The sequence below is a fragment of the Achromobacter sp. 01N37 genome (assembly GCF_056399725.1).
In genome coordinates, this window is the sequence record NZ_JBFTRX010000004.1 from 510307 (window position 1) to 567176 (window position 56870).

At 65.2% G+C, this 56870-nt stretch carries 52 protein-coding genes (2 of these 52 only partly in view); 36 read left to right on the forward strand and 16 right to left on the reverse strand.

Annotated elements, in window-relative coordinates; genetic code table 11:
* The 16 genes from AC1DSJ_RS11245 to AC1DSJ_RS11320 all read left to right on the forward strand — a co-directional run.
* Positions 1-609: the 3' portion of a branched-chain amino acid ABC transporter permease gene (locus AC1DSJ_RS11245; RefSeq protein WP_046807392.1), read on the forward strand. It extends 312 nt beyond the left edge of the window; the window shows 609 of its 921 coding nt (coding positions 313-921); the start codon falls outside the window, past its left edge; the stop codon is at positions 607-609.
* Positions 609-1568: a branched-chain amino acid ABC transporter permease gene (locus AC1DSJ_RS11250; protein ID WP_441371447.1), complete on the forward strand. Its 960-nt coding sequence runs from the start codon at positions 609-611 to the stop codon at positions 1566-1568. Before AC1DSJ_RS11245 ends, AC1DSJ_RS11250 begins: the two co-directional genes overlap by 1 nt.
* A complete protein-coding gene (locus tag AC1DSJ_RS11255; protein WP_420840202.1) occupies positions 1565-2368 on the forward strand; it encodes an ABC transporter ATP-binding protein in 804 nt (267 codons plus the stop codon). Before AC1DSJ_RS11250 ends, AC1DSJ_RS11255 begins: the two co-directional genes overlap by 4 nt.
* A complete protein-coding gene (locus tag AC1DSJ_RS11260) occupies positions 2368-3072 on the forward strand; it encodes an ABC transporter ATP-binding protein (protein WP_054421326.1) in 705 nt (234 codons plus the stop codon). Before AC1DSJ_RS11255 ends, AC1DSJ_RS11260 begins: the two co-directional genes overlap by 1 nt.
* Before the next feature lie 232 nt (positions 3073-3304).
* Positions 3305-5293: a biofilm regulation protein phosphatase SiaA gene (siaA, locus tag AC1DSJ_RS11265; protein ID WP_441371448.1), complete on the forward strand. Its 1989-nt coding sequence runs from the start codon at positions 3305-3307 to the stop codon at positions 5291-5293.
* A 23-nt stretch (positions 5294-5316) separates the two neighbouring features.
* Positions 5317-5856: a biofilm regulation protein kinase SiaB gene (siaB, locus tag AC1DSJ_RS11270; protein ID WP_054421327.1), complete on the forward strand. Its 540-nt coding sequence runs from the start codon at positions 5317-5319 to the stop codon at positions 5854-5856.
* A gap of 41 nt (positions 5857-5897) precedes the next feature.
* The gene (gene siaC / locus AC1DSJ_RS11275; protein ID WP_175172029.1) at positions 5898-6275 is read left to right on the forward strand and encodes a biofilm regulation phosphoprotein SiaC; all 378 of its coding nucleotides are present in this window, start codon (positions 5898-5900) and stop codon (positions 6273-6275) included.
* The gene (gene siaD / locus AC1DSJ_RS11280) at positions 6272-7069 is read left to right on the forward strand and encodes a biofilm regulation diguanylate cyclase SiaD (RefSeq protein WP_054421329.1); all 798 of its coding nucleotides are present in this window, start codon (positions 6272-6274) and stop codon (positions 7067-7069) included. Before siaC ends, siaD begins: the two co-directional genes overlap by 4 nt.
* A 39-nt stretch (positions 7070-7108) precedes the next feature.
* Complete coding sequence (locus tag AC1DSJ_RS11285; protein WP_441371449.1) at positions 7109-9685, forward strand: sensor domain-containing protein; 2577 nt, start codon at positions 7109-7111, stop codon at positions 9683-9685.
* Between the two features lie 1170 nt (positions 9686-10855).
* Positions 10856-13207: a bifunctional salicylyl-CoA 5-hydroxylase/oxidoreductase gene (locus tag AC1DSJ_RS11290; RefSeq protein WP_441371450.1), complete on the forward strand. Its 2352-nt coding sequence runs from the start codon at positions 10856-10858 to the stop codon at positions 13205-13207.
* Positions 13204-13995, forward strand: coding sequence for an SDR family NAD(P)-dependent oxidoreductase (locus AC1DSJ_RS11295; RefSeq protein WP_054423254.1), 792 nt, complete (start codon positions 13204-13206; stop codon positions 13993-13995). Before AC1DSJ_RS11290 ends, AC1DSJ_RS11295 begins: the two co-directional genes overlap by 4 nt.
* 44 nt (positions 13996-14039) lie before the next feature.
* A complete protein-coding gene (locus AC1DSJ_RS11300) occupies positions 14040-14897 on the forward strand; it encodes an enoyl-CoA hydratase family protein (RefSeq protein ID WP_054423255.1) in 858 nt (285 codons plus the stop codon).
* 2 nt (positions 14898-14899) lie between these two features.
* The gene (locus AC1DSJ_RS11305) at positions 14900-16069 is read left to right on the forward strand and encodes an acyl-CoA dehydrogenase family protein (protein ID WP_054423370.1); all 1170 of its coding nucleotides are present in this window, start codon (positions 14900-14902) and stop codon (positions 16067-16069) included.
* Positions 16070-16137: 68 nt separating this feature from the next.
* Positions 16138-17778: an AMP-binding protein gene (locus AC1DSJ_RS11310; RefSeq protein WP_441371451.1), complete on the forward strand. Its 1641-nt coding sequence runs from the start codon at positions 16138-16140 to the stop codon at positions 17776-17778.
* A 21-nt stretch (positions 17779-17799) separates the two neighbouring features.
* Entirely contained in the window at positions 17800-18225 is a 426-nt protein-coding gene (locus AC1DSJ_RS11315; RefSeq protein ID WP_054423257.1) for an acyl-CoA thioesterase, read from the forward strand.
* A 51-nt stretch (positions 18226-18276) separates the two neighbouring features.
* Positions 18277-18690, forward strand: coding sequence for a RidA family protein (locus tag AC1DSJ_RS11320; protein WP_342068095.1), 414 nt, complete (start codon positions 18277-18279; stop codon positions 18688-18690).
* Positions 18691-19045: 355 nt separating this feature from the next.
* Here AC1DSJ_RS11320 and AC1DSJ_RS11325 read toward each other — a convergent pair whose 3' ends face one another.
* The gene (locus AC1DSJ_RS11325) at positions 19046-20029 is read right to left on the reverse strand and encodes an AraC family transcriptional regulator (protein WP_441371452.1); all 984 of its coding nucleotides are present in this window, start codon (positions 20027-20029) and stop codon (positions 19046-19048) included.
* A gap of 279 nt (positions 20030-20308) precedes the next feature.
* Here AC1DSJ_RS11325 and AC1DSJ_RS11330 point away from each other — a divergent pair, with 279 nt between their 5' ends.
* The 6 genes from AC1DSJ_RS11330 to AC1DSJ_RS11355 are packed head-to-tail and all read left to right on the forward strand — an operon-like array spanning position 20309 to position 26091.
* On the forward strand, positions 20309-21487 hold the full coding sequence (locus tag AC1DSJ_RS11330) for an ABC transporter substrate-binding protein (protein ID WP_342068006.1): 1179 nt from the start codon (positions 20309-20311) through the stop codon (positions 21485-21487).
* Between the two features lie 48 nt (positions 21488-21535).
* Complete coding sequence (locus AC1DSJ_RS11335) at positions 21536-22780, forward strand: dienelactone hydrolase family protein (RefSeq protein WP_175172055.1); 1245 nt, start codon at positions 21536-21538, stop codon at positions 22778-22780.
* A 9-nt stretch (positions 22781-22789) separates the two neighbouring features.
* Complete coding sequence (locus AC1DSJ_RS11340; RefSeq protein ID WP_342068004.1) at positions 22790-24139, forward strand: aromatic ring-hydroxylating dioxygenase subunit alpha; 1350 nt, start codon at positions 22790-22792, stop codon at positions 24137-24139.
* On the forward strand, positions 24130-24663 hold the full coding sequence (locus AC1DSJ_RS11345; RefSeq protein WP_342068003.1) for an aromatic-ring-hydroxylating dioxygenase subunit beta: 534 nt from the start codon (positions 24130-24132) through the stop codon (positions 24661-24663). The genes AC1DSJ_RS11340 and AC1DSJ_RS11345 overlap by 10 nt, the downstream gene beginning before the upstream one ends.
* On the forward strand, positions 24663-25271 hold the full coding sequence (locus AC1DSJ_RS11350; RefSeq protein ID WP_054423263.1) for a cysteine hydrolase family protein: 609 nt from the start codon (positions 24663-24665) through the stop codon (positions 25269-25271). The genes AC1DSJ_RS11345 and AC1DSJ_RS11350 overlap by 1 nt, the downstream gene beginning before the upstream one ends.
* Positions 25272-25284: 13 nt before the next feature.
* Positions 25285-26091, forward strand: a complete 807-nt coding sequence (locus tag AC1DSJ_RS11355; protein WP_441371453.1) for an SDR family oxidoreductase — start codon at positions 25285-25287, stop codon at positions 26089-26091.
* A 73-nt stretch (positions 26092-26164) separates the two neighbouring features.
* Here AC1DSJ_RS11355 and AC1DSJ_RS11360 read toward each other — a convergent pair whose 3' ends face one another.
* The gene (locus AC1DSJ_RS11360) at positions 26165-27928 is read right to left on the reverse strand and encodes a DUF342 domain-containing protein (RefSeq protein ID WP_441371454.1); all 1764 of its coding nucleotides are present in this window, start codon (positions 27926-27928) and stop codon (positions 26165-26167) included.
* A gap of 234 nt (positions 27929-28162) precedes the next feature.
* Between AC1DSJ_RS11360 and AC1DSJ_RS11365 the strand changes: the two genes are divergently transcribed.
* A complete protein-coding gene (locus AC1DSJ_RS11365; RefSeq protein WP_054423265.1) occupies positions 28163-28921 on the forward strand; it encodes a lytic transglycosylase domain-containing protein in 759 nt (252 codons plus the stop codon).
* An 81-nt stretch (positions 28922-29002) separates the two neighbouring features.
* On the opposite strand, the gene hemL is transcribed toward AC1DSJ_RS11365, so the two are convergent.
* From hemL to AC1DSJ_RS11380, 3 genes are read right to left on the reverse strand one after another with little or no spacing between them, the layout of a single operon-like run.
* Entirely contained in the window at positions 29003-30280 is a 1278-nt protein-coding gene (hemL, locus tag AC1DSJ_RS11370; protein ID WP_175172061.1) for a glutamate-1-semialdehyde 2,1-aminomutase, read from the reverse strand.
* A 5-nt stretch (positions 30281-30285) separates the two neighbouring features.
* Complete coding sequence (thiE, locus tag AC1DSJ_RS11375) at positions 30286-30945, reverse strand: thiamine phosphate synthase (RefSeq protein WP_175172063.1); 660 nt, start codon at positions 30943-30945, stop codon at positions 30286-30288.
* Positions 30942-31787, reverse strand: coding sequence for a hydroxymethylpyrimidine/phosphomethylpyrimidine kinase (locus AC1DSJ_RS11380; RefSeq protein WP_420840203.1), 846 nt, complete (start codon positions 31785-31787; stop codon positions 30942-30944). Before AC1DSJ_RS11380 ends, thiE begins: the two co-directional genes overlap by 4 nt.
* Positions 31788-31912: 125 nt before the next feature.
* Here AC1DSJ_RS11380 and AC1DSJ_RS11385 point away from each other — a divergent pair, with 125 nt between their 5' ends.
* The 6 genes from AC1DSJ_RS11385 to AC1DSJ_RS11410 all read left to right on the forward strand — a co-directional run bounded on the left by AC1DSJ_RS11385 (position 31913) and on the right by AC1DSJ_RS11410 (position 36198).
* On the forward strand, positions 31913-32077 hold the full coding sequence (locus AC1DSJ_RS11385; protein ID WP_003814980.1) for a rubredoxin: 165 nt from the start codon (positions 31913-31915) through the stop codon (positions 32075-32077).
* Positions 32078-32230: 153 nt separating this feature from the next.
* A complete protein-coding gene (locus tag AC1DSJ_RS11390; protein ID WP_175172065.1) occupies positions 32231-32818 on the forward strand; it encodes a YqgE/AlgH family protein in 588 nt (195 codons plus the stop codon).
* Complete coding sequence (ruvX, locus tag AC1DSJ_RS11395) at positions 32811-33212, forward strand: Holliday junction resolvase RuvX (protein WP_342067999.1); 402 nt, start codon at positions 32811-32813, stop codon at positions 33210-33212. The genes AC1DSJ_RS11390 and ruvX overlap by 8 nt, the downstream gene beginning before the upstream one ends.
* A gap of 21 nt (positions 33213-33233) precedes the next feature.
* The gene (locus AC1DSJ_RS11400) at positions 33234-34157 is read left to right on the forward strand and encodes an aspartate carbamoyltransferase (RefSeq protein ID WP_441371455.1); all 924 of its coding nucleotides are present in this window, start codon (positions 33234-33236) and stop codon (positions 34155-34157) included.
* On the forward strand, positions 34154-35461 hold the full coding sequence (locus AC1DSJ_RS11405) for a dihydroorotase (RefSeq protein WP_441371456.1): 1308 nt from the start codon (positions 34154-34156) through the stop codon (positions 35459-35461). Before AC1DSJ_RS11400 ends, AC1DSJ_RS11405 begins: the two co-directional genes overlap by 4 nt.
* On the forward strand, positions 35458-36198 hold the full coding sequence (locus AC1DSJ_RS11410) for a lysophospholipid acyltransferase family protein (protein WP_054423272.1): 741 nt from the start codon (positions 35458-35460) through the stop codon (positions 36196-36198). The genes AC1DSJ_RS11405 and AC1DSJ_RS11410 overlap by 4 nt, the downstream gene beginning before the upstream one ends.
* A gap of 515 nt (positions 36199-36713) precedes the next feature.
* Here the strand turns inward: AC1DSJ_RS11410 and AC1DSJ_RS11415 are convergent.
* Entirely contained in the window at positions 36714-37607 is an 894-nt protein-coding gene (locus tag AC1DSJ_RS11415) for a LysR family transcriptional regulator (RefSeq protein ID WP_054423273.1), read from the reverse strand.
* Between the two features lie 215 nt (positions 37608-37822).
* On the opposite strand from AC1DSJ_RS11415, the gene AC1DSJ_RS11420 reads away from it, so the two are divergent.
* From AC1DSJ_RS11420 to AC1DSJ_RS11450, 7 genes are all read left to right on the forward strand, one after another.
* Entirely contained in the window at positions 37823-38497 is a 675-nt protein-coding gene (locus tag AC1DSJ_RS11420; RefSeq protein WP_054423274.1) for an RraA family protein, read from the forward strand.
* Positions 38494-39711: an aminotransferase class I/II-fold pyridoxal phosphate-dependent enzyme gene (locus tag AC1DSJ_RS11425; RefSeq protein ID WP_441371457.1), complete on the forward strand. Its 1218-nt coding sequence runs from the start codon at positions 38494-38496 to the stop codon at positions 39709-39711. Before AC1DSJ_RS11420 ends, AC1DSJ_RS11425 begins: the two co-directional genes overlap by 4 nt.
* 49 nt (positions 39712-39760) lie before the next feature.
* Complete coding sequence (locus AC1DSJ_RS11430) at positions 39761-40588, forward strand: ABC transporter substrate-binding protein (RefSeq protein ID WP_054423374.1); 828 nt, start codon at positions 39761-39763, stop codon at positions 40586-40588.
* Between the two features lie 28 nt (positions 40589-40616).
* Positions 40617-41318 (forward strand): amino acid ABC transporter permease, encoded by a 702-nt coding sequence (locus tag AC1DSJ_RS11435; RefSeq protein WP_054423276.1) that lies wholly within the window; start codon positions 40617-40619, stop codon positions 41316-41318.
* Between the two features lie 2 nt (positions 41319-41320).
* Positions 41321-42037: an amino acid ABC transporter permease gene (locus AC1DSJ_RS11440; RefSeq protein ID WP_175172077.1), complete on the forward strand. Its 717-nt coding sequence runs from the start codon at positions 41321-41323 to the stop codon at positions 42035-42037.
* The gene (locus AC1DSJ_RS11445; RefSeq protein ID WP_441371458.1) at positions 42034-42759 is read left to right on the forward strand and encodes an amino acid ABC transporter ATP-binding protein; all 726 of its coding nucleotides are present in this window, start codon (positions 42034-42036) and stop codon (positions 42757-42759) included. The genes AC1DSJ_RS11440 and AC1DSJ_RS11445 overlap by 4 nt, the downstream gene beginning before the upstream one ends.
* A 475-nt stretch (positions 42760-43234) precedes the next feature.
* Positions 43235-44485 carry an IS256 family transposase gene (locus tag AC1DSJ_RS11450; protein ID WP_441371459.1) on the forward strand — a complete coding sequence of 417 codons (1251 nt, stop codon included), beginning with the start codon at positions 43235-43237 and terminating at the stop codon, positions 44483-44485.
* Between the two features lie 597 nt (positions 44486-45082).
* Here the strand turns inward: AC1DSJ_RS11450 and AC1DSJ_RS11455 are convergent.
* From AC1DSJ_RS11455 to AC1DSJ_RS11500, 10 genes are all read right to left on the reverse strand, one after another.
* The gene (locus AC1DSJ_RS11455; protein WP_054428163.1) at positions 45083-45916 is read right to left on the reverse strand and encodes a symmetrical bis(5'-nucleosyl)-tetraphosphatase; all 834 of its coding nucleotides are present in this window, start codon (positions 45914-45916) and stop codon (positions 45083-45085) included.
* On the reverse strand, positions 45913-47091 hold the full coding sequence (gene lptG, locus AC1DSJ_RS11460) for an LPS export ABC transporter permease LptG (RefSeq protein ID WP_054428164.1): 1179 nt from the start codon (positions 47089-47091) through the stop codon (positions 45913-45915). Before lptG ends, AC1DSJ_RS11455 begins: the two co-directional genes overlap by 4 nt.
* Positions 47092-47181: 90 nt before the next feature.
* On the reverse strand, positions 47182-47907 hold the full coding sequence (gene mtgA, locus AC1DSJ_RS11465; protein WP_054428165.1) for a monofunctional biosynthetic peptidoglycan transglycosylase: 726 nt from the start codon (positions 47905-47907) through the stop codon (positions 47182-47184).
* Between the two features lie 5 nt (positions 47908-47912).
* A complete protein-coding gene (gene aroE, locus AC1DSJ_RS11470; protein ID WP_441371460.1) occupies positions 47913-48776 on the reverse strand; it encodes a shikimate dehydrogenase in 864 nt (287 codons plus the stop codon).
* Positions 48773-49669: a TonB family protein gene (locus tag AC1DSJ_RS11475; RefSeq protein WP_175172083.1), complete on the reverse strand. Its 897-nt coding sequence runs from the start codon at positions 49667-49669 to the stop codon at positions 48773-48775. Before AC1DSJ_RS11475 ends, aroE begins: the two co-directional genes overlap by 4 nt.
* Before the next feature lie 154 nt (positions 49670-49823).
* Positions 49824-50912: an ABC transporter ATP-binding protein gene (locus tag AC1DSJ_RS11480; protein WP_175172084.1), complete on the reverse strand. Its 1089-nt coding sequence runs from the start codon at positions 50910-50912 to the stop codon at positions 49824-49826.
* Positions 50905-52683, reverse strand: a complete 1779-nt coding sequence (locus tag AC1DSJ_RS11485) for an ABC transporter permease (protein WP_054428168.1) — start codon at positions 52681-52683, stop codon at positions 50905-50907. The genes AC1DSJ_RS11480 and AC1DSJ_RS11485 overlap by 8 nt, the downstream gene beginning before the upstream one ends.
* A gap of 152 nt (positions 52684-52835) precedes the next feature.
* A complete protein-coding gene (locus tag AC1DSJ_RS11490) occupies positions 52836-53933 on the reverse strand; it encodes an ABC transporter substrate-binding protein (RefSeq protein WP_054428169.1) in 1098 nt (365 codons plus the stop codon).
* Positions 53934-54091: 158 nt separating this feature from the next.
* Positions 54092-56578: a sensor histidine kinase gene (locus AC1DSJ_RS11495; RefSeq protein ID WP_175172085.1), complete on the reverse strand. Its 2487-nt coding sequence runs from the start codon at positions 56576-56578 to the stop codon at positions 54092-54094.
* On the reverse strand, positions 56565-56870 hold the 3' end of the coding sequence (locus tag AC1DSJ_RS11500) for a response regulator transcription factor (protein ID WP_054428171.1). It continues 366 nt past the right edge of the window; 306 of the gene's 672 nt are visible here — the last part of the coding sequence; the start codon falls outside the window, past its right edge; the stop codon is at positions 56565-56567. Before AC1DSJ_RS11500 ends, AC1DSJ_RS11495 begins: the two co-directional genes overlap by 14 nt.

Genomic DNA, 56870 nt, shown 5'->3' on the forward strand with positions numbered 1-56870 from the left:
CTTATCGCCAATGATCTGGTCAAGATGATCTGGGGCCCCGCGCCCGTCATGCTCAACATGCCCGCCGTGCTGTCCGGCCCGGTGCGTCTGTTGCCCGATCTGCTGTACCCCGCTTACCGCCTGATGATCATCGTCTTCGGCGTGGCCGCCGCCGCCGGGCTGTATTGGTTCGTGACGCGCACCCGCGCGGGCGTTCTGGTACGGGCCGGCGCGTCCAACCGCCAGATGGCCACGCTGATGGGCGTGCGCGTGCCGCTGCTGTTCCTGGGTGTGTTCGTGCTGGGCGCCATGCTGGCCGCCGTGGCCGGCGCGCTGCTGGGGCCGATCACCTCGGTGCAGGTGGGCATGGGTGAAGAAATCCTGATTCTGGTGCTGGTGTGCATCGTCATCGGCGGCATCGGTTCGATCCGCGGTGCGTTCGTTGGCGCCTTGCTGGTGGGCATGGTGGACACGGCCGGGCGCGCGTTTCTGCCGATGCTGTTGCGCCAGGTCTTTTCGCCGGCCGTGGCATCCAGCGTCGGCCCGACGCTGGCCGCCATCGCCATTTATGTCTTGATGGCGGCTGTGCTGGTGTTCCGGCCCTCTGGCCTGTTTCCGGCGCGGGGTTGATGATGAGAACCACACTCTGGACGGTGGTCCTGCTGGCGGCCTTGGCGGCATTCCCGCTGGTGGCGCCTGCATTGGGCCTGGACTTCTACATTTCGTTCGTGCGCCGCGTGCTTATCTACGCGCTGGCCGCGACCAGCCTGAATTTGATTCTGGGCTACGGCGGCATGGTGGCGCTGGGGCACGCAGCCTTCTTCGGCGCGGGCGCCTACGCCGTGGGCATTCTCGCGATGTCGGGCATCACGTCGGCGCTGATCGTCTGGCCGGTGGCGATGCTGCTGGCGGGCGTGTTGGCGGCCATCACCGGGGCGATCTCGCTGCGCACCCGTGGCGTGTACTTCATCATGATCACGCTGGCGTTTGCGCAGATGCTGTTCTACATCTTCATTTCGTTGCGCCAGTACGGCGGGGAAGACGGGCTGAACCTGCCCGGCTATTCCACGCTACCGGGCATCGATCTGGCCAATGACGTCAGCTTCTATTACCTGGTGCTGGTGCTGTTTGCTCTGGTGATGTGGGTGTTCAGCCGCGTGGTGTCTTCGCGCTTTGGCACGGCTTTGCAGGGCATTCGCGAAAACGAATCGCGCATGGAGTCCATGGGTTACCCGGTCTACCGCATCAAGCTCGTGGCCTTCACGCTAAGCGGGGCGGCGGCGGGTTTGGCTGGCGCGCTGTTGGCCAACCATAACCTCTTCATCTCGCCCAGCCTGATGCATTGGACGCAGTCGGCCAACCTGCTGATCATGGTGCTGGTGGGCGGCATCGGCCTGCGCTGGGGCGGTGTGGCCGGCGCGGTTGTGATGCTGACCCTGGAAGAAGTGCTGCGTCTGTGGACGGAATACTGGCATCTGCCGCTGGGCGTGCTGCTGCTGTGCGTGGTGTTTGGCGCACCGCGCGGTTTGGTCGGGTTGTTTGGCCCGTGGTTTGGCGGCCGTGCCGCATCGGGCAAGGTGGGATCATGAGCGCAGTGATGAATGGCAGTTCCACCATGAACGGCAATTCCACGGCTAGCCCGGTCTTGCAGGCGACGGGCCTGGTGCGCCGCTTCGGCGCGCTGGTCGCCACCGACAATGTGTCGCTGTCTTTGAACCCGGGCGAGATCCACGCCCTGATCGGCCCCAACGGCGCAGGCAAGTCGACGCTGATCCACCTGTTGTCCGGCACGCTGGCGGCCGATTCCGGCACGCTCACCGTGGGCGGGCGCGACGTGACCAGCATGAACGCACACCAGCGCGTGGCGGCAGGGCTGTCGCGCTCGTATCAGATCACCAATATCTTCAAGCAGTCCACCGTGTTGGACAACCTGGTGCTGGCGGTGCAGGCGCACGCGGGCTCGAGCTTCCGATTCTGGAAGCCGCGCGCGGCCGAATCCGCGCTGTATGAACAGGCGCGCGAACTCGCGCGTGAATGCGCCATCGACGCCAGCTTGCTCGAACGCCCGGCCGGCACGCTGCCGCATGGCGAGCAGCGCAAGGTGGAATTCGCGCTGGCGCTGGCCGCAAGGCCCAGCGTGCTGCTGCTGGACGAACCCATGGCCGGCATGGGGCCGGACGAAACCGTCCGCCTGACCGAACTGATTGAAACGCTGCGGGGCCGCGCCGCCATGCTGCTGGTTGAACACGATATGCAGGCGGTGTTCCGCTTGGCTGATCGCCTGTCGGTGCTGGTGTATGGCCGCGTGATCGCGACCGGCACGCCCGACGAAATCCGCGCCAATCCGGAAGTGCGGCAAGCCTATCTGGGCGACGAGGAGACCGCGTGATGCTCACCATCGAATCGGCCAAAAGCGGCTACGGCGCCAGTCAGGTGCTGTTCGGCGTGGATTTGCAGATTGGCGCAGGCCAGGTCGTGACCTTGCTGGGCCGCAATGGCATGGGCAAGACGACGCTGCTGCGCACGCTGTTCGGCCAGTTGCCGCTGCGCGGCGGCAAGATCCATTTCGCAGGGCAGGACATCAGCGGCTGGAGCTCTGACCGCATCGCGCGGCTGGGTGTGGCCATCGTGCCTGAAGGGCGGCAGTGCTTTCCCAACCTGACGGTGCGTGAGCACCTGACGGCGTTCGTCGCCGCGCGCAACCCCGACATCGGCGACCCCTGGACGCCCGACCGCGTGTTCGATCTGTTCCCCCGGCTGCGCGAGCGCGCTCGCAACATGGGCAATCAACTGTCCGGCGGCGAGCAGCAGATGCTGGCCATCGGCCGGGCGCTGGTCACCAACCCGCGCCTGCTGATTCTGGACGAGGCCACCGAAGGCCTGGCGCCCAAGATCCGCGAAGAAATCTGGAACTGCCTGGCGCGGCTGCGCGAAGCGGGGCAGACCATTCTCGTCATCGACAAATATGTCGAAAGGTTGCTGAGCCTCGCGGATCAGCACGTCATTCTGGAACGCGGCAAAGTGGTCTGGACGGGCGACTCTCCGTCGCTGGATGCCGACCGCGCCCTATGGGAACGCTATCTGGGCGTGTAGTAATAAAGCCGCAAGAAGCGTGGGCGAGCACGTAAAAAGCACGATATAAATCGCAATAAAACGGCATTTACATTGCTGCGTTGAAACTTAAGGTGTCTAGAACGCATCCAGACGTTTGCACCTGTTTCAATTGCCCCCACTGTTCTCTACACTTGCAGCGCCGGGCCCATCGCGTGCCTACCAAGGTGGGCACGCACGTCACGTCTTATCAAGCTGTCAGGGAAGACTTCGCATGGCGAAATGGGGTTTGCGCAAAAAATCATTGATGGCGCTGTTGTTGGCGTGCGTGGTCGCTTTAGCGCCCGCTGCCGTGATCGGCTGGCTGGTGCTGGACGGGGTCCGCGACCACTTCGGGCGCGCCTTCGCCGACAACTTCACGCAGTTGAACCGTCAACGCATTCTGGCGCCGGTGTCGCGCGAGCTGGCCTTGTCCTTGCGGCTGGCCGACAGCGAAGTCACGCGGCGCTGGTTGCGCAACGAAGACGACCCGGCCGCGCGTGAACTGTTCTTTCGCGAAGCCGACGGCTACCGCCGTGACCTGCTGGGCCGCGCATATTTCATTGCCAGCGCCGAGTCTGGCCACTACTACTTCAACGACGACAAGCCGCTGTCCGAGACGCCGCGCTACACGCTGAGCCGCAGCGCCGCCGACGACGGCTGGTTCTACGCCACGCTGAAGTCGCCGGCCAAATACAACATCAACGTCAATCCCGACCTGAAGCTCCAGACCACCAAGGTGTGGATCAACGCCCAGGTGCGCGACGGCGACAAGGTCGTGGGCCTGACCGGCGCCGGTCTGGATGTGGGCGGCTTCCTGCGCGAATTCGTCAACAGCGGCCAGCCGGGCGTGACACCGATCATCGTTGACGAGGACGGCGCGATCCAGGCGCATATGGACGCGTCGCTGATCGCCTACAACTCGGGCGCGGGCGGCGGCGCAGGCACGCGCGGCCAGGTGTTCAACCTGTTGGACGCGGGCCCCAGCCGCGACGAACTGCGTGCCGCCATGCACGCGGCCCAGGCCGACCCGCAATCGGTGCAGACCGCCTGGGTCAATATGGACGGCACGCGCCAATTGGTGTCGGTCGCCTACATGCCCGAACTGCACTGGCACGTGCTGACGGTGGTGGACCTGGGGGCGGCCCGCGTGCTGGACACCGGGTGGCTGTGGCCTGCCGCGATCGGCCTGGTGTTGTTGTTCGCCGCCATGCTGCTGTGCTTCGGCTTCGCCATCGAACGCTTGATGCTGCGCCCCTTGCGCCGCTTGCAGCAGTCAGCCCGCGCCATCGCCGACGGCAGCTACGACGTGCGCCTGCCGCCGGGCGGGCAGGACGAAATCGGCGACCTGAGCCGCGCCTTTGGCGTGATGGCCGACAAGGTTCGCCAACACACCGCCGAACTCGAAAGCAAGGTGCGCGAACGCACGTCGGAACTGGAAGACGCCAACCGCGCCATGGCCGCCGCGCACAAGAAGATCGGCGACTCGATTGACTACGCCAGCCTGATCCAGCGCGCCATCCTGCCGGACCGCCAGTTGACGCAGTCGCTCGGTGCGCATCACTTCGTGCTGTGGAAGCCGCGCGACGTGGTGGGAGGTGACTTCTATGTGTTCCGTTCCGACGGCGCCAATTGCCTGTTGGGCATCATGGACTGCGCGGGTCACGGCGTGCCGGGCGCATTGATGACGATGCTGGCGCGCGCCGCCATCGATCTGGCCATTACCGAGGCCGGCCCCGCCGATCCGGCCGGCATTCTGACCCGCACCGACACCGCCATCCGCGCCATGCTTGCGGATGCGCAACTGCCCCGCGCACTGGCCACGAATACCGACGCGGGCCTGGTATATATTGACCGGCAGTCCGGGCGCCTGCGCTACTCGGGCGCCAAGATCAGCCTGTACGCCAGCGATGGCGAGACGCTGCGCGAGATTCCCGGCGGTAAGCGGGCATTGGGCGACAAACGCACGGGCGCTTACGAAAATATTGATTTGCAGATGGAACCGGGCTGGACGTATTACCTGGCCACGGACGGCTTCCTGGACCAGGCAGGCGGCGAGCACGGATTCGGGTTCGGCAACACGCGTTTTGCAGGAATGCTCAAGAGACACGCCCGGCAGCCGTTAACTGAACAGGCCGCCGCATTTACGCAAGCGCTGGCCGAGTACCAGGGTGGCCGTCCCCAGCGTGACGACATCACCCTGCTGTCTTTCCGTTTCGATTAAACGTTTTCCGGGTGATAACCCCTATGAATGCCTCCGATCTCTACGCGCTGGGTGAACGGTTCAACCAGAACCGCACCTTGCTGTGCTTCAACGGGCCGATCTCCCGCAGCCTGATCGAGGAAATCGGCAATGCGCTCAAAAATTACCTGAACGCGGAACACGCACGGCCGGCGGAGGCCATGGACGTTTTTTCGGTCTATATCGAAATGATCCAGAACATCCGCCAATACGCCGCCGCCAATGGCGACGCTGAAGCCTCGGCCACGGTGGTGATCGGCCGCCGCGATGAAAGCCGCTACGTGGTGTCGGCGGGCAACCTGGTGAAGACCGAGGACGGCCATGCGCTGGTCGCCCGGATTCGCGAGCTGGCCGCGCTGGACAAGGCGGCGCTGAAGGCCGAATACAAGATGCAGCTGCACAAGCCGCGCACCCAGGGCGTGGCTTCGGGCGCGGGCCTTGGGCTGATCGACATCGCGCGCCGCGCCGGCGCTCCGCTGGAAGCCAGCCTGACGCCCGCCGCGGGCGAGGGCCGGGCGTTCTTCAGCCTGAGCGTCGTGATCTGAGGGCGCCCGCGCGCATTCCAGAATCATTTTCGGAGTATCTGATGAAAGAGTTGAACATTCCCGGGACGCAGTCCACGCCTGCCATCACCGCCGACGCCGACGCCGGCGTGCTGGTGATGCGCGGCGACTCCTACCCCGAGAATTCCTTTGAATTGTTTGGCCCGGTGATCGAATGGGTCGAGGCCTACCTGCTGGGTTCGGCCGCCCCGTTGAGCCTGGAATTGGAGCTGCTGTACCTGAACACCAGCAGCATCAAGTCCGTCATGGACATTTTCGATCTGCTCGAAGCCGCCCACGGCAAGGGCCGCCAGGTCAGCGTGACCTGGTTCTATGACAGCCGCAATGAACGCGTCGGCGAACTGGCCGAAGAATTCAAGGAAGACTGCACGTTTCCGTTCTCGGTGGTTGGCCGAGAATGAAACCGGGCGCCGCCGAACTGGATCGCCGCATCGTCGCGCTGCTGGCGGACCCGGCCTATGCCGGCCATCCCTTGCGGGAAGCCCTGGAGTCGCTGTGGCAGCACACCGCCGAGCAGATGGCGCGTATCGAACGCGTGACCCAGCTGTCGGACGCCTATCAGACCATGGCGCATGAGCGCGAGCTGGGCCTGTACGACAAGTTTGACCGCCAGTTGCGGCGCTTGACGCGCATTGCACGCATTTCCGATCACTACCAGAGCATGATGCGCGACCTGAATGTGGCGCTGGAAGAAACGTCCAACCGCGATCCGCTGACCAGTTTGCTGAACCGGCGCGCCTTGATGGAAATGATCAAGCAGGAAGTCGGGCGGGTGGCACGCAGCGGCGAAAGCTTTGTCGTGGCGATGCTGGATGTGGACCACTTCAAAGCGGTCAATGACCGCTTCGGCCATGAAGCGGGCGACCGCGCGCTGGTTGAGCTGGCCGGCGTGCTGGTCAAGAGCCTGCGTGAATATGATTTGTGCGGCCGTTGGGGCGGGGAGGAATTTCTGGTGCTGCTTCCCAACACGCGGCCCGAAGCCGCGCAAGGCGTCATGGACCGGCTGGTCGGCGCGGTGCGCGGGCTGGCGGTTGAGGCGGGCGACGAAGTATTGAGGTTGACGGTCAGTATCGGCATGGCGCATCACCAGTTGGGCGAGACCTTCTCGGAAACGCTCAGCCGTGCTGACCAGGCGCTGTACCTGGCCAAGCAGGACGGACGCGACCGCGTGACGCTAGGCTTTCCAAAGCGCTGAATGAAACCGGATCAGCTGTATTCCGGTATGGAGCCCCTTATGCTTGATACTCATGTAAGCGTTTCGAGCGCGGGCCCCCAGGGCGCCGCGTGGCATGCGGGCAATTATCTGACGTCGATGGATCGGGCGCTGTTGCTGTTCGATTTCGATGCCGACGGTTCGCTGCTGAACGCCAACGCCAATTTCCTGGCCGCCGTGGGTTATACCCGCGAAGAGGCCCTGGCGCTGCGCCACGACATGCTGTGCGACAGCATGGACGAAGGCAAGGGCATCGCCAGCGGGGAGCAGATCTGGACCCGATTGCTCCAGGGCGAACACTTTTCAGGCACCTGCCGCTACCGCATGAAAAATGGCGGCACGCTGTGGATCGAAGCCACGTATATGCCGCTGCGCAACGATGAGGGCGACGTCGCGCGCATCTCGGTCATTTCGCGCAAATCCATCGCGGACGCCGAGCGCCAGGAAGAAGTCCGCCTGCTGCTCTTGGGCATCAACGAAACGGGCAACGCGGTGGCGGTCTCCGGTTGCGATGGCCGCATCGTCTATGTGAACGACGGCTTTCAGCGCATGCTGGGCTTCGCCCGCGGCGACGCCTTGCACCAGGAATTGGGCGAACTGCTGGCTGGTGGCCGCCCCGACGGCGGCACCCGCGAAGAGCTGGACCGCCGCATCGCCTGCCGCGAAGGGTTCCACAAGGACGTCCTGGTCTACGACCGCGGCGGCAAGCCGCTGTGGGTGTCGGTCATGGCGAACTCCGTGTTCGATGACCGCGGTACGCTCGTCAATGTCGTGGACGTGCTGACCGACATCACGCCGACCAAGGTGCACGAGGTGCTGCAACGCCGCGTGCTGCAAGCCATGGTGAACGAGGCCTCGGTGGTCGAGGTCATGAACATGGTGTGCCGCGAGGTTGAGCGCCTGGCGCCCGAAGTGGCGGCCACCGTGTTGCGCGTGGACGACACCGGCCACCTGCGGCCGTTGGCGGCCCCGAGCATGCCGGCCCCCTATACCGATGCGCTGGACGGCGTGAAGATCGGCCCGCAAGCGGGCGCCTGCGGCACGTCCGCATTCCTGGGCCGCCCGGTCATCGTGCCGGACATCGCCACGGACCCGCTGTGGGACGAATACCGCCACCTGCCGTTGCCGGAAGACGTGAAGGCCTGCTGGTCGTCGCCCATCAAGTCGAGCGACGGCCGGGTGATCGGCACCTTCTGTTTCTATTTCCGCGAACGCCGTCTGCCCGACGATTTCCATCATCGCCTGGTGGATGTCTGCGTCTATCTGTGCGCCCTGGCGCTGGAGCGCGAGGAAGCCCGCGCCCGCATCCGCCAACTGGCGTTCTACGACGAACTGACGGGCCTGCCGAACCGCAACCTGCTGCTGGCGCAAGCCGAGCAGGCCATCGCGCGCGCCGAACCCGAGCGCAAGCGCGTGGCGGTGCTGTTCCTGGACCTGGACCGCTTCAAGCAGGTCAACGACACGCTGGGCCATCCCATCGGCGACGCGCTCTTGCGCGATGTGGCCCAACGCCTGCGCCGCCTGGCGCGGCCGGCTGACATCGTGGGCCGGCTGTCGGGCGATGAATTCGTGATGCTGATGCCGGATTTCGAACACGGCCGCCTGACCGCCGCCGCTGAGCACATCCTGGTGGCGTTGGCGCAGCCGTTTTCGGTAGGCGGCATCACGCTGAACCCATCGGTCAGCATCGGCATCAGCGTGTTCCCGGAGAATGGGCGCGACATGGATACGCTGCTGCGCCACGCCGACATGGCGATGTACCAGGCGAAGACGGCGGGCCGCAACCGAATTTCTTTCTTCAGCGCCGAGATGAACCGCCAGGCGCAAGAGCGTCTGGCCCTGGAAGCCGCGCTGCGCGACGCGCTGGAAGCCAAGGCGCTGCGCTTGCACTATCAGCCGCAAGTGGGCTTGAAGAACGGCAGCCTGTACGGGGTGGAAGCGCTGGCCCGCTGGCGCCATCCCACGCTGGGCGACATTTCGCCCGTGCGCTTCGTGCCGCTGGCCGAAGAGTGCGGGCTGATCGGCGACCTGGGCGACTGGGCGCTGCGCGAGGCGTGTTCGCAACTGTCGATCTGGCGCAACAACGGCCTGCGCGTGCCGTCGGTGTCGGTGAACCTGTCGGCGACCAACTTCCACAATTTAAATTTGCCGAGAATGATCGCGGCAACGCTGGCCGAGTTCGGCCTGGCCCCGGCGGATTTGATGCTGGAGATCACCGAAGGCGTGGTGCTGGATGCGACGGCGGGCACGCTACGGACGATCGCGGAGCTGCATCGCTTAGGCGTGCGCTTGTCGATGGATGACTTCGGGACGGGGTATTCCAGCCTGGGCCACTTGCGGCGGCTGATCGTGGATGAACTGAAGCTGGATCGAAGCTTTGTCCAAGGGTTGGAAAGCGATGATGCCGCGCGCGCGCTGACGAGTGCGGTGATTCGTATCGGGGAAAGTTTGAGTCTGCCGGTGGTTGCCGAGGGTGTGGAGAACGAGGAACAGCGGCGATTCTTGATCGAGCAGGGGTGTGCGGCGGGTCAAGGCTTCTTGTTTTCGCCGCCGTTGCCAGCCAATGATCTTGAGGAGTGGCTGCGGGGCAGGCCGTAGCAGTCGGGTGTCAGACTGCATTAAACATGGGTTCTTAAGACGCCCGTGGGTTCGGGGGCCTGGGGTGCGCGGGTCAACGATTGCGGTCCGGAGCCTTCGCTCCGGACTTGCCTAGGCGGCCCCCCCCTGCGTCATCCTCGTACGCCTTCGGCTCCCTACGGATTCCCTCGGGCTTATCGACGCCCCGCGCACCCCAGGCCCCCGAACCCACGGGCTCTGGAAGTTGCAATCTCACGTCAGCGGGGACGGTCCGGGTCTTTGAGGTTCTCGCCACGGGGATTTGAGTGATGGAAGATCTTGCGGGGCCCGCTCCATGCCGGCCGCGCGGGCGGCCTTGTGGAGCTTACGCGTCGTGGTGCGCGGTGATGCTTTTCGCTTCGCGTGTGGCGGCTTTGTTCGGGTTCTTCTTGACGGTTTGCCGCACTTCACCCATCCCTCGAGGCACGTCCACCCGTTGAACTCCGGTGCGGTGGCGCGCGACGGGTCGGCACGCGCAAGGCCGTGCCGGACGCGCGCCACCCCTCTACCCCCCCCAAAAAAAGTGCGGGGGCACCACTAGCAAACAACTCCCCCACATTCGCGAAAGCGAACCCCATCCAAACGCGCACCACCGCGTATGCCGAGTAAGGCCGCCCGCGCGGCCGCCACTCGGCGGGCATCGCAGCACTCGTCACTAATGCACACCCTAGCAGCGCCCCGACCCAAGACATCGGCAGCCCGTCGTCGGGGTGGGCGTGACGGCGCGCAACCTTGATGCGCCCGAGGGAATCTGAAGGGAAGGCCGAAGGCCTGGACGAAGATGACGACGGGGCAGTCCGGAGCGAAGGCTCCGGACCGCAATCGTGGGCGCGCGCCGTCACGCCCACCCCGACGATGGGCGACCTACGAAGCTCCCACGCCCGCCCGCCCAACACAACCTCATCCCACGAAGCCCCTACGAGCGCCCACCCTACACACCCCCCCACCCACCAGCCCCCTACGCCCGCCCACCCCACACCCCCCCCCCCAGAAGCCGTCCCCCTTTCCCCCCGCACCTAATAGCTTTCCCCCATTTGCGAACCCTCAACTTCAGGTATATATTTCAAGCCTAAACTATCCAGACCTAAATATCCGCGGCCCCCCGCTCTAGATAAACGAGCGACTGTCGCGTACCTCGGAGCGTATACGGCAATGAAAATAGTCTGCATCGGCGGCGGTCCCGCCGGCCTGTATTTCGGTCTGCTCATGAAACTGCAGAACCCTGCCAACGACATTACCGTCATCGAACGCAACCGTCCGTATGACACCTTTGGATGGGGGGTGGTGTTCTCCGACGCCACCATGCAGAACCTGCGTGAAGCCGATCCCGTTTCCGCTCAAACCATTGGCGATGCGTTCAACCATTGGGATGACATCGACATCAACTTCAAAGGCCGCAGCATTCGCAGCAGCGGCCACGGCTTCATCGGCATTGGCCGCAAGAAGCTGCTGAACATCCTGCAAGCGCGTTGCGAAGAAGTTGGCGTCAAGCTGGTGTTCGAGAACTTCGTCCAGGACGATCAAGCCATCGCCCGCGAATACGACGCTGACCTCGTCATTGCCTCCGACGGCATCAACAGCCAGATCCGCACCCGCTACGCCGACACCTTTCATCCCGACATCGACCAGCGCCGTTGCCGCTTCGTCTGGCTCGGCACCAAGAAAGTGTTTGACGCCTTCACCTTCGCCTTCGTCCAGACCGAACATGGCTGGTTCCAGGCGCACGCGTATCGCTACGAAGATGGCATGTCCACCTTCATCGTGGAAACCCCCGAAGAAACGTGGCAAGCCGCCGGCATCGAGCAGATGAGCCAGGAAGAGGGCATCGCCTATTGCGAAAAGCTGTTTGCGCCCTGGCTGGACGGCAATGCGCTGATCAGCAACGCCTCGCACCTGCGCGGCTCTGCCATCTGGATTCGTTTCCCGCGCGTCATCTGCAATACCTGGGTGCACTGGAACACGCTGGATACCGCGCGTGGCCAGCGCCGCGTGCCGGTTGTGCTGATGGGCGACGCCGCCCACACCGCCCACTTCTCGATTGGCTCCGGCACCAAATTGGCGCTGGAAGATTCCATCGAACTCGCGCGCTGCCTGAGCGGCGCCGAAGGCAGTGTGGAAGCCGGCCTGAAGCACTACGAAGAAGTGCGCAGCGTTGAAGTGCTGAAGATCCAGAACGCCGCGCGCAACTCCACCGAGTGGTTCGAGAACGTCGAACGCTATGCCGAACTGGAACCCGAACAATTTGCCTATTCGCTGCTGACCCGTTCGCAGCGTATTTCGCACGAAAATCTGCGCTTGCGCGACCCGGCCTGGCTTGAAGGTTTCGAGCGCTGGATCGCGGAACGCGCTGGCGCGCCCACCGAAGCCGGACAGCGCCCGGCCATCCCCATGCTGACGCCTTACCAAGCGCGCGGCGTGCGGCTGAAGAACCGCATCCTGGTGTCGCCGATGGCCATGTATTCCTGCACCGATGGCGTGCCGGGTGACTTCCATCTGGTGCACCTGGGCGCGCGCGCCATGGGCGGCGCGGGGCTCGTCATGGTGGAAATGACCTGCGTGTCGCCGGATGGCCGCATCACCCCGGGCTGCCCCGGCTTGTGGAACGACGACCAAACGCAGGCCTTTGCCCGCATCGTGAATTTCGTGCATGGCAACAGCGACGCCCGCATCGGCGTGCAATTGGGCCATGCCGGGCGCAAGGGCTCCACGCAGCTGGGCTGGCAGAAGATCGACCACCCGCTGGCCGAAGGCAACTGGCCGCTGCTGTCGGCCTCGGCCTTGCCCTACATCGAAGGCGTGTCGCAGACGCCGCGCGCCATGTCGCGCGCCGACATGGACGACGTGCGCGACAACTTCATCTCGGCCGCCCGCCGGGCGCAGGAAGCCGGTTTCGACTGGCTGGAACTGCACTGCGCGCACGGCTACCTGTTGTCCAGCTTCATCTCGCCGCTGACCAATCACCGCGGCGACGAGTACGGCGGCAGCCTGGAAAACCGTTTGCGCTTCCCGCTGGAAGTGTTCCGCGCCGTGCGCGAAGTGTGGCCCGAAGACAAACCCATGTCGGTGCGCATTTCGGCCAGCGACTGGGTGGAAGGCGGCATCACCGCCGATGACGCCGTCGAGATCGCGCGCTACTTCAAGGCAGCGGGCGCCGACATGATCGACTGCTCGTCGGGCCAGGTCAGCAAGGAAGAAAAGCCGGTCTACGGCCGCATGTTCCAGACCCCGTTCGCCGACCGCGTGCGCAACGAAGCGGGCATTCCCACCATCGCCGTGGGCGCCATCTTCGAAGCCGACCATGCCAACGGCATCATCGCCTCGGGCCGTGCCGACCTGTGCGCGCTGGCGCGTCCCCATTTGGCTGACGCCTCTTGGACGCTACGCGAGGCGGCGCGAGTCGGCTACCGTGATGTGGCGTGGCCCAACCAGTATTTTGCGGGCAAGCGCCAACTGGAAACCAACTTCGAACGCGCCGCCGCCATGGCGCAACTGGATATCAAATGACAACACTTGCGCAACCGCTCGCCGGCCGCCACGCGTTGGTGACGGGTGGCGCGCGCGGCATCGGTCTGGCAAGCGCCCGCGCGCTGCTTGAACGCGGTGCACGCGTCACGCTGCTGGGCCGTGATGGCGCGGCGCTGGACGCCGCCGCCGACAGTCTGGCCCGCTTGGGGCAGGTGCAAACCGTCAGTGCCGACATCGCGGACGAAGCGTCGGTGCGCGCGGCTTTCGCGCAGGCCGAAGGCGAATTCGGCCCGGTGCTGGTGCTGGTGAACAACGCCGGCCAAGCCGTCAGCCAGCGCTTTGACCGCACGGATTCGGCGCTGTGGCAGCAGATGATTGCGGTCAACCTGACCGGCACGTTCCACTGCATCCAGGCCGCGCTGCCGGGCATGCTGCAAGAAAAATGGGGCCGCGTCATCAACGTGGCGAGCACGGCGGGGCTGATCGGTTACGGCTATGTCAGTGCTTACTGCGCCGCCAAGCACGGCGTGATCGGGCTGACCCGTTCGCTGGCGCTGGAAACCGCAACGAAGGGCGTCACCGTGAACGCGGTGTGCCCCGGCTACACCGAGACCGACATCGTGCGCGGCGCGGTCACGAACATCGTGGACAAGACCGGCATGACGCCGGAAGCCGCTCGGGCAAAACTCGCCGAGCGCAACCCGCAGGGCCGCCTGGTGCAGCCCGAGGAAGTGGCCGAGACGGTGGCCTGGCTGGCGTTGCCGGCATCCGCCTCCATCAACGGCCAGGCGATCGCCGTGGACGGCGGCGAAGTCATGACCGGCTGAGGCTGGCGCGCCCCATCAACCCCTGGATAACGAACGGAGACACCATGAGCACCCAGTCCGAAGAGCACACCATGAAGCACCACAAACGTCCGATGGCCGGCTATCAGGCCAAGACGTTCCTGTGGCAGGTGTCGGCCGACGGCAAGATCGGCACGGTTACGCTGAATCGTCCGGAACGCAAGAACCCGCTGACGTTCGATTCCTACGCTGAACTGCGCGACCTGTTCCGTTCGCTGGTGTATGCCACCGACGTCAAAGTTGTGGTCGTGACGGGCGCGGGCGGCAACTTCTGCTCGGGCGGCGACGTGCACGAGATCATTGGTCCGCTGACCAAGATGACGATGCCTGAACTGCTGGACTTCACGCGCATGACGGGCGACCTGGTCAAAGCCATGCGCGCCTGCCCGCAGCCCATCGTGGCCGCGGTGGATGGCGTGTGCGCCGGCGCCGGCGCGATGGTGGCGCTGGCCGCCGACATGCGCTTGGGCACACCCGCCGCGCGCACCGCGTTCCTGTTCACGCGTGTGGGTTTGGCTGGCGCCGACATGGGCGCATGCACCTTGCTGCCGCGCATGATCGGGCAGGGCCGCGCGTCTGAGCTGCTGTACACGGGCCGTGCCATGACGGCGGAAGAGGGCGCCAGCTGGGGCTTCTTCAACGCGCTGCACGAATCCGGCGCGCTGGCGGATGCCGCCCAGACGCTGGCCGCCCAACTGGCCGCCGGCCCGACGTTTGCGCATGGCGTCACCAAGAAGCTGCTGCATCAGGAATGGAACATGGGCGTGGACGAAGCCATCGAGGCCGAAGCCGAAGCCCAGGCCATCTGCATGCAGACGCGCGATTTCCATCGCGCCTACGAGGCCTTCGTGGCCAAGCAAAAGCCGGTCTTCGAGGGGAACTGATGATGCGTGACGCAAGCTGGCTGGACTGGCCTTTCTTTGACGACGCGCACCGCAAGCTGGCGCATGACGTTGACGCCTGGTGCGAAAAGTCGCTGGGCGATGTTGACCATCACGACGCGGATGCGGCCTGCAAGAAACTGGTGAAGGCCATGGGCCAGGCCGGCTGGCTGCGCTACGCCGTGGCGGGCGGCCCGGGCGGCGCCTGGGGCGGCGCGCTGCCTGAAGTGGATTCCCGCGCGGTCTGCATTTTGCGCGAAACGTTTGCCCGCCACGAAGGGCTGGCGGATTTCGCATTCGCCATGCAGGGCTTGGGCAGCGGCGCTATCTCGCTGATGGGCTCGGACGAATTGCGCCAGCGTTATCTGCCGCGCGTGGCGCAAGGCGAAGCCATTGCCGCCTTTGCGCTGTCCGAACCCGACGCGGGCTCGGACGTGGCGGCGCTGGCTTGCGAGGCCAAGCTCGACGGCGATCACTACGTGTTGAACGGCGCCAAGACCTGGATCTCCAACGGCGGCATCGCGGACTTCTATGTGGTGTTCGCCCGCACGGGCGAAGCGCCGGGCGCGCGTGGCATCAGCGCCTTCGTGGTGGATGCCGACACGCCTGGGTTCGAGGTCAGCGAACGCATTGAACTGATCGCGCCGCATCCGCTGGCCACGATCACGTTCGACAACTGCCGGGTGCCGCTGTCGCACCGCTTGGGCGACGCCGGGCAGGGTTTCAAGCTGGCCATGATGACGCTGGATATTTTCCGCGCGTCGGTGGCCGCGGCCGCGCTGGGTTTTGCCCGCCGCGCGCTCGATGAAGGGCTCGCGCGCGCCAAGTCGCGCCGCATGTTCGGCCAGACGTTGGCCGACCTGCAACTGACGCAAGCGGCGCTGGGCGACATGGCAACGGCCATCGATGCCTCGGCGTTGTTGACGTATCGCGCCGCGTGGATGCGCGACGTGCAAAAGCTGCGCACCACGCGTGAAGCAGCGATGGCCAAGATGATGGCCACGGAATCGGCGCAGACCGTGATCGACCGCGCGCTTCAGATGTTCGGGGGCGCAGGCGTGGTGTCGGGGATGCCGGTGGAGAAGCTTTACAGGGAAATCAGAGCGCTGCGTATTTACGAAGGCGCCACCGAAGTGCAGAAGTTGATCATCGCCCGTGAACTGTTGAAGGCGTAAGGGGCCAGCGAGCCCTCGACCTTCCGCAAAGCAAACCACACCGCACCGCACACTCCAAGGGGAATGACATGGAAAGCTCCGCCCACATCGACACTTTTGCCCGGGACAATCTGCCCCCGGGCGAACAATGGCCAGAATTCTTGCTCGACGGGCCCGACGTGGCGTATCCCAAGCGCTTCAATTGCGCTGTTGAACTGGTGGACGCCATGGCCGACCGCGGCTTTGGCGACCGCGTGGCGCTGCGCTGGCGCCAGGACGGCAAGCCGGCCACGATGACGTATCGCGAGCTGGCCGCACTGACCAACCGCATCGCGCGCGTGCTGACCGAGGACATGAAGCTGGTTCCCGGCAACCGGCTGCTGTTGCGCGGGCCGAACAATCCGATGATGGCCGCATCGTGGCTGGCCGCCATCAAGGCGGGCCTGGTGACGGTGCCCACGATGCCGCTGCTGCGCGCCAAAGAGCTCAAGCAGATCATCGAGAAGGCGCAGATTCAGGCGGTGCTGTGCGATGCGCGCCTGAAGGACGAAGCCCAATTCTGCGCGCAGCCCGAGCACGAACATCACTGCGCGGGCCTGTCGCAGATCATGTATTTCAACGACGCCGCGCCCGATGCGCTGGACGCGTTGGCCGCAGCCAAGCCTGACGATTTCACCGCCTGCGACACCGCGGCTGACGACGTGTGCCTGATCGCCTTCACCAGCGGCACGACGGGTTCGCCCAAGGGCTGCATGCACTTTCACCGCGATGTGCTGGCGATGTGCGATCTGTTCCCCAAGCACGTGATCAAGCCCGGCCCGGACGACATCTTCTGCGGCACGCCGCCGTTGGCGTTTACCTTTGGCTTGGGTGGTTTGCTGTGCTTCCCGCTGCGCGTGGGCGCAAGCACGGTGCTGGCGGAAAAGCTGACGCCGGAAAGCCTGTTGGAACTGATCCAGGAATTCCGCGCGACCATCGTGTTCACGGCGCCCACGTTCTACCGTCAGATGGCGGCGCTGGTGGGCAAGTTTGATTTGTCGTCTTTGAAGAAGAGCGTGTCGGCGGGCGAAGCTTTGCCGGACGCGACGCGCCAGCTGTGGAAGCAGGCCAGCGGTATCGAGATGATCGATGGCATTGGCGGCACCGAGATGATTCACGTGTTTGTGTCCAGCCCGCCCGAAGCCGTGAAGCGCGGGGCCATTGGCCGCGTGGTGCCGGGCTATGTGGCGCAGGTGGTGGACGACGATATGAACCCGGTGCCCAATGGCACGGTGGGCCGTCTGGCGATCAAGGGCCCCACGGGGTGCCGGTATCTGGCCGATGAACGCCAGCGCCGTTTCGTGCAAAGCGGCTGGAATCTGCCGGGCGATACGTTCGTGCAGGACGATGATGGCTATCTGTTCTATCAGGCGCGCAACGACGACATGATCGTGTCGGCGGGCTACAACATTGCTGGCCCGGAAGTGGAAGACGCGTTGCTGCGCCATGAAGCCGTGGCCGAATGTGGCGTGGTGGGTGCGCAGGACGAAGAGCGCGGCCAAGTGGTCAAGGCGTTCGTGGTGCTGAAGCCGGGCTATACCGCCAGCGATGAATTGGTCACTGCGATGCAGACGTTCGTGAAGGCGAACATTGCGCCTTACAAATACCCGCGCGCGATTGAATTCGTGGCGGCCTTGCCGCGTACCGAGACCGGCAAGCTGCAACGGTTTGCGTTGCGCAATATGGCTTGAACAGGCAATCAGGAAATCATCATGGCCGCACCTTTCACCAGCCAGGTCGAAGTCCGCTTCCGTCATTGCGATCCGGCGGGCATTGTTTTCTACCCGCGCTATTTCGAGATGATCAATGACTTTGTCGAAGAATGGTTCGACAAGGGCATGGGGTTGCCGTTTCATGCGCTGCATGTGGACCGGCACATCGGTACGCCGATGGCGTCGGTGACGTGCGATTTCAGCGCGCCCAGCCGCTGGCACGAACGCTTGCGTCAGACGCTTTCCGTGCAGCGGATTGGCGGCGCGTCGTTCAAGGCGCTGGTGCGTTTCGAAGGGCCGGACGGCCAGTTGCGCTTGTCGGCAACGCTGACGATTGTGACGGTGGATTTGCGGACGATGAAGTCCATGCCCATGCCTGCGGACCTGCGGGAACGCATGCAGGATTATCTGGCGCCCGCGGCGTAAGCGGCGGGGGCCACCCTGTAGTTTGTTTTCTTAAAAATAGGATGAGACGTTATGAAGATTCTGCAACCGCCGGATTGGATGGCGCCACGGGGCTATTCGAATGGTGTGCTCACCGAAATGACGGTGGGCAGCAAGCTCGTGTTCGTGGGCGGGCAGGTGGGGTGGAATGGGCAGCAGCAGTTCGAATCGGATGATCTGGCGGACCAGGTCCGCCAAACGCTGTCGAACATTGTCGCCATCTTGGCCGAGGGCGGGGCGAAGCCTGAGCATATTGTCCGGATGACTTGGTATGTCGTGGACAAGGATGAGTACGTGGCGGCGTATCCGGCGATCGGGAAGCACTACCGGGAGTTCATTGGACGGCATTTTCCGGCGATGACGGCGGTGGAGGTGGCGGATCTGGTTGAGGATCGGGCTAAGGTGGAGATTGAGGTCACTGCTGTGGTGCCGGCTGCTGCGGGTTAGGTTCTTTTGACGCCCGGGGGTTCGGCGGCCTGGGGTGCGCGGGGCAACGATTGCGGTCCGGAGCCTTCGCTCCGGACTTCCCCCTTGTCATCGTCGTTGTCGCCTTTGGCGACTGCCTTCCGATTCCCTCGGGCTTATCGACGCCCCGCGCACCCCAGGCCGCCGAACCCCCAGGCTCCGCCAGTGCAAACTTGACGTCAGCGGGGGCGGGCGGCTTTCTTAGGGCTTCGTTCGTCAATGGTGGCTGGTGGATGATCTTGCGGGGCCCGCCCCATGCCGGCCGCGCGGGCGGCCTTGTGGGGCTTACGCGATGTGGTGCGTCGTGGCGATGTGCGCGTTGCGCGTCGAGTGGACCCTACGCCGCGCGCCTCGTCTCTCTCGGCAATTCGCCGAACCGTTCCCGGTAATACTCCGAAAATCTCCCCAGATGTCCGAAGCCTACGCCTAGCGCGACTTCTGTCACGCTCGCTTGCGCGTCGGTCTTCAGCTTGCGCCTTGCGGTGTCCAGCCGTAAGGCGCGCAACGCGTGCATCGGCGTGGTGTCACGGTGCTCTTGAAACAAACGGGTCAAGGCGGTGGCGCTGGCGCCGGCGTGGCGGGCGATGTCGGTCAGGGTGAGTGGGGCGGACAGGTGGTCGCGCATGTAGGTTTCGGCCAGCGTCAGGCGGCGGGGGACGTCTGGGGATTGGCCGGCTTGCTGCTGCCAGGTGTTGGGCTGGTTGTAGAGCAGGTGCAGGACCAGCGTGTCTTCCATGTGCTCCAGCCACGCGGCGGGCGGGCGCGGGGCGCCGTCGTCCAGTGTGGGCAACAGGTGGATCAGGCTGGTGACCATGCTGCGCCAGGCGGCGCCGATGGGGTTGTCCAGGCGCAGGGCGGGGCTGAAGTCCAGCGGGCGGGTGGCGGCGTCGCCGAAGGCGCGGCGGCCGATGGCTTCGAGTTTGCCGCGCGGAATCTTCAGCAGCAGTTGTTCGCAGCCGGCTTCCCAGTGCAGCCGCAGCGGGCGGTTGGGGGCGATGACGGCGGCGCAGTCGGGGTTGGCGTTGACGCGCTCGTCGCCGCATTCGATACAGGCGCGGCCCCGTAGCGGGACTTGCACCAGCATGAAGTCTTGCAGGCGGTCGGGTTCGATGTGGACTTCGGCGCCGTAGCGCAACGTACAGACCGTCAATGCGCCGAAGCGGCCGCGGTTCAGCTCGGCGTCCACGCGGCCGCCTTTCCATGTCAGCCGGTGGTCTTTCAAGGCTTCGGACACGCGCTCGCGGGTCTCGTCTTGTTGGGTGGAGCTGAATACACGCCGTTTGAAGAGCGGCGCAAGCGCGAGTCGGGACCAGCCTTGCATGGATGCCTCCGGGACGGGAACGCTCCCGTGTCAGCGGCCAGAGTAATTTAAACGTCAAGCGTTTGGAATTAAGTGAATCCCGGATAAGACTGGCCGGAATCGGATAGAGCCGGGCTGGCGGGCGGCATACGCTAACCGCAAGGTCCTCCCGGCACGTCTTGGAGGGCGTCGTCGCGGCGCGTAAGCTTGGCGACTTTGATCGGCAGCATGCGTGAACCGACGGCAGACGGGATCTGTCAGCTTTCCGCCAGCGCGGCTGGCGACGAATCGGGGTGGCACATGAATCGAAATCTCTGGAGCCGGCACGCGCTGGCGGCGTTGGTTTGCATGTCTGCGGTGGCTGGCGCTTCGGCCGCCGACAAGGTCAAGGTTGGCTTGCTGACCACGTTGTCTGGTCCGGGTTCGGCGCTGGGCAATGAAATTCGAGACGGGTTCAATCTGGCGCTGCAACATACCGGCGGCAAGCTGGGCGGGTTGCCCGCTGAAGTGGTGGTGGCGGACGATCAGCAGAAGGCGGACACGGGCCGTCAGGCGGTGGAGCGGCTGCTCAAGCGTGACCGCGTGGATGTCATGACGGGCATCGTGTTTTCGAATGTGTTGCTGCCGGTGATGCCGGCCATTTTGCAGTCGGGCACGATTTATCTCAGCACCAATACCGGGCCGGAAAACTACGCTGGCGCGGGCTGTAACCCCAATTTCTTTGCGGTGGCCTGGCAGAACGAGGACATTCCCGCAGCCATGGGCAAGTACGCCGCGGACCAGGGCTTCAAGCGCGTGGCGCTGATTGCGCCCGATTATCCGGGCGGCCGCGAATCGCTCAACGGTTTCAAGCGTCTGTACAAGGGCGGCTTGTCGGAAGAGATCTACACCCAACTTGGCCAATTGGACTATGGCGTTGAGATCACGCGCCTGCGCGCGAGCAAGCCGGACGCCGTGTTCTTCTTTCTGCCTGGCGGCATGGGCGTGAATTTCATCAAGCAGTTCAACGGCGCTGGCTTGTCGAAAGACATCGCGTTGCTGGCGCCGGGCTTCTCGGGCGACGAGGACACGATCGCCGCGGTGGGCGCGCCCATTGCTGGGCTGCACAACACGTCGCAATGGGCGGCTGACCTGGATAACCCGGCCAACCGCAAGTTTGTGGACGACTTCAAGAAGACGTACAACCGCAGCCCGACGCTGTATGCCTCGCAAGGCTATGACGCGGCCATGCTGCTGGACAGCGCCGTGCGCCAGACGGGCGGCAAGCTTGAGGCCGACGCGCTGCGTCCGGCGCTGCGGCGCGCGGATTTCAAATCGGTGCGGGGTGACTTCAAGTTCAACCGCAACCAATATCCGATCCAGAACTATTACCTGCGCGTCGTCGAGGCGGGCGCGGATGGCAAGCTGGGCAACAAACTGTCGGGCACGGTGCTGACGCAGTACCAGGACCCGTTCGCTGCCGCCTGCCAGATGAAGTAAGGCAATACGCATCGCGCACGGCGCATTGCGCATCACAAGGAGAATCGCATGACCCAGAACATCACGACGCGTGAGGTGACGATACCCTCGCACGATGGCAAGTCCTTTGGCGCTTACCTGGCCGTGCCGGCCTCGGGCCATGGCCCGGGCCTGGTGCTGTGCCAGGAAATTTTTGGCGTGAACGACTTCATGCGCCGCGCGGCGCAGTTGCTGGCCGAAGAGGGCTATGTGGTGCTGGTGCCGGATTTGTTCTGGCGCCAGCAGCCCGGCATCCAGCTGACCGACGGCCCGGCCGACATGCCGCGCGCGTTCGAGCTGTACAAGGGCTTTGACGTGGAGCAGGGCTTGAAAGACATCGCGTCCACCATCGCGCAGTTGCGCGAGCTGCCTGAACAGCAGGGCGGTGTGGGCGTGCTGGGCTATTGCCTGGGCGGCAAGCTGGCGTATCTGGCCGCGTGCCGCACCGATGTGGACGTGGCCGTGGGCTATTACGGCGTGGGCATTGAAGACAGCCTGGACGAAGCGGCGACCCTGCGCGGCCGGCTGGTGCTGCACATTGCCGAGCAGGATGGCTTCTGTCCGCCCGCCGCGCGCCAGCGCATCCTGGACGCGCTGGGTGGCAAGCCCGGCGTGGAACTGTACGTGTACCCGGGCATGGACCACGCGTTTGCGCGCACGGGCGGCGATCACTACGACAAGCCGTCCGCCCTGATGGCGCACCAGCGCAGCATGGCGGCCTTGCAACGCGCGATCGGCCCGGAGTTCGATTATTCGGCCTTGTGGGACAAGCACTGCGAGTACGAATTCGGCACGCGCGACGTCGCCGCCACCATGGCCACGATGGTGGCCGAGCCTTACGTGAACCATATCCCGACCATGACGGGCGGTGTGGGCCACAAGGAGTTGTCGCGCTTCTATCAGCATCATTTCGTTAACAGCAACCCGCCGGATACGCGGCTGATTCCGCTGTCGCGCACGGTGGGCGCAACCCAGATCGTTGATGAACTGCTGTTCTGCTTCACGCACACGACCGAGATCGATTGGCTGTTGCCCGGCGTCGCGCCGACCGGCCGCCCGGTTGAGATTCCGCTGATCGCCATCGTGAAGTTCCGCGGCGACAAGCTCTATCACGAGCACATCTATTGGGACCAGGCCAGCGTGCTGGTGCAGGTGGGTTTGCTGGACCCCAAGGGGCTGCCGGTGGCGGGCCGCGAAACGGCGGCGAAGCTGCTGGACGAGACCTTGCCGTCCAACACGCTGATGGCGCGTTGGAAAGACAGCGCCAACAAGTAGGAGAGCGACATGTCTTACACCGAAGAACAATTGGCCGCGATGGTGCGTGGCGATAGCGTGCACCGCGGCGTGTACACCGACCCGGCCATTTTTGATCTTGAGATGCAGCGCATCTATGGCCGCGCCTGGATCTACGTTGGCCATGAAAGCCAGGTGCCCAAGACGGGCGACTATCACACCACCCGCGTGGGCGACCAGGACGTGCTGATGGTGCGCGCCTCTGACGGCCGCGTGCACGTGCTGTACAACCGCTGCCCGCACAAGGGCGCAAAAGTGGTGGCCGATGGCGAGGGCTGCGTGGGCAAGTTCTTCCGCTGCCCCTATCACGCATGGACGTTCAAGCTGGATGGCAGCCACTTGGGCGTGCCGCTCAAGCAAGGGCTGGAAGGCACGTCGTATGACCCCACTGACCCGGCGTTTTCCATGCGGCGCCTGGCGCGCGTGGAAAGCTATCGCGGCTTTGTGTTCGCCAGCCAGTCCAAGGAAGGCCCCGAGCTGACCGACTTTCTGGGCGGCGTGCGCTCGTCGATCGACAACCTGTGCGACCGTTCCCCGGTGGGCGAAGTCGAAGTGGCAGGCGGCATCTTCCGCGTGATGCAGCGGTCGAACTGGAAGGTGTTCTACGAGAACCTGCACGACACCATGCACGCCCGTGTCACGCATGAATCGTCTTACGCCGCGGCCCGCGACGAGGCCAAGGAAATGGGCGAGATGCCGCTTGAGCTGCACATCATGGACGGCAACGGCGAGCCCTACGAGTTCTGGGAAAAGCTGGAGCTGCGCGCCTATGACAACGGCCACGGCTACATGGAAGGCATCTTCAACCCGGGGGCGGCCGAACGCGACCCGGTGTCGCGCGCGCACTTCGAGACCCTGACGGCCGCCTATGGCGAAGACCGCGCTCGCGAGATTCTGGGCATGAACCGCCACAACACGGTGATCTACGGCAGCGGCTCGCCGCACACGGTGTTCCAGCAGTTCCGCGTGATCCGCCCGATTGCCGTGGACCGCACGCTGATCGAGATTCAGACGTTCCGCTGCAAGGGCGCACCCGACGGCGTGTTCAAGCGCGCCATGCTGTACGCCAACGTCATCAACTCGCCGTCGTCCAACGTCATGCCGGACGATATCGAACTCTATAACCGCTGCCAGGAAGGCAACGCCACGCGCGGCGGCGAGTGGGTCAGCATGCACCGCTACCACGGCAGCGACCGCAGCGACGCCGACGGCATGGTGTCTGTGAACGGCACCAGCGAATTGCCCATGCGCAACCAATTTCGCGCGTGGAAGACTTATATGGAAGCCGGCGCGGCGCCGAACGGGAACGCGTCTGGCACGGGAGAAGGCGCATGCTGCTAGATCTGGAATTCGACGTCGGCACGACGAACCTGTCGCCGGCGGATGTGCCGGCGGATGCCTACCACCGCATCGCCCAGTTTCTGTATCGCGAGGCGCGGCTGCTGGACGAGCGGCGCTATGACGATTGGCAGGCGCTGTGGACGCAGGACGGCATGTACTGGATGCCGCGCACGCACGAACAGCAAAGTCCGTACGACCACATTTCGCTGTTCTGGGAAGACCGCATGCTGCGTGACGTGCGCATCCGGCGCCTGGAGCACCCGCGCAACTGGTCGCAGCAACCGCCCACGCGCAGCGTGCGGCTGGTGGGCGGCGTGCAGGTGGAAGGCGTGGATGCGGGCGGGAATCTGGTGGTGCATTCTGTGTTCCAGATGACGGAATGGCGCAAGCGCCAGCCGCGTCAGCTGGCCGGCCGCTACACGCACAAGCTGGCCGCCGACGGCGACAGCTGGCGCATCCGCATGAAGCGCGTGGACCTCGTCAATTGCGACGACGTGCACGATGTGTTCGAGGTGTTCGTTTGATGATGACGGACACCGCGGTGCTGGCGCTGCACTATCAGAATGACGTGCTGCATCCCGACGGCAAGATCCGCGTCGGGCTGGATGCCGACAACGGCGCGCGCCAGCGCCTGCTGGATAGCGCCGCCGCCTTGCTGGACGGTGCGCGCAAGCAAGGCTTGCCCATCGTGCACGTGCGCATCGCGTTTCGGCCCGACTACGCCGACCTGCTGGCCAACTGCGAGATCTTCCGCAACGTGGCGACCATTGGCGCAGTGCCGGAAGGGCAGTGGGGCAGCGCGTTCTATGACGGGTTGCAGCCGCTGCCCGGCAGCTCGCGCGAGTTCATCGTGAAGCACACGCGCATCAGCGCCTTTTACGGCACGCCGCTGGAAGAAACGCTGCGGGTGATTGGCGCGCGCCGGCTGGTGGTGGCGGGCGTGGCGACGCATTCGGTGGTGGAAGGCACGGTGCGCCACGCGGCGGATATCGGCTTTGATGTGATGGTGGCGGAAGATGCGTGCGCGTCCGCCGATGAAGCGGTGCATCAGGCGTCGCTTGCCAGCATGCGGCTGATTGCGCAAACGGGCTCGGTGGCGGATGCTGTGCGCTGGGCCGCCGCGCCGCACTGATCAAGGATTGTTCATGGATTTCTCAGGCTTTCCCGGCTTGGCCGGCAAGACCGCCATCGTCACCGGCAGCACGCAGGGCTTGGGCGCCGACATCGCGCGCGGGTTGGCGGCGGCGGGCGCCAATGTGGTGCTGGTGGGGCGCAACGCGTCCGCTGGCGAGGCGCTGGCCCAGGAGCTGGGCGAACGCGCCCTGTATTGCGAGACCGACATCGGCCAGGACGCGCAGATCCAACGCTGCATTGATGCCGCGCTGGCGCGCTTCGGCCGGCTCGACATCCTGGTGAACAACGCCTGCCAGTACGCGGACCGGGGTCTCGCGTCCTCGCGCGAGGAATGGCACAGCACGCTGGACACCAACCTGGTGTCGGCCGCCATCTTCACGCAAATGGCGGCGGCGCACCTGCCGCGCGGCGGGGTGGTGGTGAACATGGGCAGCACGGGCGGCAAGTTCGGGGCGGCGGGGCGCGCGCTGTATCCGGCGTCCAAGGCGGCCATGCTGCAAATTACCAAGAACTTCGCGGTAGAGCTGGCGCCGTCCGGGGTGCGCGTGCTGGCGGTGTCGCCGGCGTGGACGTGGTCGCCGTCGGTTGAGCAATTGTCGGGGGGCTCGCGCCAGGCCGCCGATGCGGTGGGCGCGCATTTTCATCCGCTGGGCCGCGTGGGGTCAGGTGACGAGATTGCCGCCGCCGTGTGCTTTGCGTGTTCGGATGCCGCGTCGTGGATGACGGGTGTGGATATCCCGGTGGATGGCGGGTTTTCCATCCTGGGGCCAGACCGCGGCATCTCGCCGCGGGTCTGGTTCAAAGAACTGGCGCCTTGATGTTGGCGCCTTGATGTGGCGTGATGGCCGCGGGTGGGCGATCTGACCGCGGCCGGATCACCCCGGGGCGAGGTCAGCGGATGACGATCTCGCCTTCTTCCAGCCCAGCCTTGCCGCCGACCTGGTCTTCCAGGAATTCCTGCATCTTGTTGCCCAGCTGGATCTTCGTGCCGCTGCAAAAGCGGCGCGTGGCGGTGATCACGGCGGTATGCAGGGGCTGAAGGTCGCGGATCAACTGGCCTTCCTCTTCTTCCAGCGCCAGCAGGTCGCCCGCGAGTTTGACGTGCGTATTGCGGGCGCGCTCGGCCACATCAGCCGGGGCGCGCTGCGGGTTGGCTTGCAGGAAGATCAGCAGCTGTTCCAGCTTGGCCTTTTCTTCGTTCATTTTCAGGCGCTTGCGCGTCAACGCCGAACGCTTGATGTCGGCGTGAGGGTCCAGACCCGCCTGGATCAGCGTGGGAATGCCCGAGGGCGAACCCAGCGTACCCGCGCGCACCGCGTTCAACGCGCGCGTCTGGCCGCCGGTGATGGCGCTTTGCTGCGTGTTCGGCGGGCCGACCAGCACGCTGCCGCCCGCGGCGATGCTGCTTTGGCGGATTTCGCGTTCCACCTCTACGTCTTTGCCCGCGCTGATGATGGCGTTTTCAATGAACTTCGCCTTCAGCGTGCCGCCACAGACGATGTGGGCGGTGCGCGCAGTGGCGGCGGCGTCTTGCAGCGCTTCGGCCATGCCGATGATGCCGCCCTTGACCGTGACGCTGCCACCGGCCTCGACCAGCGCCGCTTCGATGGTGCCGTTGACCACCACGTCACCTGTCACGCGCACTTCCATGGTGGCAGCGATGTCGCCGCGCACCTGCAACGAACCTTCAAACGTGATGTTGCCGGTGGACAGGTTGACGGCGTCCACTTCTACCATCGGGTTCACCTGCACGCCCTGGCTGATCAGCGTGGGCGTGCCGGCGATGGTGGCGCGCAGCAGCAGCGGATCTTCCGGGTCGACCGCTACGCCGGACAGCTCCTTGGAGAAGGGCGTGTCGGGCATCTCGTCGGGCAGCACGGGTTCGCCCAGCACGTTGGTGCCGTCCACGCCGGGCAACGGCGGAATGCGGCGCATCAGCGGAGTGCCGGGCGACACCAGCAGCAGGCTGCCCAAGTCGCGGTAGTCCACATGGGCCAGTTCGTCGATTTCCTGGGTGCGCGGTTTCAGGCGATCAAGCAGGCTTTCAAAACGGGTGGGGGTGCCGCGCGTGGGCGGCGTGCCTTGGGCAATCATCACCGTTTCGCGGCGGCCCTGTTCGACCGCTTCGGCCAACGCTTGCTCCAGCACGCCGTGCACAATGCCGCGGTCGGCGATGGCGTGGCGGACCATGTCCAGCGTGACGGGCTGGCCGCCCTTGGGCGGATGCAGCGTCAGCAGCGCGCTCATGCGCGACGGGTCGAGCTCCAGTTCGAACGAGCCGTCGACGACCTGGCCTACGGGAAACTGCACCGGCTCGGTGGCGCTGCGGCAGCGTTCGATGAAGGCTAGCGCGGCGTGGTTGTCCAGCGCGTCGGCGGTCCAGCCGTGCGCGACGGCGGCGGCGGTCAGCGTGTCCCAGTTGGGAGCGTCTGGATTGATATGGGGGGCGGGGTCCACCGCGACGGCGGTGTCGGTGTCTTGCTCGGAAGCGGCTTCGCCGCTTGCATCTGCGGGGGCGGCGTCCGTGCTGGCGGCGCTGGCCGAGGGGTCATCGTCTGGCAACGGCGCTTCGGGGCGCGGAGGCGGCGTGTATAGCGCCGTCAGGACGTTGGTCGTGGCATCCAGCACCAGCTGGAGCGTGTTTTCTGCGTCCATCTCAGCCTCTCCCGCCTGGCACGAAGCGGCCAGGTTCATTCATTTGGTAAATAAACGAAATATTGCGACATATTCTAGCGCAGCGTCGGTCATCTGTCCTAGTTACGGCCCTGTTTCACCTTGGGATTTGACTCGCGGCGGGGGACTAGGACGTAGGACCGAGCGACAAACCGGACTGATCGCCGCAGCATAGGGACTCGCCAACGCGTCTTTGGACGCCGCCGGAGCCCCGACATGCAATGTCCTCACCGATCCATTCTGCCGGCCTTTCGCGCCCTTCTGGCGCGAGCCGGGGGCGTGGCGGCGCTGACGGCCATTGCGGCGGGCGCGCTGGCGCTGGCGCCCGCAAGCCCCGCCCAAGCCGCCGATATCTACCGCTACAAAGACCCCTACGGCGTCTGGCGCGCCATGAAAGTGCCCACCGGCTACGCCAAGTATTACAAGCGGGCGCAGGCGCGCACCGTGTGGCGGGGCAACGGCATCAAGGTCTGTCTGGAATGCCCGCCGCAGCCGGGGGACGGCGCGAAACTGGCATCGCTTTCGTCGACGCCTACTTCCCGCGCCCTGCGCTGGGGGGACGCCAAGCCGCCCACCGCGCACGACGGCCTGATCGCTCGCGCGGCGCAGGATTCGGGCGTGGACCGGGCGCTGCTGACGGCTGTCATCGCGATTGAATCGGGGTTTCGCAGCGATGCGCGTTCGCCCAAGGGCGCGCTCGGCCTGATGCAATTGATGCCGTCGACGGCCGCGTCCGTGCTGGCGGTGGATGACATCGAGCGCGCGCTGGTGGACCCGGCGACGAACGTGCAAGCGGGCTCACGCCATTTGCGCCGATTGATCGACCAGTACCCGGGCCGCTTGGACCTGGCGCTGGCGGCGTATAACGCGGGGGAAGGGGCGGTGCGCAAGTACGACGCGGTGCCGCCGTATGCGGAAACGCAGGCGTACGTCAGGGACGTGACGGCCTTGTACGAGCGCTACAAGACGCCTTGAGCAAGGCGCTGCGGGACTGTCAGGTGCGGAGTTCTGCGAGCTGATTCAGGGACGCCCGGCATAGCGGGCGCCCCGCAAGGCTTACATCGCCGCGAAAACCTTTTCGGCGATATCCAGCGTGGACTTGATCACGGCGTCGTCATGCGTGGCCGACACGAAGCCCGCTTCGAACGCGGACGGCGCGAAGTGCACGCCGTGGTCCAGCATGGCGTGGAAGAAGCGGTTGAACGCCGCCGTGTCGCACTGGGACACTTCGGCGAACGTGGCCGGCACCGAGTTGCTGAAATAGATGCCGAACATGCCGCCCACGGAATCAGCGGAAAATGCCAGGCCGGCGGCGCGGGCGCGTTCTTGCAAACCCTGGGCCAGCTTGGCGGTCTGGGCGGACAGCTTCTCGTAGAAACCGGGCGCGGCGATCAAGCGCAGCGTGGCCAGGCCCGCGGCCACGGCCACCGGGTTGCCCGACAGCGTGCCGGCTTGATACACGCCACCCAGCGGGGCGATGTGCTTCATGACTTCGGCGCTGCCGCCAAAGGCGCCCACCGGCATGCCGCCGCCAATCACCTTGGCCAGCGTGGTGATGTCGGGCTTCACGCCCGTCAGGCCCTGCACGCCTTGCGGGCCGACGCGGAAACCGGTCATCACTTCGTCAAAAATCAGCAGCGCGCCGTGCTGCGTGCAGACTTCGCGCAAGCCTTCCAGGAAGCCGGGCGCGGGCTTGATCAGGTTCATGTTGCCGGCAACCGGCTCAACGATGATGCAAGCGATGTCGGCGCCGTGCTGCGCAAAGGCCTCACGCACGGCGTCCAGGTTGTTGTATTCGAGGGTCAGCGTGTGCGACACGAATTCCGGCGGCACGCCCGCCGAGCTGGGGTTGCCGAAGGTCAGCAGGCCGGAGCCCGCCTTGACCAGCAGGCTGTCCGAGTGGCCGTGGTAGCAGCCTTCGAACTTCACGATCTTGGCGCGGCCCGTGGCGCCGCGCGCCAGACGGATGGCCGTCATGGTGGCTTCCGTGCCCGAGCTGACCAGGCGCACTTGCTCCAGCGACGGCAGACGCGAAATCAGCACTTCAGCCAGTTCGATTTCGGCTTCGGTGGGGGCGCCGAACGACAGGCCGTTGACGGCGGCTTCCTGCACCGCGCGCACCACTTCGGGGTGCGAGTGGCCCAGGATGGCGGGGCCCCACGAGCCCACGTAATCGATGTACTGCTTGTCGTCCGCGTCCCACACGTACGGGCCCTGCGCACGCTTAATGAAGCGCGGCGTGCCGCCGACAGAGCGGAAGGCACGCACGGGCGAGTTCACGCCGCCGGGGATGCTGCGGCAGGCGCGTTCGAAAAGCTGTTCGTTACGGGACATGGCGTTCAAGGCTTGCGATGGGTTGAGTAGGGCGCGGAGCAGGCCGCCGCGGCGGCTCGGATGCTGGGCGCTTCGAAAAGTCCGGTGATGACGGCGATGGAATCGGCGCCCGCCTGGGCGACGAGCAGCGCGTTATCGGGAGTGATGCCGCCGATGGCGACCACGGCGGGCCGGGGCGCGTCGCGTTCTTCGACCAGACGGCGGGCTTCGGTCAGCACCGACAGCGGCGCGCGCACGGTATCTGGTTTGACGGTCGACGGGAACATCGCGCCGAAGGCGATGTAGTCGGCGCCGGCGTCCAGCAGTTCGCGGGCGCGCGTCAGGTCGTCGTAGCTGGAGCCGCCCAGGATCAGGTCGGGGCCGGCTTCGGCGCGGATGTGCGCCAGGCTGGCGTCTTCGCGGCCGACGTGTGCGCCGTCGGCGCCGACGTCCAGCGCCAGGCGCCAGTCGTCATTGATCAGAAACACCACGCCCAGCTCGCGGCACAGCGGCGCCAGCGCGCGCGCCTGTTCGGCGCGCACCGAGTCGGGCACGTTCTTGCGGCGCAGTTGCAGGGCGCGCATGCCGCCTTCGGCAGCTTTGCGCACCGCCTGCATCAGGCGTTCGGTGTCGTCCCATTCCGGGGTGACGCCATACAGGCCAGCGGGAAAACGCAGCGGTTTCATTGCGGTTGAATCCGGTTGGGAATGCGCCGGCCCATGCCCGGCAGGAAGCTGGCGGCCACCGACGCGTCGGCATGCGCCAGGCCCTGGCGCACGGCTTCGGGCATTTCCAGCCCGCGCGCCAGCATGGCGGTGATGGCGGTTGCGGCCAAGCCGCCGGCGTCGCCGTTGCGATCCGGCGGCGCCTGCCACGGCCAGGTGTGCGTCTGGCCGGCAGGGCCGAGCAGCACGTTGGCATAATGGCCGGGGCGCTGGGGGCTGCCCAGCACCAGGACCCATTCCGCGCCCGCCGCCACCAGGGCGTGCATGGGCGAAGGTGCGTCCCCGATATCGATGTCGCCATCGGCATGCCACTGCGCCAGACGCAGGTGCTCGATGACCAGCAGATCCGTTTGCGGCAGCACGAGTTCAAGGGTGGCGGCCAGCAGATCGTCGGCGTCGTCCTCGTCGGCGGCATCCGCCGGCAGCGGGGCGCGCTGGCCCAGGTGCAGCACCAGCGGCACCTGGCTGTAGTCGGCGGCGACTTGCGCGGCAACGCTTGCCGTTTCCGCGGTGTATAGTCCGCCCACCTTGATTGCCTGCACGGACATATCTTCCAGCAGGCAGCGTGCCTGGTCGTCCAGCAGGTCGGGCGAAACGGGATGGATTTCTTCGATGCCGGCAGTGTCCTGCACGGTCAGCGCGGTTACGGCCGCCAAGCCATGGCAACCCAGACGGGCGCAGGTAACGGCGTCAGCGGGCAAACCGTCAGATCCCGAGGGATCGAGCGGGCCGAAGACCAAAACGAGAGGGGGAGTAACGGGGGCCACGTAGACAGCGCTTGAGCTTGAGCGGGGGACCTGGATTCATTTTGAGGTGAATCAGGGGAACCCCTATTGGGTTTCGGTAAGATTGTCCCCATTCTAATGGAAGCCCCCCACCTTTGCCCCGCCGCGGGGAACCGGGTCGGGATTTGATGTAAGAGAGAACTATGCGTACTTGGATGTGTCTGATTTGTGGCTGGGTCTATGACGAAGAGGCCGGCCTCCCTGACGAAGGCATTGCACCCGGCACCCGCTGGGAAGACGTGCCGCCGAACTGGGTCTGTCCCGAATGCGGCGCCCGCAAAGAGGACTTTGAATTGATGGAAATCTGAAGCCAGACCCGCTGACCTATTCCGCCAAGGCTCGTAAGATGGGGCCACACCCCATCCCTCGTAACCGCAGGACGGTCTGCCGCCAGGCATGATGGGCCACGTTAGCGTGCGCCTCGTCCTCGGTTCTTTCAGACTACCCATGAAGGGGTTGCCATGACGGAAAAACACCACGAATCCGCCTCGACGCAGGCGGCCAACTTTGCCAACCAGTTCCTGATCGCCATGCCCGGCATGGTCGAAGGCAGCCTGGCTGGCTCGGTCATTTACGTGTGTGAACACACCGAACGCGGTGCGCTGGGCCTGGTCATCAACCGGCCCACCGACCTGACGCTGGGCACCTTGTTCGAGCGCATCGAATTGACGCTTGAAATCGGCCCCGTCAAAGACACGCTGGTTTATTTCGGCGGCCCGGTGCAAACCGATCGCGGCTTCGTGCTGCACGCGCCTGCCGGCGATTACAGCTCCAGCATCAAGATGGGCGCCATGGCGCTGACCACCTCGCGCGACGTGCTGCAAGCCGTGGCCGACGGCAACGGGCCTGCCCGCATGCTGGTCACGCTGGGTTATGCCGGCTGGGGCGCAGGGCAGCTGGAAAGCGAAATGGGCCAGAACGCATGGCTCAGCGTGGGCGCCGACGACCACATCATTTTCGACGTGCCTGCCGAAGACCGTTACCCCGCCGCGCTCAAGCTGCTGGGTATTGATCCGGTGATGCTGGCGGGCGATGCAGGCCATGCCTGAAGAAACCCTGCTTGGCTTTGACTTCGGCGAAAAGAAAATCGGCATCGCCATTGGCAACACGCTGACGCGCCAGGCGCGTCCGCTGGAAATCATCTTCAGTGAACTCCGCGATGCGCGCTTCGGCCGCATCGCCGCCTTGCTTCAAGAGTGGCAGCCCCATCGCGTTGTTGTGGGGCTGGCGCTGGATGCCGACGGCGGCGAACAGCCCGCCACCGCGCGTTGCCGGCGCTTCGCAAATCAGCTGCATGGCCGTTTCGGCATCGCTGTTGAACTGGTCGACGAACGCGGTTCCAGCATGGAAGCTCAACGCCTGCTGGGCACCCACGCGGCCGACGATGCGATGGCCGCGGCTGTTATTCTGCAACGGTATCTAGACTCTCTGCCTGCGGCCTGACGCGCGCGGCTCGTCCTGCTTATGCTCAATCCGCAACTTGATCGCCGCGGCGAACTCATTCATCTGCTGACAACGGAAGGGCTGCCGCGGCGCCACGTCGAGCGTCTGCTCGATACCGCGCGAGCCTGGGCCGCAGGCGAACCGCCGCTTGCCACGCCGCGCCCCGTCTTTCTTTCCCTGCCTGACGGCGACCCCGACCGCGATGCCTACGCGCAAGCCGCCACGCGCTTGTCGCTGCTGCCGGTTGTGCTGGATGCGCAAGAGGCCGATCCGCAAGCGGGCGATGCCTTGGCCCAGACCGTGTCGCGCTTGGAGCCAGGCGTGCTGGTGCTGCGCCACGCGGCCAGCGGCGCGGCCCATTGCGCCGCCGCGCATGCGGCGCCCGGGCTGCGCGTTCTAAATGCCGGCGATGGCGTGCATGCCGACCCCGTGCCGGCTCTGGCGCGCGTGCAGGCGATGCTGGACATCAAACAAGACCTGACCCATCTGGCCGTGACGCTGGTGGGCGACATCCGCCATTCGCGCGTGGCGCGCTCGCTGATTCACGCCATGACAACGCTGGGCGTGCCTGATGTGCGCGTGGCCGCCCCACGCACGCTGCTGCCGGAAAGCCTGCCGCAGTTGGGCGTGCGCGCATGCGCCACGTTGCAGGAAGGTTTGCAGGATGCCGACGTGATCATCGTTCTGCCCTTGAACATGGAAGCCATCAGCGGCGCGTTGCTGCCTTCCGCGCGGGAATACGCCCAAGCCTATGGCGTGACGCTCGCGACGCTTGCCGCCGCCAAGCCCGATGCGCTGCTGCTGCCCGGTGGCCCGCTGACGCCGGGCGTGGAAGTGGACGGCGATGTGGCCGCCAGCCTGCCGCCCATCGAGGCGCAGTTGGCCGGCTTTGAACAACACCTGCGCCTGGCTGCCTTGAGCGTGCTGGCCGGAGACCCGCCATGAGGCTGCACATCGTCCACGGCCGTTTGATCGACCCTGCAAATGGGGTGGACGGGCGGCATGATCTGTTTGTGGCCGATGGCCGCGTGGTGGCCGTGGATGCCGCGCCTGATGGGTTTCACGCTGATCGCGTGCTGGACGCCAGCGGGCTGGCGGTGCTGCCCGGGCTGATTGATCTGTCTGCCCGCGTGACGCAGCCGGCCGCCGGGGCCAGCGCGGCCAGCACGGCATTCGCGCCCGCCGAACTGCGCGCGGCGTTGGCCGGCGGCGTGACCCGCCTGGTGATGCCGCCGGACCCAGACGGGGCGCTGGACGAACCGGGCAAGGTCGAGTCTTTGATGCGTCAGACCGAAGCCGGCCAACCCCGCATTCATCCGCTGGGCGCGATGACGGTGGGCTTGGCGGGCGAGACGCTGACCGAGATGGGCCAGCTCGCACGCGCGGGCTGCATCGCCTATGCGCAAGGTGAGCATGGCATTGCCGATACGCGCGTGTTGTGGGGCGCGATGCGTTATGTCAGCGGCCTGGGCCACACCTTGTGGCTGCGCCCGCAAGACCCGTGGCTGGCGTGTGGTGCGGTGGCGGCCAGCGGGGCGTATGCCGAACGTCTGGGCCTGGAAGGCTTGCCGCCCCAAGCCGAGACGGTGGCGCTGCACACCATTTTTGAACTTCAGCGCGCAACCGGCGCCCGCGTGCATTTGACGCGTCTGTCGACGGCGGCGGGGTTGGAGCTGCTACGTGCGGCCAAGCGGGAAGGCTTGCCGGTGACGGCGGACGTGTCGGCGCATAACCTGCATTTGACCGACGTTGATATCGGGTTCTTCGATACGAATTTTCATGTGCAGCCGCCGCTACGCGGGCAACGGGATCGCGATGCGATTCATGCCGCGCTGGCCGAAGGGCTGGTCGACGCGCTGTGTTCGGATCACACGCCGGTCAATCCCCAAGGCAAGGCCGCGCCGTTCCCGATGTCTACGCCCGGTGCGACAGCGTTGGAGTTGTTGCTGTCGCTGACGCTGAAGTGGGTGCGGGATCGTCGCCAGCCGCTGATCGAGGCATTGGCGCGAGTCACGTCCGGCCCGGGTGCGGTGCTGAACACGATCACGGCGGGTGTGGCGCAGGCTGGCCAGTTGGGGGTGGGGGCGCCTGCGGATTTGTGTTTGGCTGATCTGGATGCCGAATGGCTGGTGATGCCGGCGGCGCTGCAAAGCCGCAGCGCCGCGTCACCGTTCGCAGGTATGATGCTGCCCGGTCGGGTACGCGCCACCGTGGTCGGTGGCCAGCTGGCCTGGGAGACTTCAGTTTGAAGCTGCTGCGCTTTGTCCTACGGCTGGCTCTGGTGCTGCCGCTGATCCTCTTTGGCCTGTTTTGTGTGGGCCTGGTTTATCCCTTTATCCGCCCGGCCTCGCGCGCGTGGCTGAACCGCACATGGTCGCGGGCGTTGATGGCGGCCTGTGGGCTGCGGGTGTCCTTCAAGGGCCAACCGCGTCTGAGCGGGCCGGTGCTGATGGTGGCGAACCACGTGTCGTGGATCGACATCTTTGTGCTGAATTCCGCCCGGGCGACGTCTTTCGTGGCGAAAAGCGAAATCCGCAAGTGGCCGGTGATTGGCTGGCTGGTGGCGGGCGCGGGCACGTTGTTCATTGAACGCGGCCAACGCCATGCGGTGCACGCGATGGGGGAGTCAATGCAGGCTCGCTTCAAGCTGGGCGATGCGGTGGGGTTGTTTCCGGAAGGCACGACCACTGAAGGCTTTGATCTGCTGCCTTTCCATGCGAGTTTGTTCGAACCGGCGCGGTCGGCGGCGGTTGAAATCCAACCGGTGGCGTTGCGGTTTATGCGTGACGGCAAGCGGGATGGGTTTGCTGCGTTTGTCGGCGAAGAGAGTCTGGTGGCGAATCTTTGGCGGGTGATGGGGACGACGGGGCTGTCGGTGGAGGTGGTGTATCTGCCGGTGCTGGAGGCGCGTCATCCGGATGGGAGTTTGCCTACGCGGTTGGAGTTGTCGCATCAGGCTCGGGATGCGATTTTGGGGGTGCTTTAGGGGGCTTGGCGGTCGGGGGATTTCTTCGGTCGCTTGTTGTTGCTGAGGTTTGTGGGCTTCGTTGGGTGCTTGTTGTTGCGGGGGCGTCAGGCTTCGTAGGTCGCCCATCGGCGCGGTGGCCCTGACTGCGCGCGCCCACGATTGCGGTCCGGAGCCTTCGCTCCGGACTGCCCCGTTGTCATCTTCGTCACCCGCCTTCGGCGGGTTCCTTCAGATTCCCTCGGGCGCATCGAGGTTGCACGCAGTCAGGGCCACCGCGCCGACGGGCTGCCGTTGTCTTGGGTCGTGGCGATGCTAGGGGGTGCCTTAGTGACGAGTGCTGCGGGGCCCGCCGAGTGGCGGCCGCGCGGGCGGCCTTACTCGGCTTACGCATCTGTGGGCGTTTCCTTGGTGGTCGCTTTCGCGAATTTGGTGATTCGTTTTCTAATGTTCCCCCCCGTCGGTGTTTGTGGGGTAAAGGGTGGTGCGCAGCGCGCACTGCCTTGCGCTTGGCGATCTGTTGCGCGCCATCCGGGTTATAGGGCGGCGCCCGAAAATTCGCAGCAGCTCTCGGCTAGCTCGGCCACGCTTTCGCAGAAGGCCACGTCCGCGTCTCGGCGGAACATTGCGCTGTACATGGATTGCGGGGGCGCGGTGCTGGTTCTGGCGATCACCAATTGCTTCTTGCTGACCATGTCTGCGAAGTAATCGCGGGGCAGGCAGCTCACGCCGAAACCCGCTGCGGTCAGGCCTGCCATTGCGATCAGGCTGTTGATCGTGAAGATGTTGCTGTCGGGATGATGCGGACGCAGCCAGCCGTCGTAGATCATGTTCAGGCCCGACTCCCGGCTTTGCCGCAGCAGCGGTAAGCGCGCGATATCGGCCGGGGTGTAGATGCGGCTGGCGTCGATCATGTCGGGGCTGCCCATCCAGGCGAATTCCAGGCGCTGCAACGCTACCACCTGCAAGTTTGGTTCGGCGAATTCGCCGTGCAGAAATGCCATGTCCAACTGTCCGGCTTGCAAACGCTTGAGCAAGTCTGCGCCCAGGTCGATGTGCGGTTCCAGTGTGATGCGCGGGTAGTGCGCGCGCAGCAGGCGGATCAGGGCGGGCAGCCAGGTCATGGCGGTGATTTCGGTGATGCCGAAACGGAAGGTGCCGGTCAGCGTGTGCTGGCCTTTCAGGCGGACCAGCAGGCGGTCGCGGTGGCCCAGCATTTCTTCGGCCAGCGCGTAGACCTCGTGGCCGCGTGCGGTGAGTTCGGCGCGGTGGCCCGAGCGGTCGAATAGCGCGATGTCGAAGTCCGCCTCAAGTTCCTGGATGCGTTTGGTGATGGCGGATTGCGTCGTGTGCAGCTTCTGCGCCGACGCCGAAAACGTGCCCAGGCGCACTGTCCAGTACAGGGCTTCGATTTGCTTGAAAGTCAGCATGCGGCGCGTGCGTTCTTGGTGAGGTTCATTCCGAAATTTCCGTTAAGGGCTAACCCTTATATTCCAAAAGGAGATATAGCTCGTGGAAATTTAATCCCTTTTTCCGAAATGGAAAAGCTCGCAACATGGCATCTGACTCATCCCCCGGCCGGCCGGGGCCTGCGAAAACGTAGCGGGCTTGCGGCGGCATTCGACTCAGGAATTTGCAGATCGTCATGGCCAATATTCTTACCGGCGCCCGCCAACTGCCCGCAGCCCCCGTCGCTCCCGCCGCCATCCTTGAAGCGTTGGCCGGCATTGTTACGCCGCACCTTAGCGACAACCTTGCACGCCGTGAAGGCATCTCGGGTCTGCGCCGCTATAACGGCAGCGGCAAGCTCGTGGGCACGGCGCTCACGGTCAAGACCCGCCCGGGCGACAACCTGATGATCTACAAGGCCATGATGCAGATTCAGCCCGGCCATGTGCTGGTGGTGGATGCGGGCGGTGACTTGTCCAACGCGGTGTTGGGCGAAATCATGAAGCGCTATTTGCAAATCCACGGCTGCGCCGGCGTGGTGGTTGACGGTGCGATTCGCGACGTTGCCGCCTTCGAAGCCGACAGCTTTCCCTGCTATGCGCGGGGCCACATCCATCGCGGCCCGTACAAAGACGGCCCCGGCGAAGTCAACGTGCCAGTGTCCATCGGCGGCCAGGTGATTCTGCCGGGCGACATCGTGGTGGGTGATGAAGACGGGCTGGTCAGCTTTCCGGCGTCTGAAGCGGAAAGCCTGATCGCCGCGGCGCATGCGCATGCCGCGAAGGAAGAACGCATCATGGCCGAGATCGCCAACGGCGATAAGACGCAAAGCTGGATGCAAGCCGCGTTTGCCGCCAAGGGGCTGGCATGAGCGCCGTTGATACCGCTTTTCTGGCCGAACGCGCCCGCGCCATCAAGCCGTCGCCCAGCATGGCGGCGAAGACGCGCGTGGACCAATTGCGCGCCGAAGGCCGAGACATCGTCGACTTCACCGTGGGCGAACCCGACCTGCCCACGCCCGCGCACATCGTGCAGGCCGGCATCGACGCGCTCAATAGCGGCGACATCCGCTACACCGCATCGGCGGGCGCCAAGCCCTTGCTGGAAGCGGTGCGCGCCAAGTTCCAGCGCGAGAACGGGCTGGACTATGCCCTGGACCAGCTCATCGTGGGCGTGGGCGCCAAGCAGCTGATCTTTACCGCGCTGGCCGCCACCGTGCAGGCCGGCGACGAAGTCATCATCCCCGCGCCGTACTGGGTGTCTTACCCGGACATGGTGCTGGTCAACGACGGCACGCCCGTGGTGCTGGCCTGCCCCGAGTCCGACGGCTTCAAGCTCACGCCGCAGGCGCTGGACGCCGCCATCACGCCGCGCACGAAATGGGTGCTGCTGAACACGCCCAGCAATCCCACTGGCGCGATGTATGACGCCGCCGAATTGCGTGCGCTGGGCGAGGTGCTGGCGCGCCATCCGCACGTGTGGCTGATGACCGATGAAATCTACGAACACTTGGCTTACGGCGAGGTGCGCCACGTGTCGCCCGCCGCCGTCGTGCCTGCGCTGGCGGAACGCACGCTGACCATCAACGGCGTGTCCAAGGCCTACGCGATGACGGGTTGGCGCCTGGGTTACGCGGGCGGGCCGAAGGCATTGGTGAAGGCCATGGCCACATTGATTTCGCAAAGCACCAGCTGCGTCAGCGCCATCAGCCAGCAGGCCGCGCGCGTGGCGCTGACGGCCGACCAGCAATGCGTGACGGACGCCGCCGCCGTGTTCCACCAGCGCCGCGACCGCATCGTTGCGCTGCTGAACGCGGTGCCGGGCATCCGCTGCCCGCTGCCGCAGGGCGCGTTCTATGTCTATCCGTCGGTTGACGGTTTGCTGGGCAAGCGCACACCCGCCGGCCGCGCGTTGCAGAGCGATCTGGACGTGGTGATGTATTTGCTGGACGAGGCCGGCGTTGCGGTGCTGGACGGCGCGGCGTATGGCTTGTCGCCCTATTTGCGCCTGAGCTTCGCGACGTCGATGGAGAACATCGAAGAAGGTTGCCGCCGCATCCACGAGGCTTGCGCGGCGCTGCGTTGATCGCCGATTTTGTTGGCAGTACCCATACCTATATTCCAAGGGAATGACCATGAAGACCACCATCGCTTCTTTCGTTGCCGCCGTCGGCCTGGCCGCCACGCTGGCGCCCGCCGCGCATGCAGACACCGTGCAAGACATCAAGGCGCGCGGCAAATTCATCTGCGGCACCATGGGCACCGCCGAGCCCTTCAGCTTCCAAGACCCCAAGACCCGCGCCATCGTCGGTTATGAAGTCGACATGTGCCAGGCCGTGGCCGACAGCCTGGGCGTGCCGCTGGAATTGAAATTGATCGCCGTTGAAGCCCGCATTCCGGAGCTGATCGCGGGCCGGGTTGACCTGGTGGCGGCGAATCTGGGCTGGAGCCCGGAACGCGCGCAGCAGATCGATTACTCGCACCAACACTTCGTCAGCCTGCAAAAAATCTTGGCGCGCGATTCCGAGAAAGACCTGAAGGCGCCCGCCGACCTGGCCGGCAAGCGCGTGAGCGCCGTGCGCGGTTCGTCGTCGGAGCAGGGCGCGCGCAAGAACATTCCGAACGTCGACCCCGTCACGTTCAAAGACCCCAGCGGTGCCTTCCTGGCCCTGCAACAAGGCAAGGTCAGCGGTTTCGTTGGGTCGGAGCTGATGCTGGTGAAGCTGCAACATCAAGCCGCCACGAGCGCCGTGCCCGTCAAGATTCTGGAGCCGGCGCTCTTCGTTGAACCCTGGGGCATGGGCGTGCGCAAGGGCGACACCGCGATGCTGAATCAGGTGAACAAGGTGTTGGACGGCATGGAAGCGTCGGGCCAGGCCACCAAGGTGTTCGACAAGTGGTTTGGCGCCGGCACGCAGTTCAACATGAAGCGCGACTTCCGCATCGAAGCCATCAAGGGTTGACGCGCGACACGCGCTGGAGCCTGCTTCGATGCATTACGTCTTCGACTTCAGCGCCATTTTCCAGGGCGAGTATCCGACATGGCTGCTCAGGGGGTTCATCACCACCCTGGCGCTGGCGGGGCTTTCCTGGATTCTGGCGTTCTCTGTAGGCAGCCTGCTGGCGGTGATCCGCCTGACGGGCTCGCCCGTGGCCAACGGGGTGATCGCGGTGTATGTCGCGTTTCACCGCAACGTGCCCATGCTGGTGCACATCCTCTTCTGGTACTTCGGCGTGCCGGCGTTGCTGCCGCAACCTATCACCGACTGGCTCAACAGCCATGGCAGTGAATTCATCATGTCGTGCATCGCGATCTCGCTGGTGATGTCGGCCTATATCTGCGAAGACCTGCGCAGCGCCGTGCGCGGCATTCCGCCGGGGCAGGTCGAGGCGTCGCGGGCGCTGGGCCTGAGCTTCATGCAGACGATGCGCAAGGTCATTCTGCCGCAGGCGTTTCGCATCGCGATTCCGCCGCTGTTGAACCAGACCTTGCTGCTGTTGAAGAACACCAGCCTGGCCATGGCGATTGGCGTCACCGAATTGACGGCGGCCGGGCGCGAAGTCGAGAACTACACGTTCCGCACGTTCGAGGCCTATGCCGTGGTGACGGTCATCTACCTGGTGTTGTCGTTCATCATCATGGGCGGAGGTGCGCTCTTGCAACGACGTTACCGTCCGCTGGGGGCGCGCTGATCATGTGGGACATTCTGAAAGACAACTGGCTGTTGCTGCTGATCGGGCAGTATCCGCACGGGCCGGTGGGCGGTCTTGTCGCCACCTTGGGGCTGGCCGCGATCAGCCTGGCGCTGGCGCTGCCTTGCGGCGTGCTGCTGGCGTTGGGCCGCATCAGCCCGTACCGGATCTTCTACTGGCCGTCGTCCGCCGTGGTGTATCTGGTGCGCGGGCTGCCGCTGCTGATGTTCATCTTCTGGGCGTACTTCTTTGTGCCGCTGATCATCGGCCGGCCCGTTGCCGGCACGACGACGATGGTGGTGGCGCTGGTCTGCTACGAAAGCGCGTATCTGGCCGAGATCATCCGCGCCGGCATCCAGGCGCTGCCCCCCGGCCAGCAGGAAGCCAGCCGCGCGCTGGGGCTGTCGTACATGCAGACGATGCGGCGCGTGATCTTGCCGCAGGCGCTCTACAACATGCTGCCCAGCATGCTGAGCCAGTTTGTGTCGACGGTGAAGGAAACGTCGCTGGCGTATGTGATCAGCGTGCAAGAGCTGACGTACGCGGCGAACCAGATCAACAGCGTGTTGCTGACCAAGCCGTTCGAGGTGTTCGGCTTGCTGGCGATGACGTATTTCATTCTGAATTTTGGCCTGAGTTCATTGGTGCACCTGACCGAACGGCGTATCGGCAGACGGCGCGCCGGGCTTCTGGCCACTCCTAAAGTGGTGCCGACATGATCCGATTTTCACAAGTGCAGAAGTGGTACGGCGATTACCAGGCGCTGGCCGACGTGACCGAAGCCGTCAAGCAGGGCGAGGTGGTGGTGGTGTGCGGGCCATCAGGGTCGGGAAAGTCGACGCTGATCCGTACGGTGAACCGTCTGGAGCCTATTCAGAAAGGCGTGATCGAGGTCAACGGGCAGGATATTTATGGCCCGAAGGTGCACCTGGATCAACTGCGCAGCCACATCGGTTTCGTGTTCCAGCAGTTCAATCTGTTCCCGCATTTGTCGGTGGTGGAAAACCTGATGCTGGCGCCGCTGCAACTCAAACGCGCCCGCCGCCCGGAAGCCCGTGAACGCGCGATGCAGTTGTTGGAGCGTGTGGGCTTGTCACACAAGGCCGAGGCCTATCCGGCGCAGCTGTCAGGCGGCCAGCAACAGCGCGTGGCGATCGCCCGCGCCCTGGCGATGAACCCGCCCGTGATGCTGTTCGACGAGCCGACCAGCGCGCTGGACCCCGAGATGGTGGGGGAAGTGCTTCAGGTGATGAAGGGCTTGGCAAAGGACGGCATGACGATGGTGTGCGTGACACACGAAATGGGGTTCGCGCGTGAAGTCGCGGACAGAGTGTGGTTCATGGATGCGGGGAGGATTGTGGAGACGGGGGGGCCGGAGGAGTTTTTTAGTCGGCCGGGGACGGAGAGGGCTCGGAAGTTTTTGGCTGAGATTCGGCATTGAGGTTTTGGTGTTGTGGCCGGGTTGGTTCTTGAGACGCCCGTGAGGCCGGGGGCCTGGGGTGCGCGGGGCAACGATTGCGGTCCGGAGCCTTCGCTCCGGACTTCCCCCTTGTCATCTTCGTCACCCGCCGTTGGCGGGTTCCTTCAGATTCCCTCGGGCTTATCGACGCCCCGCGCACCCCAGGCCCCCGGCCTCACGGGCTCGGTCAGTTGAAATCTGACGTCAACTGGGGAGATTGGTGTTCTTAGGGCTCCGCTCCACAGTTTTGGGTGGTGGAAGATTTTGCGGGGCCCGCTCCAGGCCGGCCGCGCGGGCGGCCTTTTGGAGCTTACGCGTCGTGGTGCGTCGTCGCGATGCTCGCTTCGCGTGTGGCTAGGTTGTTTGGGCTCTTTTCGATGGTTCGCCGCGCCTCATCCATCGGGAGTGTCATAAATTTTGTGTTTGAGGCCTAACATACCGCTCAAGGAGCACATGTATGGCCACAAAGAAAAAGCTTCCCCTGAGGGAATTACCGTCGATCCCGGCGGATCTGGTTGATCAGTTCGTTAAGGGTCCGATGACCGCCGAGGCGGTGCAGGACCTGTCGATGGCGTTCAAGAAGGCGCTGATCGAGCGGGCGCTGGGCGCCGAGCTAGGGCACCATCTGGGGTATCCCTCGGGCGGAGATCGCCCCGAGGAAGCCACCAATCAGCGCAACGGCAAGAGCCGCAAGACGGTGCTGACCGATGACGGGCCGCTGCGGGTGGAGATCCCGCGTGACCGTGACGGCAGCTTCGCCCCGATCCTGATCCCCAAGCACGAGCGCCGCTTTACCGGGTTTGATGACAAGATCATCGCGATGTACGCCCGGGGCATGACGGTGCGCGAGATCCAGGGGTTCCTGGTCGAGCAGTACGGCACCGAGGTCTCGCCGGAGTTCATCAGCTCGGTGACCGACGCGGTCATGGACGAGGTCACGGCCTGGCAGACGCGTCCCTTGGAGGTGATGTATCCGGTGGTGTTCTTCGACGCCCTGCGGGTCAAGATCCGCGAGGATGGTGTCGTGCGCAACAAGGCGGTGTACCTCGCGCTGGGGGTTTTACCCGACGGCACGCGCGACATCCTGGGCCTGTGGATCGAACAGACCGAGGGGGCCAAGTTCTGGATGAAGGTGTTCAACGAACTGAAGACCCGAGGCACGCAGGACATCCTGATCGCCGTCACCGATGGCTTGAAGGGCATGGAGCAGTCGCTAAACGCGGTGTTCCCGGCCACGACGCTGCAGACCTGCATCGTGCATCTGATCCGCTCCAGCCTGGACTACGCCAACTGGAAAGAACGCCGGGTAGTGGCAGCGGCCTTGAAGCCGATCTACACCGCGCCGACCGTTGAGGCTGCGCTGGCCGCGCTCGCCGAGTTCGAGCAAGGACCGTGGGGCCAGCGCTATGCGCCGATCGCACAGGCATGGCGCAGGGCCTGGGATCGGGTGATCCCGTTCTTTATGTTCCCGCCGGCGATCCGCAAGGTGATTTACACCACCAACGCCATCAAGAGCATCAACGCGCAGTTGCGCCGGGCGGTGAAAACGCGGGGTCACTTCCCCAGCGATGAGGCCGCCACCAAGCTGCTGTGGCTGGTCCTGCGCAACGTCACTGAGGGCTGGGGCAGCGCGACACATGACTGGAAGGCCGCCATGAACCAGTTCGCCATTATTTACGCTGAACGCTTCACTGACCCGTATCGCTGAGATAGCATCAACACGCCTGATCCTCCACGGGATCAGGCACTGAGTGCCTTAAACACAAAAAAACTGACACTCCCCATCCATCCTACGAACGATGACCGCCACTTGAACTCCAGTGCGTGGCGCGCAACGGGTTGGCATGCGCAAGACAGTGCGCGCTGCGCGCCACCCTTTACCCCCCAAAAAACCTGCGGCGGGAGCATTAGAAAACCACTCTCCACATTCGCGAAAGCGACCGCCACCCAAACGCCCACAAATGCGTAAGCCGAGTAAGGCCGCCCGCGCGGCCGCCACTCGGCGGGCCCCGCAGCACTCGTGGCTAGGGCACACCCTAGCAGCGCAACGACCCAAGACAACGGCAGCCCGTCGGCGCGGTGGCCCTGACTGCGCGCAACCTCGATGCGCCCGAGGGAATCTGAAGGGAAGGCCGTAGGCCTGGACGAAGATGACGAAGGGGGAGTCCGGAGCGAAGGCTCCGGACCGCAATCGTGGGCGCGCGCAGTCAGGGCCACTGCGCCGATGGGCGACCTACGAAGATCGCCACCCGCCCCAAGAACTCAGCAACTCACGACCCAAAAGGCCGCAGCAAAAAAACACCCGTCATTCAGACATCGGATTCTGAAACTGCGAACACTTCACCTGCACGAGTTTTCGATCCTGCAATCTCAGCGCCGTCAACGCACCCCCCCACACGCACCCGGTATCCAGGCAGATCACGTCCGGCCGTTGCAGCAGGCCCAGCGTTGACCAATGGCCGAATACGGTTGTGATGTCGCGGGTGGCGCGGTTCGGGACGTCGAACCACGGGACCAGGCCTTGCGGCCAGGCGCCCGGGGCGACCTTGGTTGCGAACTCCATGTGGCCGTTCGGCGTGCACAGGCGGATGCGCGTCAGCGCATTGATGATCACCCGCATCCGCTTGCCGCCCTTGTGGTCTTCCTTCCACGTGGACGGCTCGTTGCCGTACATCTTTTGCAGCGCCTTCTGCCAGTTCGGGCCGCGCAGCGCGTCCTGGACTTCGCCGGCCAGTGACAGCGTCTTGGCGACGTCCCACTTGGCCAGCGTGCCTGCGTGTACCAACAGGTGGCCCTGCTCGAAATGCGCCAGCGGGCGAAAGCGCAGCCAGTTGATCAGGTCGGCCGCGTCCGGCGCGCGAAGAATGTCTTCGAGCGTGTCCGATTTGGACGGCTTGCGCACCCCGGCTGCGGCGGCCAGCAGGTGCAGGTCATGGTTGCCCAGCACGGTTGTCGCGCGGTCACCCAGGTCGATGATGCGACGCAGGGTTTCCAGCGACTGCGGGCCACGGTTGACCAGGTCCCCGGCGAACCAGAAGCGCGACTTCGGGTCGCCGACCAGATCGGGGTGGGACAGCAAGCGATCCAGCGGCGAGCAGCATCCCTGCACGTCGCCGATCATCCAGATACTGCCGTTCATGCGGGACTTTTGCTCCAAGGCCAACGTTGTTGGACGATACGGGAAATGGTGTGGCGGTATTCCATATAGCTCATGGCGGCCAGCGCCAAGGCCATGGCCCCGATGTTCGGGCCCAGGGCGGTCAGCCAGGGCGGCCACTTACCCAACATGCCGACGTTCAGCGCCAGCTGGTTCAGCATGAAGAAGCCCACGCCCAACAAAATGCCGATGAAGACCTTGGCGCCCACGCCACCGCGGCGGGTTTGCATCAGTCCGATGGGGGCGGCAATCGTGATCATCACCAGCAGCGTGAACGGATACGCCAGTTTGCGCCACAGGGCGACAACCTGTCGACCATATTGCAGTTGGTTGTCGCGCAAATACTCCACATAGTCCAGCAGCGTGACGATGGACATGCGTTCCGGGGTCAGCACGCGGGCCAAGAGGCGTTCGGCGCTGAGGGTGGTGTCGATGGTGCGTTCTGGCACCTTCACAACGGAGGCGGGCGGGTTCTTGGGCGGGCGGGCGTTGGCCAGCGCTTCGGACGCATCGGCGTCCAGGCGGGTTTCCGAGACGTCTTTCAGCACCAGGTCGCCATGGGCGAACAGGCCCGTGGGCGCCGTGGACAACACCGACAGCGTCAGGTCTTTCTTGAATTCGTAAAGGGTGACACCCGCGACCTGGCCGTCGCCTTTCAGTTCGGCAATATTGATGATGCGCGTGCCGCCGTTGGAGGTGGGTTCCTTGAACCAGTAGCCGCTTTTCAGGCGGTCGCCGCCGGCTTTGCCGCGGAACATCAGGTTGGCTTCGCCGGTTTTGATCTCGGCCCACGGGGTGACGTATTCGGACAGCAGCGCCGCCCCGATCATCAGCGGGATGGTGACGACCCACAGCATCCGCAAGAGCCGCATGCCGCTCACGCCCGAGACGCGCAGGATGACGAGTTCGTTACGTTGGGCAAGACCCGCCAGCGCCAGAATGGCGCCGATCAACAGCCCGATGGGCAGCAGGTCGTACAAGCGGGTGGGAATGGCCAGCGCCTGCATGTAGAGCAGGGCCATCATGGAGAACTTGTCGCCCACGTTGTCCAGGTCGTCCACCAGCGCGAAGAACGTGAAAAGGCCTAGCAGGGCCATAAGGACCACTGCACAAGAGCGATAGATCTCGCGGGCCAGGTAGCGACGTGCGGTACGCATGAAAAGGAAGGGGAGCGCTAAACGTGAAAGCTTAACAAATCCCGCCGGGTAGGGTGGAGGCGGCCGGACGGAAATGCCCGGTTTTGCGTGTCAGGGGATGTCAACCATCTGCATCCGGCGGGTCAGCACCCCGACGCGGGAGTTCAGGTAGTTGGAATTGCGGTGGCTGTCATAGAAGCGCGGGTTGGGCAGCATGGCCGCCAGCCGGGCGGACTGGCTGGCGCTGAGGTTGGCGGCCGAGGTGTTGTAGTAGTGCTTGGCCGCCGCCTGGGCGCCGAACACGCCAACGCCCCATTCCGCCACGTTCAGATACAGCTCCAGTATCCGTTCCTTGGTCATGACGTGCTCGATCATATACGTCAGCACCAGTTCCTGGCCCTTGCGGATGTAGCTGCGTGAGCTGGACAGGAACAGGTTCTTCGCCAACTGCTGCGTAATGGTGGAGCCGCCGCGCATCTTGCTGCGGCCCGCTTCCTCTTGGCGCTGGTTGTATTCCCAGGCCTTGCGGATGGCGTCCCATTCGATGCCGTCGTGCTCGGTGAAGTTGGAATCTTCCGACGCCACCACCGCGCGCTTCAGGTTGCGGCTGATTTTGTCATAGGGCGCCCATTCATACTGAAGCTGAAAGCCGGGGTTGCCTTCGCGCAAGCGGGACCGCTCTTCGCGCATGATGGCGCTGCTGCCGGGGTCGCGGTAGTTGTACCAGACGACCTGTGCGAACAGCCAGAACTGGTAGAGCAGCACCGCGCACACCAGCGCCATCAGTACGCCGGTGATGGTCCGGAACCAGGATCGGCCCTTGCCGCGCGTCGCCATGCCGCTCAGCGTCCTGCCATGAGCGCCTCGCGCAGCGCCGCCAGCACGGGGGCCGGATCGGGGCGCACGCCGTGCCAGATCAGGAAGCTCTCGGCCGCCTGGCCCACCAGCATGCCCAGGCCGTCGGCGGTCAGCGCTGCGCCATCGGCGTCGGCCTGTTTCATGAAAGCGGTGGGTTGGGCGCCGTACATCATGTCGTAGGCGGCCGCGCCGTCGGCATACAGGCCGGCGGGCAGGTCGGGGGCGGCGTCTTGCAGGCCGCTGGCCGTGGCGTTGATGACCAGGTTCCAACCGCCGGGCGTGGCGGCGTCGGTCAGCCCGCCCGCAGTGACTTGCGTCTGCGGCGATACGCCGGTGTCACGCCAGGCCTCGGCCAGTTCCAGCGCCTTGGCCGCGGTGCGGTTGACGACGTGGATGCGGGCGCAGCCGGCGTCGGCCAGCGGTTGCAACACGCCTCGGGCCGCGCCGCCCGCGCCCACCAGCAGCACGGACGCGCCGCTCAGGTGCACGCCCAGGCGCAGCAGGTCAGACACCAGTCCGACGCCGTCGGTATTGCAGCCGTGCCAGGCGCCATCGCGCCACGACAATGTGTTGACGGCGCCCGCCAGGCGCGCACGCGTAGACAGGCGGCCGGCGGCCAATGCGTAGGCTTCCAGCTTGAAAGGCACCGTGACATTCAAGCCCAGCCCGCCCTCAGCCACGAATGCGGCCACGGCGTCAGCAAAGCCGTCGACCGGCGCCAGCAGGCGCTCATAGCGCAGCAGTTTGCCGGTTTGCTTGGAAAACAGGTCGTGGATCTGAGGCGAGCGGCTGTGCGCAATGGGATTGCCGATGACGGCGTAGCGGGCAAGAGGGGTCGCCTCGGTCATGGGGCTTGTGTTTCCAGGGTGTCGTTAACGAAATGCCACGTGCGGGTGATGACCAGCACGTCCGTATCGCGGGCGATATCGGGGGGGAATGGGGGAAAAGGCGCGGCCAGCTGGACGATGCGGCGGGCGGCCTGGTTCAGCACCGCGTGCGGCGAGGGCTGGTCGATTTCGACGTTGGCGATACTGCCGTCGGCGCGTACTGACACCGTGATGCGCAGTGACCCGTAAATGCGCCCGCGCGCCTCGTCGGGATAGTGCTGCGTGCCAACGGCTTCTATCCGGGTGCGCCAGGCATCCAGGTAGGCGGCGTAACGCGACGCTTCGGCCGACGGGGCCACGAACTGCTTGCGGGGTTCGGCGCTGTATTGCTGCACGCGTGCGGCCAGCGCGGCGACCTGGGCGTTCTGGATGACGCTGGCCTGATCCTGGGCGTCCTGGCCAAGATCAGCGCCGTCGGGCCAGGGGTTGACGGCCTGACGCTCGGCGCCGGCTTTCTCGGCCGACCGCAACTGGGTCATCAGACGGGCCTGTTCGGCTTCCAGCTGAACCTGCCGGCGGCGCATGGCTTCCAGCACGATGGTCTCGGCGGACGCGCCGGTCTGGGGCAGCGGGGTGGTGCTCATGCCGCGTTCGGCGTTGCCGCCGCCCGTCATCTGATTCTGCGCCTGCGCCCGGGGCGTCTCAGGCGGCGTCTCGCTGCGGGCGTTCAGCAGCACGACTTCCAGGCTGGTGACGGGCGGGCGGGTGAGCGCGGGCGCGCCAAAGCGCCACGCCAGCGCGCCGGCGTGCACCAACAGCGATATTGCGATGCCGATGCGCAGGTAGTGTTGGGCGGGAGCGCCCAGCCACCGCAGGTAACGGCTTAGCGGGGAGGGGGAATCAGGGCGTTGCACCGACGCATTGTAAGACGAGTCGGTGCTGCCGGCACATGCCAGCCAACGGCTTGTAACAGCTGTTGGACGGGAGCAGGGCGCGTCGTCGATGGAGGCGGGACGGCTCGGCGGGCGGCGCATGAAGGGTCATCCTCCAACGCGCCGCCGCGTGGGGTCAGGCCGTCTTGCGCGGAAAGACCCAGACCTTGCTGGCCGGCAAGGCCAGGCGGCAGGGGCCCGGCTCGCGGCCTTCGGGGCCATAGGCGCGCAGGGCCAGCGTGTGGGCGGGATCTGCGTCCGGGGTGCGGAACAGGTATTCCCAGCGGTCGCCCAGGTACATGCTGGTCAAGAGCGGCATGTCCAGGTGGTTGCCGTCGGGGTCATCCGCCAGGCGCACCTGTTCAACGCGAATCACGGCGGTACCGTCCTGGCCCTGAGTCACGCCTTCGCCGGCCTTGCCCCACAACGCCCAGCCGCGGCCTTCGATGCGGGCCTGGCCGTCACGCACTTCCGTGACCTTGCCTTCCAGCCGGTTGTTGCTGCCCATGAACTCGGCCGTGAACAGCGTGGACGGCGAACCATACATTTCCTGCGGCGTGCCTTGCTGTTCGATCTTGCCGTTGTTCAGCAGCAGGATGCGGTCGGAAATGGCCATGGCTTCGCTTTGATCATGCGTCACCATCAGGGCCGACAGCCCCAGGCGGATGATCAGCTCGCGCAGGAACGCCCGTGCTTCTTCGCGCAGCTTGGCGTCCAGGTTGGACAGCGGTTCGTCCAGCAGGATGACGGGCGGGCTGTACACCAGCGCCCGGCCAATGGCCACGCGCTGTTGCTGGCCGCCTGACAGCGCGTGCGGATGGCGCTGGCCCAGCTTGCCCAGGCCCAGCTGGTCAAGCACGGCTTGCACGCGCTCGCGCACTTCGGCCGACGGCACCTTGCGCAGCTTCAGCGGGTAGGCCACGTTTTCAAACACGGTCTTGTGCGGCCACAACGCGTAAGACTGGAACACCAGGCCCAGGTTGCGTTCTTCGGCCGGAATCTCCTTGCGGGCGCCGCCGTCGTAGACGATGCGGTCGCCGATGGTGATGCGGCCGCGCTTGGGGCCTTCCAGGCCAGCCACGGCGCGCAGCAAGGTCGTCTTGCCGCTGCCCGAGGGCCCAAGCAGCGACACCACTTCGCCCTGGCGCAGTTGCATCGACACGCCCTTGAGCACCGGGTTGTCGCCGTAGTCCAGGTGCAGGTCTTCTACAGAAAGCTCAATCATGAAGTTTGACTCCGAATCGCAGGGCGATGCCCAGGCCGATCACGACCAGAACGATATTGATGAAGGAAAGCGCAGCCACGATGTCGATGGCGCCCGAGGCCCACAGCGACACCAGCATGGAACCGATGGTTTCCGTGCCGGGCGACAACAGATAAACGCCGGTGGAATATTCACGCTCGAAGATCAGGAACATCAGCAGCCAGGAACCGATCAGGCCGTACTTGGCCAGCGGCACCGTGACGTGGCGCGTGACCTGGCCCCGGCGCGCGCCCGCGCTGCGGGCGGCTTCTTCCAGTTCCGGTCCCACTTGCAGCAGGGTCGACGAGATCAGGCGCAGGCCATACGCCATCCAGACCACGGTGTAGGCGAGCCACACGCTGAAGATGGTGCTGCGCATGGCGCGCAGCCATTCAACGAAGTTCTCGCGCAGCCATTCGGCGAACGGCAGCGCCGACAGCCAGCCGTTTTCGTCCACGTCCAGCGCGTTGTCCAGCCACATCGGCACAAACAGGAACACCCACAAGAACGCCAGACCGGCCAACAGGCCCGGCACGGCGCGCGGCACCAGCACGCTGTAGTCCATGAAGCGCGTGACGTTGTCGGGCTTGCGGTGCATCGCCAGGCCCACGAACATGTAGCACATCACGGCCAGCGCGCCGCCAAACACCCCGATGGCGACCGAATTCACAATGGCGCGGATCAGGTTGGGTTGGCCGAATACGGTGTGGAAGGCGTCCAGCGACAGCACGTCAAACAGCGACACGCCCATGCCCCAGTTGGACACGAACGCCCGCAGCAGCACGCCCAGCAGCGGCACCACGATCGTGACCAGCAGCCAGAACGCCACGACGGCGCCCGCCAGCCAGCGCCATTTGCCCAGCGGCAGCGGGCGTGCGCGCGAGGCCTTGCCCTTGACGGTGACAAATCGGTTCGCGGTGCGCATCAGGCGGCGTTGCAGCATGACCAGCGGAATCGTCATGCAGATCAGGATCACGGCCACGGCCGCCATCAGGTGGTACGACGGAATGCCCAGCTTGTTGGTCAGCTTGTACAGGTAGGTGGCCAGCACCAGGTTGCCTTCCGGGTCGCCCAGCACCAGCACCAGGCCGAACACTTCCAGGCCCAGGAAGAACAGCAGCACGGTGGCGTACAGCATGGCCGGGCGCACCATCGGCAGGCTCACGGATACCATCACGCGCAGCGGCGATGCGCCGGCCACGCGGGCGGCTTCTTCCACGTCGGAACCCATGCTGCGCAGCGCCGACGAGATATACAGGTAAGCGTGCGGCACGTGCGTCAGGCCGGCGATGATGACGATGCTGGTCAGCGAATACACGTTCCAGGGCACGAAGCCCAGGATGTTCTGCGCCCAGATCGAGAAGAAACCCACGGGGCCTGCGGCCACGACGTAGCCAAAGCCCAGCACCATGGGCGACACAAACACCGGCACCAGGATCAGCGGTTCGATCCAGCGGCGGCCGGGCAGGTCGGTGCGTATCATCAGGAAGGCCAGCATGCCGCCCAACGGGATGGCGATGATGGCCAGCCCGAAGGCCAGGATGAAGCCGCTTCGCAGCGCCTTGTAGAAATCGGGGTCCGCGAAGATGAAGCGGAACGCGTCCAGGCTGAAGACCTTGGACGGGGCAAAGAAAGGCGCGGAGAGAAAGCTCTGGATGATGATGAACGACAGCGGCACGTAGATGGCCAATGCCGTAATCAACACCACCACGCCGCGCGGCAGGGACTGCCATTTTCTGCGCAATGACTGCATGGGGAAATCCTGTTGTCGAGAATGACGCGATGGTCGCGCCGCCCGGGTACGGGGGAGCCCGCCCGGGGGGCGGTCAGGCGGACGGCGCCGTGCCGTCCGCTTACGCGTTGTGGCGGTTCAGAGCGGGCGCGCCGCTCTGAACCCGCGCGGCATTACTTGCCCGCTGCGGCGCGCCAGTCCTTGATGAACTGCAAACGCTTGTTCTGTTCCAGGTAGTCCAGCAGCGTTTCGTTGACCGGAATCGGCTTGAGCGAAGCGCCCAGTTTCTTGGTCATGCCGTCCACATCGTTGTCGCCTTCGATGTCGTCACGCACCGAGGCCAGATCGGCCTGGTTGGCCATGATTTCCTGGCCCTTCTGCGACAGCAGGTAATCCATCCACAGCTTGGCGGCGTTGCGGTTCTTGGACTTCTTGCTGATGAACGCCACGCGCGACAACACCAGCGCGTAGTCGGTCGGGTAGGCCACGCCCAGCGACGGGTCCGACTTGGCGCGCGTTTCAGCGTACGAGCCCAGGATGTTGTAGCCGATCAGGTTTTCACCGGACGACACGCGTTCCATCATGGTGCCGGTGGACGACTGCACGATCAGGCCGCCCTTGGCGATGTCCTTGAGGGTCTCGAAGTACTTGGGGTCGTTGGCCTTGTCCTGCACGGCCAGCATGAAGCCCACGGCCGACTTCTCGATGTCGTAAGTCGTGACCTTGTTTTTGAACTTGTCCGGTTGGCTGGCGATCAGCTTGGCCAGCGCGCCGTGCGTGGTGGGCACTTCGTTGGCGGGAATCAGGCGCTTGTTGTAGATGAAGACGGCCGGTTCATACGTGGTGCCGTAAGCCGAATCCTTCCAGACCGCCCAGGCCGGCAGCTTGCCGCTTTCCGGCGACTTGTATTGCAGGGCGTAGTCGGTGGCCAGCTTCAGCGCCGAGTCCATCGACGAGCTCCAGACGACGTCGCCGCTGCTGCCGCCCGCCGCCTGTTCGCTGATGTAGCGGTTGTAGAGCTCGGTGCTGTTCATGTCGTTGTATTCGACCTTCACGCCCGGGTACAACGCTTCGAAGCCCTTGATGATGGGGCCGGCGGCCTTGGTGTCGGTGGTCGAATAGATGACGACCTTGCCTTCCTTCTTGGCGCCGTCCAGGATCTTTTGGTAGTCGGCCGGATAACCCGCCGGCACGGCCTGCGCGAAGGCGCTGCCGGTGGCGATGGCGAATGCTGCGGCGCAGGCGGCCGCCAGTTGGGACTTGGCAAGCATGTGTTTGTCTCCGATTGGAATGGTCTGAAGCGGGATCTGGGTCCAGCCTGCGCCCATCTTAGGAGGCGGCGTCTGTCGTCGTCCTGTCATGGCGACAGGTAGCGGCTAGGGGTAATCCCTGGGCGCGAATGGCCGCGCCGCAGGGATAGCGCCATTGCTCAGGGCCGCTTCGGCGTATCCGTCACCAGCCGCACCCAGTTCTGCACGAAGCGCGAATGCCGCCGCTGGTCCAGCCCCACCAGCAGGGCGGGGCTCAGCACCACCGGCTGCACGATGCCTTGCGACCGCGCCAGCACCGCTTCGGACGTCCAGCGCCCGGGCGTGTCTTCCATGATGGAACCCAGCGCTGCGTGGCTGGAAGCCACCTGCTGGCCGGCGGGCGACAGCAGCCAGTCCACCAGCGCGCGCGCCAGGTCCGGGCTGGGCGCGCGCCGTGAAATCAGCACCGAACGCGCCAGCACCAGCACGTAGTCCTGCGGAAACACCACGCCGATCTTGCTGCCGTCCGCCTGGCGCGACAGCGCGTACGAACCCAGGATGTTGTAGCCAAGGTCCAGCTCATCGTTTTCGATGGCGTCCAGAATCTGCGCGCTGGTGGGCGACAGGCGCACGGCCACTTGGCCCATCGCATTGGCCAGCCCCCAGAAGTTGGATGACACCAGCTCGTCTTGCTCGGCCAGCAGATAACCCAGGCTGCTGGCGGCGATGTCATAGGTGCCGACGCGGCCTTGCAGCGTGGCTTGGTCGCGTTCCAGCAGGCGCAGCAGGTCTTGCCGGGAGCGGGGCACGGTGGCTTCGGTGAAGCGTTTGGGGTTGTAGACGATGACGGCGGGTTCGAACGTGAAGCCGTAGACCTCGTTGCGCCAGACCGCCCACGACGGCAGCTTGGACGCGTAGGGTGACGCGTAGCTTTGCGCGTAACCGTCGTTGGCCAGCCGGATCTGCAAGTCCGATGCCGAACTCATCAGCACGTCGACGTTGGTCAGGCGCCCGTCGATGGTGGCTTCGTACAGATCGCGGCTGCTGATCTCGCGATACACCACCGTCACATCGGGCCGCAAAGATTGAAAGCCCTGAATCAGCGGCGCGACCACGGGCGTGTCGGTGGGGCCGGCGATGACCAGGGTGCGCGACGTGGGTTGCGGCGCGGGATAGCGCGTGACAATTTCGTCCAGTTCGGCGGCACGTACGTCCTGAGGTGCCGACACCAGCAGCAGCGCCGCCGTGAGCGCCGCGCCCAGCCACGTCGCCAGATGGCGCCCTGCGGGCTGTTGTTGCAGCGGCAGGATGACGCGCGCCGACAAGCCGCCGCCCGGCCGGTCATGCAGCCATAGCGACCCGCCATGCGCCATCGCCACCGAACGCACGATGGCCAGGCCCAGCCCCGATCCGGGTTGAGATTCACCGGCTTTGCCGCGCGTGAAGCGCTGCTGCACGGCTTCTTTTTCGTCGTCCGAGATACCCGGCCCGCGATCCGATACCGTCAACGCCACGCGAAAGCCTGCAACGGGCGTGGCCTGAATGTCCACGGTGCCATCCGGGGCATAGCGCAAGGCGTTGTCCACCAGATTGCGCAGCATCTCACGCAAGGCGACGCGGTCGCCGGCCAGGCGCGCGCGGCGGACGTCGGGCGCAATGTCGATGCGCAGCCGCTCGGCTTCCACCGGGCCGATACGGCGGCGGGTTTCGTTGATGGTTTCCGCTACGCCGACAGATTCGGGTGGCCCTTTGCCGAGCCGGTGCGTGATGGTGGCGTCCATCAGCAGCTGGTTGATCAGCTGGCTGGCGTGCGTGGCGTTCTGATGAATGCGGCCGATGCGCTCGCGCAGCCGCTTGGGGTCGGTTTCGTCCAGCGCCACTTCTGCTTGCGCGCGCAGCGACGCGAGCGGTGTACGGACCTGATGCGTGGCGTCGGCCACCAACGTGTTCAAGGTATCCATGATGATGGAAAGGCGTTGCATGAAGGCGTTCAGCGCTTCGACCAGGCGGCGCACTTCGCGCGGCACCGGCGTGGTGACGGGCGTCAGGTCTTCAGGTGCGCGGGTGCGCAGTTCGCGTTCCAACACGGCCAACGGCGCAAACGCCCGTTGCACGCCGAACCACAACAGACCCAGCGCCACCAGCGACACGACCAGCAGCGGCAACACGCCGCGCCCCAGGATTTCGTCGGCAAGTTCTTCGCGCGATCCCAAGGTTTCGGCGACCCGCACGGTGACCCAGCCGGCATGCTGGCTGGCCGACACCAGCCGCCCCACGGTGGCGACGCGCACGGGCTCGTCGTGATAAATGACGTAGGCGAACACGGGGGTTGCGGCTTGCGCCAGCGGCAGGTTGGGGGCCAGGTCGCCATAGCCGGTGATGAGCCGGCCATTGGAGGTGCGCGCTTCGTAGAACACGCGCTCGCCGCCCGACAACATGGCAAGCGACGACACGGGCGGTTCCACGGTGACGCCTTCGTCATCAATCTGCACGGACCCGGCGATGGTCAGTGCGGATGCGGCAAGCAGCCGGTCAAACGCCTGCTCGGCGGCGCGTTGCGCGTAGTCTCGCAGGAAGAACACCAGCCCGATCAGCGCGCAGGCCAGCAACACCACGCCAAGCGTGAAGACGCGGCGCCGGATCGAGGCGCTTTCAGGAATGCTCATGGCTGCGGGCCTGATAGCCAACGCCGCGCACGGTGACGATGTCGATCGACGCCCCTGCCAGTTTCTTGCGCAGCCGCGAGATCAACAGTTCCAGCGCATTGAGCGAGCCGTCGTCCAGGTCAAACAGCTGGTTCATCAGCCGTTCCTTGGCAACGGTTTGGCCGATGCGGCCCAAGAGGATTTCCAGCAAGCGGAATTCGCGCCGTCCCAGCTCCAGCGGCGCACCAGACAACATGACGCTGCGTCCGGCAAGGTCCAGGCTCAGGTTGCCGTAGGTGGTGGTGCTGCTGGT

Coding starts and splice junctions, on each gene's coding strand:
- AC1DSJ_RS11250 (WP_441371447.1), top strand. CDS start 609: ATGATGAGAACCACACTCTGGACGGTGGTCCTGCTGGCGGCCTTGGCG.
- AC1DSJ_RS11255 (WP_420840202.1), top strand. CDS start 1,565: ATGAGCGCAGTGATGAATGGCAGTTCCACCATGAACGGCAATTCCACG.
- AC1DSJ_RS11260 (WP_054421326.1), top strand. CDS start 2,368: ATGCTCACCATCGAATCGGCCAAAAGCGGCTACGGCGCCAGTCAGGTG.
- siaA (WP_441371448.1), top strand. CDS start 3,305: ATGGCGAAATGGGGTTTGCGCAAAAAATCATTGATGGCGCTGTTGTTG.
- siaB (WP_054421327.1), top strand. CDS start 5,317: ATGAATGCCTCCGATCTCTACGCGCTGGGTGAACGGTTCAACCAGAAC.
- siaC (WP_175172029.1), top strand. CDS start 5,898: ATGAAAGAGTTGAACATTCCCGGGACGCAGTCCACGCCTGCCATCACC.
- siaD (WP_054421329.1), top strand. CDS start 6,272: ATGAAACCGGGCGCCGCCGAACTGGATCGCCGCATCGTCGCGCTGCTG.
- AC1DSJ_RS11285 (WP_441371449.1), top strand. CDS start 7,109: ATGCTTGATACTCATGTAAGCGTTTCGAGCGCGGGCCCCCAGGGCGCC.
- AC1DSJ_RS11290 (WP_441371450.1), top strand. CDS start 10,856: ATGAAAATAGTCTGCATCGGCGGCGGTCCCGCCGGCCTGTATTTCGGT.
- AC1DSJ_RS11295 (WP_054423254.1), top strand. CDS start 13,204: ATGACAACACTTGCGCAACCGCTCGCCGGCCGCCACGCGTTGGTGACG.
- AC1DSJ_RS11300 (WP_054423255.1), top strand. CDS start 14,040: ATGAGCACCCAGTCCGAAGAGCACACCATGAAGCACCACAAACGTCCG.
- AC1DSJ_RS11305 (WP_054423370.1), top strand. CDS start 14,900: ATGCGTGACGCAAGCTGGCTGGACTGGCCTTTCTTTGACGACGCGCAC.
- AC1DSJ_RS11310 (WP_441371451.1), top strand. CDS start 16,138: ATGGAAAGCTCCGCCCACATCGACACTTTTGCCCGGGACAATCTGCCC.
- AC1DSJ_RS11315 (WP_054423257.1), top strand. CDS start 17,800: ATGGCCGCACCTTTCACCAGCCAGGTCGAAGTCCGCTTCCGTCATTGC.
- AC1DSJ_RS11320 (WP_342068095.1), top strand. CDS start 18,277: ATGAAGATTCTGCAACCGCCGGATTGGATGGCGCCACGGGGCTATTCG.
- AC1DSJ_RS11325 (WP_441371452.1), bottom strand. CDS start 20,029: ATGCAAGGCTGGTCCCGACTCGCGCTTGCGCCGCTCTTCAAACGGCGT.
- AC1DSJ_RS11330 (WP_342068006.1), top strand. CDS start 20,309: ATGAATCGAAATCTCTGGAGCCGGCACGCGCTGGCGGCGTTGGTTTGC.
- AC1DSJ_RS11335 (WP_175172055.1), top strand. CDS start 21,536: ATGACCCAGAACATCACGACGCGTGAGGTGACGATACCCTCGCACGAT.
- AC1DSJ_RS11340 (WP_342068004.1), top strand. CDS start 22,790: ATGTCTTACACCGAAGAACAATTGGCCGCGATGGTGCGTGGCGATAGC.
- AC1DSJ_RS11345 (WP_342068003.1), top strand. CDS start 24,130: ATGCTGCTAGATCTGGAATTCGACGTCGGCACGACGAACCTGTCGCCG.
- AC1DSJ_RS11350 (WP_054423263.1), top strand. CDS start 24,663: ATGATGACGGACACCGCGGTGCTGGCGCTGCACTATCAGAATGACGTG.
- AC1DSJ_RS11355 (WP_441371453.1), top strand. CDS start 25,285: ATGGATTTCTCAGGCTTTCCCGGCTTGGCCGGCAAGACCGCCATCGTC.
- AC1DSJ_RS11360 (WP_441371454.1), bottom strand. CDS start 27,928: ATGGACGCAGAAAACACGCTCCAGCTGGTGCTGGATGCCACGACCAAC.
- AC1DSJ_RS11365 (WP_054423265.1), top strand. CDS start 28,163: ATGCAATGTCCTCACCGATCCATTCTGCCGGCCTTTCGCGCCCTTCTG.
- hemL (WP_175172061.1), bottom strand. CDS start 30,280: ATGTCCCGTAACGAACAGCTTTTCGAACGCGCCTGCCGCAGCATCCCC.
- thiE (WP_175172063.1), bottom strand. CDS start 30,945: ATGAAACCGCTGCGTTTTCCCGCTGGCCTGTATGGCGTCACCCCGGAA.
- AC1DSJ_RS11385 (WP_003814980.1), top strand. CDS start 31,913: ATGCGTACTTGGATGTGTCTGATTTGTGGCTGGGTCTATGACGAAGAG.
- AC1DSJ_RS11390 (WP_175172065.1), top strand. CDS start 32,231: ATGACGGAAAAACACCACGAATCCGCCTCGACGCAGGCGGCCAACTTT.
- ruvX (WP_342067999.1), top strand. CDS start 32,811: ATGCCTGAAGAAACCCTGCTTGGCTTTGACTTCGGCGAAAAGAAAATC.
- AC1DSJ_RS11400 (WP_441371455.1), top strand. CDS start 33,234: ATGCTCAATCCGCAACTTGATCGCCGCGGCGAACTCATTCATCTGCTG.
- AC1DSJ_RS11405 (WP_441371456.1), top strand. CDS start 34,154: ATGAGGCTGCACATCGTCCACGGCCGTTTGATCGACCCTGCAAATGGG.
- AC1DSJ_RS11415 (WP_054423273.1), bottom strand. CDS start 37,607: ATGCTGACTTTCAAGCAAATCGAAGCCCTGTACTGGACAGTGCGCCTG.
- AC1DSJ_RS11420 (WP_054423274.1), top strand. CDS start 37,823: ATGGCCAATATTCTTACCGGCGCCCGCCAACTGCCCGCAGCCCCCGTC.
- AC1DSJ_RS11425 (WP_441371457.1), top strand. CDS start 38,494: ATGAGCGCCGTTGATACCGCTTTTCTGGCCGAACGCGCCCGCGCCATC.
- AC1DSJ_RS11430 (WP_054423374.1), top strand. CDS start 39,761: ATGAAGACCACCATCGCTTCTTTCGTTGCCGCCGTCGGCCTGGCCGCC.
- AC1DSJ_RS11435 (WP_054423276.1), top strand. CDS start 40,617: ATGCATTACGTCTTCGACTTCAGCGCCATTTTCCAGGGCGAGTATCCG.
- AC1DSJ_RS11440 (WP_175172077.1), top strand. CDS start 41,321: ATGTGGGACATTCTGAAAGACAACTGGCTGTTGCTGCTGATCGGGCAG.
- AC1DSJ_RS11445 (WP_441371458.1), top strand. CDS start 42,034: ATGATCCGATTTTCACAAGTGCAGAAGTGGTACGGCGATTACCAGGCG.
- AC1DSJ_RS11450 (WP_441371459.1), top strand. CDS start 43,235: ATGGCCACAAAGAAAAAGCTTCCCCTGAGGGAATTACCGTCGATCCCG.
- AC1DSJ_RS11455 (WP_054428163.1), bottom strand. CDS start 45,916: ATGAACGGCAGTATCTGGATGATCGGCGACGTGCAGGGATGCTGCTCG.
- lptG (WP_054428164.1), bottom strand. CDS start 47,091: ATGCGTACCGCACGTCGCTACCTGGCCCGCGAGATCTATCGCTCTTGT.
- mtgA (WP_054428165.1), bottom strand. CDS start 47,907: ATGGCGACGCGCGGCAAGGGCCGATCCTGGTTCCGGACCATCACCGGC.
- aroE (WP_441371460.1), bottom strand. CDS start 48,776: ATGACCGAGGCGACCCCTCTTGCCCGCTACGCCGTCATCGGCAATCCC.
- AC1DSJ_RS11480 (WP_175172084.1), bottom strand. CDS start 50,912: ATGATTGAGCTTTCTGTAGAAGACCTGCACCTGGACTACGGCGACAAC.
- AC1DSJ_RS11485 (WP_054428168.1), bottom strand. CDS start 52,683: ATGCAGTCATTGCGCAGAAAATGGCAGTCCCTGCCGCGCGGCGTGGTG.
- AC1DSJ_RS11490 (WP_054428169.1), bottom strand. CDS start 53,933: ATGCTTGCCAAGTCCCAACTGGCGGCCGCCTGCGCCGCAGCATTCGCC.
- AC1DSJ_RS11495 (WP_175172085.1), bottom strand. CDS start 56,578: ATGAGCATTCCTGAAAGCGCCTCGATCCGGCGCCGCGTCTTCACGCTT.